The following is a 57,671-nucleotide window of genomic DNA, read 5'->3' as shown; positions in this document are numbered from 1 at the left end:
CTGTATTGCATGTTTCCTGCGTGATACCACAGGTGCCCTGGGATTTCATTCCGCAGCGGCAGTGCAGTACATACGTCCGGAGATTGTGGGACTGGTTCTTGGTTCCTGCATCCTGGCCCTTGCAACCAAAGAATTCAAGCCAAGAGGCGGCTCTGCACCTGTCACCCGTTTTGTCATTGGAATGTTCGTTATGATCGGATGCCTGATGTTCCTTGGTTGTCCGTTCCGTATGATCCTTCGTCTTGCAGGCGGTGACTGGAACGCCATTTTTGGGCTGATTGGATTTATTGTTGGAATTCTGGCTGGCGTATTTTTCCTGAAAAAAGGATACACTCTGAAACGTTCCTATAAGATGCAGCCGGTTGAGGGTGTCATTTTCCCGGTCGTGGAAATTGGAATTCTGGTACTTCTGATCGCGGCACCTGCATTTATTCATTTCACAGAAGCAGACGGCGGCCCTGGCGCAAAGCATGCGGCAATTGCCATTTCCCTGATTGCAGGACTTGTAGTTGGTGCCCTGGCACAGAGAACCCGTCTTTGCATGGTTGGCGGTATCCGTGATGTAGTTCTGTTTGGAGAATGGAAGCTGCTTCTTGGATTTGTTGCAATTCTGGTAAGTGCCCTGATCGGAAATATGATTCTTGGATATTTCCATCCTGGATTTGCAGGACAGGCAATCGCGCACACAGATGGTCTGTGGAATGCACTTGGAATGGCACTGGCTGGATTTGGCTGCGTGCTTCTTGGCGGCTGCCCACTTCGTCAGCTGGTACTGGCAGGAGAAGGAAATACAGATTCCGCAATTACTGTATTTGGACTGATGGCTGGCGCAGCTGTGGCTCATAACTTTGGGCTTGCTTCTTCTGGCGAAGGCCCTACAGCAAATGGAAAGGCAGCAGTTATAATTGGATTTGTTGTGCTGTTTGTGATCGCGGCAGTTAACTCTGCACGTAAGGCAGAGAGTTAAAAGGCAATAAAGTCCAATATGACCTTGGATCAAAATCCTGTCAACCAATACAGATAAGAGATTATTCAGTTGAAACGCAGCAGAAATTTCATCTTCAAAGAAAGGGGATTTCATTTATGAAAACAGTAGACGCAAGAGGCCTTTCCTGTCCGGAGCCTGTGATCCGCACCAAGAATGCTCTGGCATCCGGGGAAAAGGCATACACCGTAATGGTAGATAACGTAACCGCAAGAGAGAACGTATCCCGTTTTGCCATGCATCAGGGATATCAGGTTTCCTGGAAAGAGGACGGGGAAGATTTCATTCTGACCCTGGAAAAATAATGGAAGACTATATTGCCACATTTTTTTCCCATTTCGGAGCGATGGCATTTAAGAAAAAATGTGACAAAGAAGGCTACCCGGCTGTGATCATGCCGGTGCCGAGAAATTTAAGCTCCTCCTGCGGAACCTGCGTGAAATTCACCGGAACCGCAGAGAAAGCCCGGAACTGGAACTCAGATGAATTAGAACAGCTGGCCCAGGTTCTGGAAAACGGAACCTTTCAGGTAATCTGGCATAGCTAAAAAAAAGAGAAGCAGCGCGCCCTCTATCATCTTTTACAAAGTGATAGAAAGGCAGCGCTGCTTTGTGGTTTATGGGTATATTTGCATATCCATATAAAGTTTGCTAGAATGGAAACCAATGAAACGAAATCAGAAAGAAGGTGTATCTTTGAAAGAAACAGAGAAATCCAACTATGACCAGGTAATCGAGAACTGGCGTCTGAAATTCCTGGAAATGGATCAGGAGAAACTGACCCGGAAGTTTCATCTGGAGGCGGACGAAGAGGCGCTGTATATCGTATATTTTTCCAGGAAGCTTCGGATCGACCGGAAGAGCGGAGTGATTACGGATCAGGGGGTGCATCCGGGCTTTGACACCGTGATGAATATTTACAACACCTTTTATTATGCATCCGAACATCCCGTTGCATCTGGAAATCTGGTGGCCTTCCGCCAGGTAAAAAGAGTGTATCCTTTCGAGGCTGCCTACCGAAGAACTATCATTTCCAAACTGCAGACCATCTTTTCCGGGAAAACACAGGAACTGAAAATGGCATGTGAAGCCCTTGGCGGCACGCCGCTTCCACAGGGAGATGTAGGTTATATGCTGCCTGTTTTCCCGTTTTTAAACATAGCCGTTCTTTTCTGGGATGGGGATGAGGAGTTCGATGCCCAGGCAAACATGCTGTTTGATTCGGAAATCACAGAGTTTATGCATGAAGAAAATGTAGTCTGTGTGGCAGCTGATGCAGTCTATTATCTGACCCTGGCAGCAGGCCTTCCCGGGGAAAAAATTTACGCAGAGTAATAAAATCCATCCAACCTTACAAAATCGTAAGTTTCCCACCGCATTTTGTAACCTGATTCGATGGCAGTGACCTGATTTTTTCACTATACTGTCAGACATAGTAAAGAAAGAGAGGACATAAAACATGCCATTGCTTGAAGTTACAAACCTGAAGAAAATATATACCACCCGCTTCGGCGGCAATAAAGTACAGGCCTTATCCAACGTAAATTTCTCCGTGGAAAAAGGAGAATTCGTTGCCATCATGGGAGAGAGCGGTTCCGGAAAAACCACCCTTCTGAATATTCTTGCGACTCTGGATAAGCCAACCTCCGGAGAGATTCTTCTGGACGGAAAAAGCCTGGTGCACATTTCCGACAAGGAGGTTTCCGCATTCCGAAGAAAAAATCTGGGATTTGTATTCCAGGATTTTAATCTTCTGGATACCTTTAGTTTAAGAGACAACATTTACCTTCCGCTGGTGCTTGCCGGGGAAGATTACCGGGAAATGGCACAGAAAATCCGCCCCATTGCCCAGGCCCTTCACATTACCGAGCTTCTGGAAAAATATCCCTATGAGGTATCTGGCGGTCAGAAGCAGCGCTGCGCAGTGGCAAGAGCACTGATCACAAACCCACGGCTGGTGCTGGCAGATGAGCCGACAGGCGCCCTGGATTCCAAGGCAGCCAATGCTCTTCTGAATGTATTCGGAGAAGTAAATAGGCAGGGACAGACTATTCTTATGGTTACGCACAGCGCACAGGCAGCAAGCCGGGCTTCCAGAGTCCTTTTCATCAAGGACGGTGAGGTATTCCATCAGATTTACCGAGGGGAAAAAACAAAAGAAGAAATGTACCAGATGATTTCCGATACTCTTACCATATTGATGACAGGCGGTGAATATCATGCGTAACGGACTTTTTGCAAAGCTGGCACTGGTAAACATAAAGAAAAACCACCAGACCTATGTGCCTTACATTCTGGCGAGCCTGTTCGATGTGGCAATGCTGTATATGATGCTGTTTATCAACAATAATGCAGGAATGAAAAGGATCCGCCATAGTGGGGATGTGCTGATGATCACCAGCATGGGTGTGGGAATTATCATTATTTTTTCCTTTATTTTTCTTCTGTACAGCAACAGCTTTTTAATGAAGCGAAGACAGAAGGAACTGGGACTTTACAATATTCTGGGTCTGGAAAAAAGGCACATCAGTATTGTGATGAGTATGGAAACCGTGATTACTTCTTTGATCAGTTTAGCAGGAGGAATTCTTGTAGGAATTCTGGGAAGCAAGCTTGTCCTTTTGCTGCTTCTGAAGCTGATTCGGCTGCCGGCTGCGTTTGGATTTGAAATAGGCATTCAGGCAATCATCACTTGTCTGGAAGTGTATGGCGTTATATTTGCAGTGATTCTTTTGGTAAACATACGGAAAGTATATAAGGCAAAGCCAATTGAACTTCTTAAGGCAGAAAATGCAGGAGAGCGGGAACCAAAAGCAAAGTGGCTGATGGCCCTGATTGGATTTATCTGTCTGTTTGCAGGATATTATATTGCAGTTACCACGGAATCCCCTTTGTCTGCCCTGGCACTGTTTTTTGTTGCCGTCTTGCTGGTTATGGCAGGAACCTATCTGCTTTTTACAACAGGAAGCATTGTAATCCTGAAAATCATGCGCTGGAACAAGAAATTTTACTATAAGGCAAAGAATTTTACTGCCATTTCCGGTATGCTTTACCGAATGAAGCAAAATGCGGTGGGACTTGCAAGTATCTGTATTTTAAGTACCGGCGTGCTTTTGATGGTATCCACTACGGTATGCCTGAATTCCGGAATTGATGACATTATTAATCTGCGCTGTCCATCAGATGTGAGCGTGATGTACAAAGCGGATTCAAAGGAACAGCTGGAAAATATCAGAGCGAAGCTTTTGCAGGAAATTGAGGATCAGGCTTCTTACGAAAAATTAAATACGGAAATTAATTTTTCCAGCACTCTGGTTAAAGATGGGAGCGGCAACTGGAGATTTGAAAAATCAGATGGGAGTACCTTTTCCGAACTTCAAAACCAGCTGGAGACCCTTACCGTTGTTCCCCAGGAGGAATATTCCAGAATTACCGGTGAAGAAATTTCTCTTGAACCCGGTGAAGTCCTTGCTTACAGGGATGGAAAAGCAGGTGAAGATGCTCTGGAAATTCATGACAGCGTTTACCAGGTAAAAGAATGGCTGAAGGATTATGAATATGTGGGAGATAATTTTTCTTCCATGGATTCCATTAAGCTGATTGTAAATGATGAAGATTTCCAGAAGCTATATGAGGAACAGGCCGAGGCTTATGGAGGCGTTTCTTCTATGGCATCCATGGAGATGGATGTTTATCTTAATGGAACAGAAGAGGAAAAAGAGGCTGATGCGTCGAAAATTCGTGACCTTGCCATGGAATTTTTTGATGGACAGAAGGAAGCGGGAAATCTCCCGGCAGAAAGCTATTGTATGACCTCTGTGCGGTACGAACTGTATGAAAGCTTCTACAGCTTGTTTGGCGGAATTTTGTTTCTTGGAATTTTCCTTGGCCTTTTGTTCTTAATGGGTGCAGCCATGATCATTTACTACAAGCAGGTTTCCGAGGGCTATGAGGATAAAGACCGTTTTGAAATCATGCAGAAGGTGGGTATGACCCACAAAGAGGTGAAATCCTCCATTCACAGACAGATCCTTATGGTATTTTTCCTTCCGCTTGGAATGGCGGCTCTTCATATTGCTATGGCATTTCCTATGGTAAAAAGACTGTTGGCGCTGTTCAGCATGACCAATATTGGTCTGTTTGCAGGATGTACGGTGATTACCATTCTGGTATTTGCTGTGATCTATGGAATTATTTACGGGCTTACAGCCAGAACCTATTATAAAATCGTAGAAAGAAGATAAGGGCAGGGTTGTATTTACCAGTGTAAAGTGTTACAATGAGATAGCCTGGGAGGCAAAAGAATGCTTCCCAGGCTATTTATGCGAAAAAAGCCTGACTGGTATTTCTAAAAAAGCAGACAGGCAGAAGAAACCGGAGGAAATCTCTCATGAAAAAAGAGAGCTTTAAGCAGGGAATTACAGATGGAATCCCCATTGCCCTGGGGTATCTGGCAGTTTCCTTTACGTTTGGCATGATGGCGGTGCAGGGCGGACTTACCATCTGGCAGGCAGTTCTGATTTCCCTGACCAATCTTACGTCAGCGGGACAGTTTGCGGGACTGGACATTATTATAGCAGGAGGCTCTCTGTGGGAGATGGCACTGACTCAGCTGATCATCAATTTGAGATACTGCTTGATGTCCTTCTCTCTTTCCCAGAAGCTGCGCAGGGATGAGCCCTGGGGACACCGCTATGGAGTGGCTTTTGGCGTGACAGACGAAATTTTTGGTGTCAGTGCCAGCAAGCCTGGCAAGGTCAGTGCTTTTTACAATTATGGCGTGATGAGCGTGGCTATTCCAGGCTGGACATTTGGCACCCTGCTTGGAGCGGTTTCCGGCAGTCTTCTGCCTGATTTTATTATGAGCGCACTTAGCGTGGCAATTTACGGAATGTTCCTGGCTGTGATCATTCCTCCTTCCAAGAAAAACAAAGCGGTGTTTCTGGTAGTGCTTGGAGCCATGGCAGTGAGTGCACTGTTCGCCTGGGTTCCGGTTTTATCAAAGGTATCATCCGGATTTGTGATCATTATCACTACCATTCTGGTTGCCGGAATTGCGGCTGTGCTTTGCCCGGTTGCAGAAGAAAACGAGAAGGAGGAAGCTCATGAAGCCTAATGTTTATATTTATATACTGGTTATGGCGGGAGTGACATACCTGATCCGTATGCTTCCCCTGGCATTGGCGAAGAAGGAGATTACCAATCCTTTTGTAAAATCTTTTCTGTTTTATGTGCCTTATGCCTGCCTTGCAGCGATGACCTTCCCGGCCATTTTGTCAGCAACGGCAAGTGTGGTCTCTGCTGTAGCCGGATTTATCGTAGCGCTGATCGCAGCCTACAGAGAAAAAAGCCTGCTGACCGTAGCCCTTTGGGCTTGCGCTGCAGTATTTATTGTAGAAAGAATAATGGCCTTTGCGGCGTAAGCATTTTGCAGTGCTTACGGTTCGCAAGGGCCATTTCTTTTCCGTATTTATTCTCCAAGAAATCCTAAATCAATTTCTCCGTCAAATACAGTAGTTGCCGGACCGGTCATGTAAACCTGATCGTCGCTTTCATCCCAGAAAATATTCAGGTCGCCTCCAAGAAGCTTCACAGTAACCGGCTGATTCCTGTCAACCAGTCCGTTTAAAATAGAAGAAACCGCAACTGCACAGGCTCCGGTACCGCAGGCAAGTGTTTCGCCAGAACCGCGCTCCCACACCCTCATCTGGACAGTGTGACGGTCGATTACCCTGACAAACTCTGTATTCACACGGTCCGGGAAGTTCACATGAGATTCAAAAGACGGTCCGATTTTCTCAATATCCAGTCCGTCTACATCATCCATGTAGACAATGGCATGAGGATTTCCCATGGAAACAGCTGTGAAACGGTAGGTCTGTCCGTTCACTTCGATCGGTGCATCGATCACCTGCTCATCCTCTGAAACAACAGGAATGAGAGATGCCTGAAGAATTGGTGCCCCCATATTTACCTTTACCATGCTGACCTTGCCGTCGCGGATGGAAAGATCCAGATATTTCACGCCGCTTTTGGTGGCAACGCTGATGCTGGTCTTGTTTACAATGCCGTAATCGTAGGCATATTTGGCAACGCAGCGGATTCCGTTTCCGCACATGGCGCCCTGGGAACCATCCAGGTTATACATATCCATCTCACAGTCTGCAATGTCAGAGGGCTTGATCAGGATCAGCCCGTCAGAGCCAATGCCGAAATGGCGGTCACTTACAAACTTCGCCACCGCTGACGGGTCTTTCACAGTTTCTTTGAAGCAGTTCACATATACATAATCGTTTCCGATACCATGCATTTTTGTAAATTTCATAATAATTACCTCCTTGTATCCGGCGGGTAAACGCCTTGTTTTTATACTCCTCATCACGTGTCTCTATCTTATCATACCACAAGTCTGTTATGAAAAAGTGAATTTTTCCAAATTTTCTCAGAAAACAGGAAGCAAAAAAATAAGGAATCTTATGGAAAGTCTTGCATTTTTCACAAAAGCTGATAAAATGGGGGAAAGATAGATGAATGAATATGCGGGAACTATGCATAATTATTCCTGCATACAATTAAGAGGAGGAAAAAATATGAAAAAATTAACAGCTTTAGCACTTGGCACTGTAATGGCAGTTTCCATGACAGCTGGCGTATCCGCTGCAACTGTCGAGTCCAAGGATGACCTTAAGAACGCTACCATCGGCGTACAGCTTGGAACCACCGGTGATATTGAAGCAAGTGAATATGAGAAAGACGGCGCAACTGTTAAGCGTTACAGCAAAGGAAGCGAAGCAATCCAGGCACTTCTGGCAGGACAGATCGACTGTGTGATCATCGATTCCCAGCCAGCTCAGAAATTCGTTGAGAACGCAGACGGACTGAAAATCTTAGACGAGCCATTCGTAGAAGAAGAGTATGCAATCTGCCTGAAGAAAGGCAATGACGAGCTTCTTGACAAGATCAACGGAGCTTTAGAGGAACTCAAAGAAGACGGAACCGTTGATGATATCATGAATAACTACATCGGTGACAACATTGGTGAGACACCATATGAGTCCCCGGAAGATGTTGACCGTTCCAATGGAACACTGATAATGGCTACAAACGCTGAGTTCGAGCCATATGAATACCGTGAGGGTGACACCATTGTAGGTATTGATGCGGATATCGCACAGGCAATCTGCGACAAGCTTGGATATGAGCTTGAGATCGACGACATGGAATTCGATGCAATCCTTGCAGCTGTACAGTCCGGAAAAGCTGACTTCGGTGCTGCCGGAATGACTGTTACAGAGGACCGTCTGGAGAGCGTTGATTTCACAGACACCTATGCAAACGCAAGCCAGGTTATCATTGTAAAAGCTGACTGATAGAAGAAATACAGTATAAGCTGCCCTGATCATGAGTCACCCTGAACGGCAATCCGCGAAGAACTGCCCCGGGGTGGCTCATCTGGTGTTATTGAATGCTGTGAATTCTGTTAAAGTAAAAAGGAAAAAAATATGTTTGAAAAATTTGGACACGATTTTTATATCAATTTTATAAAAGATGACAGATATACTTGGCTTCTGGATGGTCTGAAAAACACCATGATCATCACTGTATTTGCCCTTCTCATTGGTATCTGCATCGGTTTTCTTGTTGCGATCATCCGTTCCTCCCATGACAAATCCGGGAACTTCAAGATTGCAAATGCGATCTGCAAGGTTTATCTGACTGTCATCCGCGGTACCCCGACCGTCATCCAGCTGCTGATCATGAACTTCGTTGTGTTCGGATCTGTCAGCGTCAATGAAATCCTGGTAGGAAGCCTGGCGTTTGGTATCAACTCCGGTGCATACGTTGCGGAAATCGTCCGTTCCGGAATCATGTCCATTGACCAGGGACAGACAGAGGCAGGACGAAGCCTTGGACTTAATTTTACCCAGACTATGCGTCTGATCATTATTCCGCAGGCGTTCAAGAACGTGCTTCCTGCACTGGTAAATGAGTTTATCGTGTTGATCAAGGAGACATCCATCATCGGCTACATCGGAATGATGGACCTGACCAAGGGTGCTATGCTGATCCAGAGCCGTACCTACAATGCATTTATGCCTCTTCTGGCAGCGGCTGCAATCTACCTGATCGTGGTCATGGTACTGACCTTCTTTATGAATAAACTGGAGAGGAGACTGAGAACCAGTGAGCGTTGATAAGAGCAAAGTTTTGATCCAGGTACAGGATCTGAAGAAAGCATTTGGAGCAAACCAGGTACTGGATGGAATTTCCACAGATATCTGTCAGGGCGAGGTTGTTGCCATTATCGGACCTTCCGGTTCCGGAAAATCCACCTTCCTTCGTTCCCTGAATCTTCTGGAAGTGCCCACAGGCGGCAAAATCCTGTTTGAGGGAACGGACATTACTGATCCCAAGGTTGACATTAACCGTCACCGCCAGAAAATCGGAATGGTTTTCCAGCAGTTTAACCTGTTTCCACACAAAACTGTAAAGCAGAACATTATGATGGCACCGGTTGCCCTGAAGCTGATGACCAAAGAAGAGGCATCTAAGCGTGCTGATGAACTTCTTGCCCGCGTAGGACTTCCGGACAAGGCAAATGCTTACCCGGATATGCTTTCCGGCGGACAGAAACAGCGTATTGCCATTGCAAGATCCCTTGCCATGAATCCGGATGTGATGTTGTTTGATGAGCCAACTTCTGCGCTGGACCCGGAGATGGTAGGCGAGGTTCTGGAGCTGATGAAAGAGCTTGCCAAAAGCGGCATGACCATGGTGGTGGTTACTCACGAGATGGGATTTGCCCGTGAGGTAGCAACAAGGGTTCTGTTCATTGACGATGGAAAAATTCAGGAGCAGAATTCCCCTAAGGAATTTTTCGAAAATCCAAAGAACCCGCGTCTGAAGGAATTTTTATCCAAGGTTCTTTAAATAAACAATAAAAAACGGCAGCCATGCATTCCCTTATGAAATGGGAAGATGTGTGACTGCCGTAATTTTATTCAGGCATTTTTCTTCATTTCTTTGTAACAGTATTTGATGATCTCTTTACGTGTTACGATTCCGATAAAATGATCCTGGTCATCGATAACCGGAACAAAGTTCTGGTTGATGGCCCGGTCCAGAAGATCCTCCATATCACAGTCAACATGAACCGGCTTGTAGGTGGCTCTTCGCTGGATCGCCATAACCGGGATGTCCTCAGCACTCTTCATATCTGTAATGTTCAGATTCTTCATGCCCCAGAGAAGGTCTCCCTCGGAAATGGTTCCTACATATTTGCCCTCTGGATTCAGAATAGGAATACAGGAGAACTTGCGGTGCTCCATTTTCTCAATGGTCTGACGCAGGGTTTCATTCTCGAAAATGTAGGCAACATCATTTTTCGGTGTTAGGAAAAAAAGTATATTCAATTTTAATCCCTCGTTTCGTTGATGGATTTACAGAAGCGGAATTCCGTTCTTTGCAGCTTCCTCCTGTATTTCCTTAGGCCACAGGGAAACATGTACCTCACCGATGTGAGCCTTGCGCAGGAAGAACATACAGATACGGGACTGTCCGATACCGCCGCCGATGGTGTATGGAAGCTCCTTGTTCAGGATGGCTTTCTGGAATGGAAGCTCTCTTCTGTCATCGCATCCGGCTTCTGTAAGCTGTTTGTCAAGTGCTGTTTCGTCTACACGGATACCCATGGAGGAAAGCTCAAGGGCAATGTCCAGTACCGGATAGTATACCAGAATATCACCGTTTAATTCCCAGTCATCGTAGTCCGGGGCACGTCCGTCGTGGCGCTCCCCATTGGACAGCATCTTGCCGACCTGCATAAGGAAAACGGCACCTTTTTCTTTGACGATCTTGTATTCTCTTTCCTTAGGAGTAAGGTCCGGATACATGTCTACAAGCTCTTCTGTGGAAACGAATGCAATCTCTCTTGGAAGGATCTCTTCTATGTAATCATACTGTACAGCCATGTATTTCTCGGTCTTTCTAAGAACGCTGTAGATGGAGCGGACAGTATTGATCAGTGTTTCCACGTTTCTTTCTTCCTTGGAGATGATCTTCTCCCAGTCCCACTGGTCCACATAGATGGAGTGGATGTTGTCTACGTCCTCGTCGCGGCGGATGGCAACCATATCGGTATATAAGCCCTCGCCCTGGGCGAAGCCGTATTTCTTCAGTGCGTATCTTTTCCATTTCGCAAGGGAGTGGACGATCTCGGCATTGCCTTCCATATTCTTGATATCGAAGCTTACCGGGCGTTCCACGCCATTTAAGTTGTCATTGAGGCCGGAGCTTGGGTCTACAAATATAGGTGCGGAGACACGCAGAAGGTTCAGCTTCTGGGCAAGTGTCTGCTGGAAAAAGTCTTTGACAGTTTTAATTGCTACCTGAGTATCATGGAGATTAAGGTCTGCATGATAGCCCATAGGAATTTTCAATTGTTCCATGGGAATCCTCCTTGTTGATGTTGGTGGAGCATGTCTGAGTTGCAGACAGGCTCTAGAGCCTGCCCCCAAAATCATTCCTGCAATCTGCACCCCCCACTTTGCGGGAGATTTTGCCCGAATTCAGTTGCCGTAGCCCGCTACGGCGCCCTCATCCGGACAAAATCTCCCACAAATTGTGACACACATCTTGCAGAAAGCCTTTTTCAAACATGCTCTAATCTTGGTTTATTATAACAGGTATTTTCCCAGTTGGCAATTTACACCTTGCAAGAAATATATAAAAAAGATACAATAAAGAAAAGTTGTCCGGGGAATTTGCAGGATACGGGAGGTTTTTTATGGAGAGAAAACGGTGTCAGGTCTGTGACGGACCTGTTGTAAACGGCAGATGCAAGCTGTGCGGAATGCCTTATCGAAATGATGAGACGCTGTATCATCTGAATGAGAACAGAAGCGATCATTACCGCCATGCCACCAGCAGGGCGCGTGCTATGATGCGCCAGGAGGAAATCCCGCTGGGGGATAAGATGCCGGGAAGCGCAGGAACCTATAAGGCATGTGCACAGACGGCGGCAGCAAAAAAGAATGCCAGTGGAAATAAAGCGGCGGGGAACGGCTATAAGCAAACTGCGGCGAATAAGCCTGGCGGATATTCTGCGAATGCCAGCAGACCGAATATGGGAAATTCCTATGGACAGAAACAGACCGCAAACAGTACATATGCCAAGAACTATAGCGCAGGAGGCAAAAGCGGTACTCATACAAAAGCATCTGCTAAGAAGAAAAACAGCTGGCTTGGCTGGCTGATCATGATCATTGTGATCTGTTCTGTGGTGCCTGGGCTGAGAGATGGGATCCAGGAAGGTTTTATGCAGGAGTTCGGGGATTCTTTCAGTGAGATGTTCGGAGAAGCCTATGAAATGCACGCAGGAGATACTCTGGTAGTCGGCGGAGGAATTGAGGCTGGTTATTATACAGCATCCTGTGATAAAGGTGTTCTATATTTTACCATCCAGGGAAAAGATGGCGAAAACGGAAGAATGTCTGTGGCAGAAGATGAAGAGTGTAAGATTACCTTAAATGAGGGTGACATGATACATGTGGTCAGTGCAGATCCCCAGGATGCTGCCCTGCGGCTGACCTTGCATGAAAATTAACAGGATGGATGCAGGTATTGATTGTGAAGCAGGATAGGCAGCATATTGGCAGGAGGTTTTTGCCGTAAGAGACTCACCAGAAGAAAGGATACAACCAGGAAATGACAGAAGAAAAAGAAACAAAATCAGGACGCAGGAAAAAATGGATGCTGGTGGCAGGTACGATCCTTGTGATCGCGGCTGTGTTCACCTGTATTTCCTGGAATTCCATGCATCCGTCCAAGACCGTGACCATGAAGGAACTGGAAGATTATGCCAGCCAGGAACTGATCAATCAAATCGAATGCATCAACGGCTCTTACGTGGTGATGATCTGCGACGAACAGGAGCAGGCAAGCGACTGGTATGCCCTTGCAGATGAAACCGACCAGGCAGAAATGGAGGCGCTGGCGGAAAAAGCGGATGTACAGATCAGAAGCCAGAAGATTTCTCCGCCTGTGATTTTCATTATGTATGCTATACAGTTTGCAATCTGTTATGGGATTGTGTGGGGAATCTGGAGACTCTACGGGAAATTCCGGATTGGAAAGAGAAAACAGCATTACCGGGTGTAAGGAAAAACCTTGTGTTCATAGTCATGAAAAATAGAAAATGACGATGAACGCAAGGTTTTATTTTGTTTCTACGAAATAGAAAGCCCTTTGGGACACGCTTTAGTGGCTTATCGAATGATAGTTCCAGCTTTCTCTTCATATCCTTCCTTGGCATGAGCCATATCTGTGATAACAGCGGCACGTCCTTCGCCTTTTTCGATGAAGGAGATACCTGCTTCAATCTTCGGAAGCATGGAGCCGGAAGCAAACTGATCTTCCTCTATGTATTTCTTAGCATCTGCTGCAGAAATGGAACCAAGCTTCTGCTCATCTGCCTTGCCAAGATTCAGGCTTACATTCTCTACGCTGGTAAGGATGAGAAGTGTGTCTGCATTCAGTTCTTCTGCAAGAAGTCCAGCAGCAAGATCCTTCTCAATAATAGCGCTGGCACCGTGAAGGTTGATGCCCTGCTCAAGAACCGGGATTCCGCCGCCGCCTGCTGCGATGACTACCTGGTCTGCATTGAGAAGTGCGCGGACAGTCTCAATCTCAACGATCTTCTGAGGCTTGGGAGCTGCTACAATACGTCTGTAGCCGCCATCTGGAAGCTTGGTAACGAAATTGCCCTTCTCTTCCTCTGCTTCTGCCTCTTCCTCTGTAAGCACACGTCCGATAATCTTCTCCGGATCTGCGAATGCATCGTCATAAGGATCGATGACAGTCTGGGTAAGGACGGTGGCAACAGGTTTATAAATACCGCGTTTGATAAACTCTGTACGGATTGCATTCTGAAGGTCGTATCCAATGTAGCCCTGGCTCATTGCGGAGCATACGGACATAGGAGCGAATGTGTAATCCGGATGGGCTTTTCCAAATTCATTCATTGCAGTGTGAATCATACCGATCTGCGGACCGTTGCTGTGGGAGATCACTACCTTCGCTCCGTCTTCAACAAGATCTGCGACTGCCTTTGCTGCAGCCTGTGTAGCAATTTTCTGCTCAGGAAGTGTTGTGCCCAGAGCTCTGTGGCCTAATGCAACTACTACGATTTTTTCACTCATAGGAGATACCTCGTTTCTGTCAAGAATATAATAGAATGTAATATAATTCATTATAAAAGGTAAAGGCGGGAATTGCAATAGATTCTTTGGGTTATTGTTCACGGAGTGAACAGTAACTTCTTTGGAATTGGAAAAGGATTAGAAACAGGAAAAGCCATCCGCGCGGTGCGGATGGCTTATTTCCTATATTTTTTGAGGGGGGAGATAGAGAGTGGTTTTTCATCTATCCGAGAGCTATTATATCTGTAATTTGTGAGGAAAGTGTGTCGCAAATCTAAAAGAAATCGAAAAAATATGAAATGAAAATAAAGTTTGAAATTGGAAAATATTTGTGTTAAAGTGGACATATCACAAATCCGCGTTCTGCGGAGAAGAAGTTCTATCGCGCCTGTTCGGCGCAGGATACCCTGTTTATTTTATTTTTTTAGTTTAAGAAAGGGAGAAGTGTATGATCAAAAACAGAATATGGAAAAGAATTGCTGCATTGGGATGCTGCCTGCTGACCGGAGCAGGTCTTTTCTCCGGCTGTATGGCACAGCCTGTGGGAGCAGCGGCTGCAGATGGCGGAATTGTAACGGTTTCGCAAAGCGCAAGGTGGACGGATCTGGAAAATTTCCAGGCGGTAATTTCGGTCAGGGCAGACGGACTTGGTAATTTGTCATGGACCGGGAACGAAGGGAATGAGGACAATGAAAGCCCGGAAGGCAAAGCTGCTGGTTTTCAATCTGATGGCGGAAAGGATACAACAGAAATCGAACCAGACATCATCTCAGAAATCCAGTCAGAACCTGCTTCGAATCTGGAGGACACCTCAGAAGTTCTATCAGAATTGCCTTCAGAATCCACACCCGAAACAGTCTCAGGCATACAATCCCGCCATCTGGTTGTCTGGCTGTCTGAATATTTTCAGCCAGACCTGCCTGTGTCTTTGCCTGAAGGCTGTCTGATGGAAGAAATGCCCATACAGACTGCGGACGGACGAAGCGCTTCCATCTACGGCTTCCGATACAAAATAAATCCCGGGGAAACCGAAAAAATCCTGGAAATTCCAGTCAGCTTGCGCAGGGAATACCGTTATCCACTGGAAAAAAGGACGGTATCCACCTGCCAGGATGCTCCTCTTGAAAAAGGTGTGGAAAACCTGTGCCAGGGAGGCGTCTATATCGTGGAAAAGTCAGGTGACAGACAGCGTATCATTTGTCAGACAACCTCGGATTTTCTGGAAATTCCGGCAGGAATAGCGAATTTTTCCGTGGAGATAAGCCCACAAGAGGAAAATGCGGTGGCAGGAGAAAGACTCCTTATGAATGCCAGGCTGATAAACACCGGGCAGGTACCGCTGTATGATCTTTCTCTGGAAGCCCAGGCAGAAGAAATGGAAGTAACGCCTGTGTGGGAAAAAGAACCGGAAGTGGAAACGGATGGAGCACATGCAGTTTTGCAAAGCTTAGCGGAAGGAGAAGAGCGGACGCTTTCCTTTTATGCGGATCCCTCTTCTGCGCAAAAGGGAAATCTGCGCCTGAAGGTTCTGGCAAAGACGGAAAATCCTGTTTCGCTGGAACAGACAGGGGAAGCACTTGTATTCATACAGCCCCAAAAGGCCTCTTTTACCGTGAAAAAGACAGCAGACTGCGACACAGCCCGCCCCGGCGACACCGTTACTTATCAGATTAGCATCCACAACACCGGGCAGCAGACCCTTCATTCCGTCATTACCACAGAACGGTTCCAAATGGCAGGAGTTTCCGCCGCTTTCCTGGAGCAGGAAGGCGTGACCCTGAACAAAACGAAAACCCAGGCGAAAATTCCGGAAATCGTACCGGGAGGATGCGTAAATCTAAAAGCTAGAGTTGTGCTGCCTGACCAGCTGGAAGACCAGAATCTGGTCAATCAGGTCATTGTAGTTACGGATGAAACAGGAGAAGATGAGGCAGTTCGGGATCAGACTTCCATACGGGTAGAAAATAAGAAAACCTCAGATGCTGTTTCCTCTGGGGCAAAATCCGGGAACGGCAGCTCAGGTGCGGGCAGAACTGGCAAAGGCCAGGCTCCAAAGACCGGGGATAATTCTCACAGAGAACTGTTCCAGGCATTGATTTTAGTGTCTTTTCTGATTTCAGCCCTGGCTGCCAGACGGATGTTTTTTCGCAGGAAAGATTGAAAACAATTACGGTGTGTGCTATTCTATAAAAGAGTACGTTCAAATATAGGGAGGCATGTATAATGAAATTATCATCCTTATTAGAGAAGTTAGAATACACCTGCGTACAGGGAAATCCCCAGCAGGAAGTTACCGGTGTTGTTTATGACTCCAGAAAAGTGACAGAAGGTTCTCTGTTTATCTGTATCAGAGGCGCTGTTGTGGATGGACATAAATTTGTACCGGATGTAGTAGCCAAGGGAGCGAAGGTTCTGGTTGTGGAAGAGCCTGTCACTGCACCATCTGATGTTACCGTCATTCAGGTAGCAGATACCAGATATGCCATGGCATTTATTGCTGCAGCCTGGTTCGGACATCCGGCAGAGAAGTTAAAGACAATCGGAATTACCGGAACCAAGGGAAAAACCACCACTACTTACATGGTGAAATCCATTCTGGAAAATGCAGGATACAAGGTTGGCCTGATCGGTACCATCGAGGCGATCATTGGCGATAAGGTGATCCCTGCTTCCAATACCACACCGGAATCCTATGTGGTACAGGAATATTTCCACGAAATGGTGGAAGCCGGCTGTGACTGTGTGGTAATGGAGGTTTCTTCACAGGGACTTATGCTTCACCGTACCCAGGGTTTTGTGTTTGATTTTGGTATTTTCACCAACATTGAGCCAGACCACATCGGCCCCAATGAGCATAAGGATTTTGATCACTATCTGTCCTGCAAGGCTATGCTTCTGAAGCAGTGCCGGGTAGGAATCGTAAACCGGGATGATGAGCACTTTGACCGGATCGTGGAGGGACATACCTGCACATTGGAGACATACGGATTTTCAGAGAAAGCAGACCTTCGCGCAGAGGACGCCAAGCTGGTTGGCGGCAAGGGATATCTTGGAATTTCCTACCATCTGAAGGGACTTATGGATTTCCCTGTGGAAATTGACATTCCAGGTAAATTCAGCATCTACAATTCCCTGACAGCCATTGCAATCTGCCGTCATTTCAAGGTTTCCAAAGAGAATATTCTGAAAGCCCTGAAGGTAGCCAAAGTAAAAGGCCGTATTGAGATGGTGAAGGTGTCCGATGAGTTTACCCTGATGATCGATTATGCACACAATGCAATGGCTCTAGAGAGCCTTCTTACCACCCTTCGGGAGTACCATCCCCACAGACTGGTGTGCCTGTTTGGCTGCGGCGGCAACCGTTCCAAGCTTCGCCGCTATGAGATGGGCGAGGTTTCTGGACGTCTGGCAGACCTGACCATTATCACTTCCGATAACCCAAGAGATGAGGAGCCGCAGGCGATCATTGATGATATCAAGGTAGGAATGGCCAAGACAGAGGGCAAATATGTGGAGATTCCGGACCGCAAGGAAGCAATCGCATATGCCATCCATCACGGCGAGCCAGGAGACATCGTAGTTCTTGCAGGCAAGGGCCACGAGGATTACCAGGAAATCAAAGGCAAGAAATATCCAATGGATGAGCGTGTGCTGATCGCAGATATCCTTGCCGGAAAATAAAACATGACCTATGCAGATATTATTGTAGATATTTCCCATGAAAAGCTGGACAAAAGCTTTCAGTATCTGGTTCCCCAGCAGTTGGAGGAACAGATTCAGGTGGGAATGGTGGTGCAGATTCCTTTCGGCCGGGGGAACCATGTACGAAAGGGATATGTGGTGGGGCTTTCCAGCAAGCTTAAAGTAGACGGAAGCTGTATCAAATCCATTGTAAGCATTGAGAATGACCAGGAGACCATTGAATCCCGTCTGATTGCTCTTGCGGGATGGATGAAGGAGCATTACGGTTCCACCATGATCCAGGCGCTAAAAACCGTACTTCCCATTCAGAAAAAGGTGAAAGCCCAGGAAAAACGGTGGATAACCCTTTCCATTTCCAGGGAAGAGGGGGAAAAGCTTCTGGAAGAGCTAAAGAAAACCCGGTTCAAGGCAAGGATCCGTCTCCTTGAGGCATTGCTTGGGGAAGAGGAAGGTAGAATCGAAGCATCCCTGGCACTGAAGAAACTTGGAACTACCGTTTCAGTTCTGAAGTATTTTACGGAAAACAAGGTTGTCACTGTGGAATCTGACCAGATTTACCGAAATGCGGTTTACGACGCTGAGAAGATTCCTCACCTGGCACCGGATACCTTAAGTGATCCGCAGAAAAAGGCAGTAGAACAGATTCTTGCAGAGTGGCAAAAGCCAGCACCCCGCCCGGTTCTGCTTCACGGTGTTACCGGAAGCGGCAAGACTCAGGTCTATATGGAACTGATCGACCAGGTGATCCGGCAGGGCAGACAGGCCATTGTACTGATTCCGGAGATAGCCCTTACTTATCAGACTGTGAGACGTTTTTACGGGCGATTTGGTGATAAGGTATCTGTGATCAATTCCAGGCTTTCCCAGGGGGAGCGCTACGACCAGTTCAAAAGAGCAAAGCAGGGGGAACTCCAGGTAATGGTAGGTCCCCGTTCTGCACTTTTTACCCCCTTTGGGAACTTAGGGCTGATCATTATTGACGAGGAACATGAATCCTCCTATAAAAGTGAGAACAGTCCCAGGTATCATGCACGGGAAACTGCCATATACAGGGCGAAAATGGAAGGGGCAAATGTGATACTTGGTTCTGCAACCCCATCGATGGAAGCTTATTACCGCGCCAGCAAAGGGGAATATGCCATGGTGAAGCTGGAGGCCAGATATGAAGAGCGTCCTCTTCCCCAGGTATCAATTGTGGATATGCGGGAACAATTAAAAAAAGGCAACCGCTCCGCTCTTAGCATGGAGCTGAAAGGAGCCCTTGGCCAGTGCCTTGCAAAAGGAGAACAGGCCATGCTGTTTCTCAACCGCCGGGGTTATGCAGGCTTTGTGTCCTGCCGTTCCTGCGGCCATGTGATGAAATGTCCCCACTGCGACGTGTCCTTAAGTGAGCATAATGGAAGAAAGCTGATTTGTCATTACTGCGGCTATGAGACCGCTAAGCCGGACAGATGTCCGGTCTGTTCCTCCCCTTATATAGGAGGATTCAAAGCAGGAACCCAGCAGATCCAACAGGTGGTGGAAAAAGAATTTCCAGAGGCGAGAGTCCTTCGCATGGATTATGACACCACACGGGCCAAGGGCAGTTATGAGGAAATCCTGGAAGCTTTTTCCCAGCACAGGGCAGACATCCTCATTGGAACCCAGATGATCGTCAAGGGACATGATTTTCCAGATGTGACTTTAGTCGGCGTGATCGCGGCGGATCTTTCCCTGAATGCAGACGATTACCGCAGCGGGGAGCGCACCTTCCAGCTTCTGACTCAGGCAGTAGGACGTTCCGGAAGAGGCAAAAAAGAGGGGCACGCCCTGATCCAGACTTACAGCCCGGATCATTACAGCATCCAGACAGCGTCCAGGCAGGACTACGAGGAGTTCTATGAGGAGGAGATGGGATACCGGATCCTTATGGATTATCCGCCCTCTGCCCATATGATGGCAGTGCTTGGAGCGTCGGAGGATGAGGCTGTGCTGGAGGCAGCCATGCATTATCTCAGGCTGTTTGTGGACAAGCTTCACTCTGGAAAAGCGCTGCATGTGATCGGCCCTGCCCCGGCACCTGTGGGAAAAGTAAAAGACATATACAGAAGAGTAATCTATCTGAAGCATGAGAATTATGACCTGCTTGTGCGGATCAAGGACAGGCTGGAGGAATATATTGAAATTAATTCCGGCTTCAGGAAGGTAAATATACAGTTTGATTTTTTATAGAAAAAGGAGATTAAATAAGATGGCACTTAGAACAATCAGAACAGAGGGAGATTCCGTTTTGGAGAAAGTCTGCAGACCTGTAGAGAAAATTGACAAGCGTACCAAGGATCTGGTAGGAGACATGCTGGAGACCATGTACGATGCCTGCGGTGTAGGTCTTGCAGCCCCTCAGGTAGGTGTATTAAAAAGAATCGTAGTGATCGATATCGGAGACGGCCCGCTGGTTCTTGTAAATCCGGAGATTCTTATGACTTCCGGTGAGCAGACTGGTGAGGAAGGCTGTTTAAGCGTTCCGGGAATGTCCGGCCAGGTTACCCGCCCCAACTATGTGAAGGTGAAAGCGCTTGATATGGATATGAAGGAGCAGGAATACGAAGGAGAAGGACTTCTTGCAAGAGCTTTCTGTCATGAGATCGATCATCTGGATGGAAAAATGTACACCCGTCTGGTTGAAGGCGAGCTCCATCATGTAAGCTATGATAACGAGGAGGAAGAAGATTAAATGAGAATTGTTTATATGGGAACACCGGATTTTGCGGTGAATCCTCTTCATGCCCTGGCAGAAGCCGGATATGAAGTTGTGGGCGTTGTCACACAGCCTGACAAGCCAAAGGGCAGAGGAAAGACCATGCTGCCAACACCTGTAAAGGAAGAGGCAATGAAGCATGGATTTCCTGTTTTTCAGCCGGTGAAAGTACGGGATCCGGAATTTCAGGAGGTTCTGGAGGGACTGGAGCCGGATATTATTGTGGTAGCAGCATTCGGACAGATCATTCCGAAGAGCATTCTGGAACTGCCAAAGTACGGATGCATCAACATCCATGCCTCCCTGCTTCCCAAATACCGCGGTGCAGCGCCAATCCAGCAGGCGGTGATTGACGGGGAAAAAGAATCCGGCGTAACGATCATGCAAATGGGAGCCGGTCTTGATACAGGAGATATGATTTCCAAGATCATAGTACCCCTTGCTGCAGATGAGACTGGCGGAAGCCTGTTTGACAAGCTGGCAGAAGCAGGCGCAAAGCTTCTTATTGCGACTTTGCCTCATATTTTTGACGGCACAGCCGTTTACGAGAAGCAGCCGGAAGAAAGCCCGACTCCATATGCAGGCATGATCACCAAGCAGATGGGACTGATGGATTTCTCCAAATCTGCCGCAGAACTGGAAAGACTTGTGCGAGGCCTGAATCCATGGCCAAGTGCCTTTACCTTCTATAATGGAAAAACATTAAAGGTATGGGAGAGCTTTGTGGCAGAGAGTGACGATCTTAACCAGGCAGAACCTGGAACCGTTGTAAAAGCAGACAAAAAAGGAATTTATGTGGCCTGCGGCGAGGGCGTTCTGGTGCTTTCCCAGGTTCAGTTGGAAGGAAAGAAACGAATGGACGCAGATGCATTCCTTCGCGGATGCCGCATAGAAGCCGGAAACAGATTCGCAGATAAAAAGGAGTGATCGTATGTACGGATATGGATATCCTTATGGATTTTATTTTGATCCTACCTATGTTTTGCTGATTATCGGAATGATCCTGGCGCTGGCAGCTTCCGGAAAAATGAAAAGCACGTTTGCCCGCTACCAACAGGTAAGAAGCCACAGCGGACTTACCGGAGCCCAGACGGCCCAGAGAATCCTAAATGCTGCTGGAATCTATGATGTGACAGTGGTTCCCATTGCAGGAAGCCTCACGGATCACTATGATCCAAGAACAAAGAAGCTGGCACTTTCCCAAGATGTATACGGAAGAACTTCTGTGGCTGCTGTGTGTGTGGCCGCCCATGAGTGCGGACACGCCATCCAGCACAATGTGAATTATGCACCGCTGAACATCCGCTCTGCCATTGTACCAGTGGCAAATATCGGATCTTCCCTTTCCTGGCCGATCTTTCTTCTGGGACTGATCCTTTCCATTCCGGCTCTTACCACAGCAGGAATTGTGCTGTTTTCACTGGCCGTGCTGTTCCAGCTTGTGACCCTTCCGGTGGAGTTTAATGCTTCCTCGAGAGCCTTAAAAATGCTGGAAAGTACCGGAATTCTAAGTCACGAGGAAAATGCAGGTGCAAAAAAGGTGCTTACCGCAGCAGCCCTGACTTATGTAGCAGCGCTGGCTTCCTCCATTTTGCAGCTTTTGAGACTGATCATACTTTCCGGAGGTAGAAGACGGGATGATTAACGGAATCAATTCCAGGGAAATGATCCTGGAAATATTACTTGAAATTGAAGAGGGCGAGCACAGCCATGTGGCGATCCGAAATGCCCTTTCTAAATACCAGTTTCTTCCCAAGCAGGACCGGGCATTTATTACCCGGGTCTGCGAGGGAACCTTAGAATATCGGATCCAGATCGACTATATTATCAATTCTTTTTCCAAGGTGACTGTGGATAAGATGAAGCCTGCCATTCGGGAAATCTTAAGAAGTGCGGTATACCAGCTGAAATATATGGACAGCGTGCCGGACAGCGCAGTGTGCAATGAAGCTGTGAAGCTGGCACAGCGCAAGGGCTTTTATAACCTGAAGCCTTTTGTAAACGGTGTGCTTCGCACCATTGCAAGGGAAATGGACAAGGTCAGCTTCCCGAAGAAGGAAGAAGATCTTCTGAAATATCTTTCCGTGAAGTATTCCATGCCGGAGAATCTGGTAACAAGATGGCTGGATGCATATGGAGAGGAAATTACAGAAAAGATCCTGGCTGATTTTCTTACCGAGCGGCCTCTTACCATCCGCTGCCGCACCTATCTGAATTCCAAAGAAGAAATTGTGAAGAGCCTGGAAAATCAGGGCGTAGAGGTAACGCCTGCCCCTTATCTTCCTTATGCATATGGAATCTCCGGTTTCAACCATATTCTTGCATTGGATGCCTTCATTAAAGGACAGATTGTAGTGCAGGACGTAAGCTCCATGCTGGTTGCAGAGGTGGCAAACCCTAAGAAGGGGGATTATGTGATTGATGTGTGCGCGGCACCGGGAGGCAAAAGCCTTCACATGGGTGACAAAATGGAAGGCTACGGAACTGTGGATGCCAGGGATGTGAGCCAGTACAAGGTGAACCTGATCGAGGAGAATATTCAGAGAACCAACTCCATCAATGTGCAGGCAAAGGTACAGGATGCCACCGTGTTTGATCAGGAGTCAGAGCTGCTGGCAGACATTGTGATCGCAGATGTTCCCTGCTCCGGCTATGGCGTCATCGGCAAGAAACCGGAGATCAAATACCGGGTAACTCCTCAGAAACAGGAGGAAATCGTAATCCTGCAGAGAACCATTCTGGACCGTGCAGCCAACTATGTGAAGCCAAGAGGAGAACTGATCTTCAGTACCTGCACCATTGCAAAAGAAGAAAACGAAGAGAATATGATGTGGTTTTTGCAGAATTATCCGTTTAAGCTGGAAAGCCTGGATCCTTATCTTCCAGAGGAACTGCATTCTGAGACAACGGCTCTTGGATATCTGCAGCTGCTTCCAGGCGTACATAAGACAGATGGATTTTTTATTGCAAAATTCAGAAGAAAATAGGAAACGAAATTATGACAGACATTAAGTCCATGAATAAAGAAGAACTGAAGGATCTGATGGTACAGGTTGGAGAAAAGCCTTTTCGTGCCAAACAGATCTACAGCTGGCTTCATGAACACCTGGTAACTTCCTATGAAGAAATGGGAAATATCCCGGGAAAATTAAAAGAAAAACTGAAGGAATATCCCATCACGGCCCTGGAAATGGTGGACGAGCAGATTTCCGCCATTGACGGCACAAGGAAATATCTGTTTCGTCTTTCTGATGGAAATGTGATCGAGAGCGTTCTCATGCGTTATAAACATGGGAACTCTGTGTGCATTTCCTCCCAGGTGGGCTGCAAAATGGGATGCCGTTTCTGCGCCTCTACCATTGGAGGCTGGACCAGAAACCTGCTTCCTTCCGAGATGCTGGACCAGATCTACCGGATCCAGAGCATTACCGGCGAGCGTGTATCCAATGTAGTGGTGATGGGAACCGGCGAACCGATGGATAACTATGATAACATTGTACGTTTTGTACATCTGCTTTCCGAGGAAGGCGGTCTTAATATCAGCCAGAGGAATATAACCGTATCGACCTGCGGGATTGTTCCGAAAATCTATGAGCTTGCAAAGGAAAAGCTGCAGATTACCCTTGCGTTATCCCTGCATGCTCCGAATGATGAGAAAAGGCGTGAGCTGATGCCCATTGCCAACCGCTACAGTATGGATGAGGTCCTGGATGCATGCCGGAATTATTTCCAGGAAACAGGCAGGAGAATCACCTTTGAATACAGTCTTGTGGCTGGTGTTAATGACAGTGATGAGGACGCAAAAGAGCTAAGCAGCCGGATCCATGACATTAACTGTCATGTAAATCTGATTCCTGTGAACCCGATCAAAGAGCGTTCTTACAGGCGTTCCACCCATCAGGCTGTGGAGAATTTTAAAATAAAACTTGAAAAATGCGGAATTAATGTTACTATTAGAAGGGAAATGGGCAGTGATATAGACGGTGCCTGTGGACAATTGAGAAAGAGTTATATGGAAAAAGGTTACGATCAGCAGTAACCAAGAAGCAGAAAGCGAGAAGTGACATGAGGGTATATTCAGCTACGAATATCGGAATGAAGCGGAAGATGAACCAGGATTATGTGTTCGCTTCCCAGACCCCGGTTGGAAATCTCCCGAACCTCTTTGCTGTTGCTGATGGAATGGGAGGGCACAACGCAGGTGATTACGCTTCCTCTCACGCTGTCAGGATACTGGTAGATGAAATCAGGGAAGATACGGATTACAATCCAGTAAAGGTGATCCGCCATGCCATCGAGACTGCTAACACAGAAATTATAGAACAGGCACAAAAAGACGAGAAACTTCGTGGAATGGGCACCACCATGGTGGTAGCCACCATTGTTGGCCAGTATGCCTATGTGGCCAATGTGGGAGACAGCAGACTGTATGTGGCAGACAAACAACTGAGACAGGTTACCAGAGATCATTCGCTGGTACAGGAAATGGTAAGAATGGGTGAAATTACAGCCGAGGAGGCACGGAATCATCCGGATAAGAATATTATCACCAGAGCGCTTGGTGCAGAGAAAACCGTAGATGTAGATTTCTTTGACATGCGTCTGGAGCCGGGAAGTACGATTCTGATGTGCTCGGACGGTCTTTCCAATATGGTTGAGGATTCCAAGATGGAAGAGATCATATTGAATTCCGATGAAGACATTAACTGGAAAGGGGAGACCCTGATCCGGGAGGCCAACAACAACGGCGGCAAAGACAACATTGCAATAGTATTGGTAGAACCATTCACGAATGAGGTGGAAACATGTTAAAGACAGGTATGATCATAGCTGAGCGCTATGAAATTGTAAGCAAAATCGGTACCGGCGGAATGGCGGACGTATATAAGGCAATGGACCATAAACTGAACCGCTTTGTGGCAGTTAAGGTTCTGAAGCCGGAATTCCGGGAAGATGCAACTTTTGTAAAGAAATTCAGAAGTGAGGCGCAGGCAGCAGCAGGACTGACGCATCCCAATATCGTCAATGTATTTGACGTAGGAGATGATGAGGGCGTTTATTACATTGTAATGGAACTGATCGAGGGAATTACCCTGAAGGAGTATATTTCCAAGAAAGGCAAGCTTTCCGTAAAGGAAGCAACCAGTATTGCCATTCAGGTATCCATGGGACTGGAGGCTGCACACAGCCACGGAATTGTACACCGTGATGTGAAGCCGCAGAACATTATTATTTCTACAGACGGTAAAGTAAAGGTAACAGACTTTGGTATTGCCAGAGCCGCATCCTCCAATACCATCAGCTCCAATGTGATGGGATCTGTACATTACAGTTCACCGGAGCAGGTACGAGGCGGTTACAGCGATGAGAAGAGTGATATCTATTCATTGGGTATTACCTTATATGAGATGGTAACAGGCAGGGTTCCCTTTGACGGGGATACCACAGTTGCCATTGCCATCAAGCATCTTCAGGAGGAAATGGTTCCGCCCAGCCTCTATGCGCCGGATCTTCCGTACAGCTTGGAGCAGATCATTTTGAAATGTACCCAGAAGAGTGTGGACCGCAGATACAACAAGATGGAGGATGTGATCGCAGACCTGAAGCATTCCCTGATCGACCCGCAGGGGGATTTTGTGAAGCTGACTTCTGTAGATACAGATGCCAAGACGGTGGTAATCTCTGACGAGGAGCTTGGGGAGATCAAGCATACCCCGAAGCAGTCCATAAAGGCTGACATTGAGGCTCTTGAGAAGGAACTTAATGAGACCAACTATGATGATTACGATCCGGATGAGGACGAAGACAGAACCAGCCGTTCCCGCAGCAGAAGCAGCAGGGACCGTGACAGAGAAAGGGACAGAGAAAGGGACAGAGATGACAGAGATGACAGAGAGCGCCGCCTTAAGAAAAAGAAAAGAGGCGTCAGCGTAGCAGGAAGTATTGTGGCACTGATCGCAGGCGCAGCTGTTCTCATTGCTGTGATCGTTGTAGCAGGAAAGGCCACCGGCCTGATCGGAGGCGGCAAGGCAAATACTGAAGCAGACCAGCAGGAGCAGACCACACAGCAGGATAACACAGATGACGGACTGGTACCAGTACCGGATCTGGTTGGCAAGACAGAGGCTGAGGCTCAGGAACTCCTTGCATCCCTGAATATCGGAATGAGCTACAAGGGTGAGGAAGCTTCCACTCAGGCCAAAGGCAATATTTCTTCCCAGGATCCTGTAGAGGGTACCAGAGTAGAGAAGAATTCAACAGTCAATTATTATGTAAGTAAAGGTTCAGAAGAAATTACAGTACCGGATCTGTTTGGCCAGAATGCTGCTGCCGCACAGGAAACTCTGGAGAGCCAGGGCGTGAATGTTCAGATCAATAAGATCTACCCGGATGATACCTCTTCTGTGGATATCGGATGCGTACTGGATACAGAGCCGACAGCCGGCACGACTGTGAAGGCCGGGGATACGGTTACCCTTACCATCAGCCGCGGTATTGACTATGGCGACAGCGTACAGGTACCGGATGTAACCGGACTTGAGAAAAATGAAGCAATTGCCAAGCTTGGCAAATTCCTTAATATCAATGTGGAGACACAGGTAAGCACAGATGTTGCAGAAGGAACCGTTATTTCCCAGGATCCGATCGGATTCACAGATGATGATCCGGTTTACGGAAATCCTGACACAGATACCATTACCATTACCGTAAGCAGTGGTACACAGGATACTTCTGCCGCAGAGAGCACAGAAGATACAACTCAGACACAGAGCTCTTCCGACGCTGCTGCAGCCGCTGTTGCAAACGGTGAAATCTGGAAATGCACTCAGAGACTGAACACACCTACCGGATACACAGGCGGTCTTGTCAGACTGGAACTGGTTCAGGAAGTGAGCGGAGTTCCCACTGCAAGCACTGTAGTAGACGGACAGCAGCTGACTTTCCCGTATCAGCTGGACATCATTGGAGCACCTGGTGTGGCTGAGGGTACCTTATATCTGTCTGAACAGCAGTCAGACGGAAGCTACCAGGAACTTGGACATTATCCGCTTACTTTTGAGAAAGCAGAGTAATCCATGCAGGGAAAGATCATTAAAGGAATCGCAGGTTTTTATTACATTTATGCCCAGGACGGCAATGTGTATGAATGCAAGGCAAAGGGGATTTTCCGAAAGGATAATTTCAAGCCCCTTGTAGGGGATAATGCGGAAATTTCCGTTCTGGACCAGGAGGCGAAGGAAGGCAGCGTAACTGCCATTCTTCCCCGCCGCAATTCCCTGATCCGTCCGGCAGTTGCCAATGTGGATCAGGCATTTGTTATCTTTGCAATGGAGGATCCAAAGCCGAATTTTCTTCTTCTGGACAGATTTCTGATCATGATGGAGCAGCAGGGGATTCCTGCTGTTATCTGTTTTAACAAGAAGGATTTAGGAGAGAAGGAAGAACTGGAACGGCTGTATCTGACCTATACCGGATGCGGATACCAGGTGGTTCTGTCCAGTACCTTAGAAGGAGAGGGCATCGACGAGATCCGTCAGATCCTGAGAGGAAAGACAACCGTGGTAGCAGGTCCTTCCGGAGTTGGCAAATCTTCCATCACCAACTGCATGCAGGGTGAGATTCAGATGGAGACCGGGGAAATCAGCCGGAAGCTGAAAAGAGGAAAGCACACTACCAGACATTCCCAGGTAATTCCTGTGGAGAAGGATACCTTCCTTGTGGATACTCCGGGATTTTCTTCTTTGTATCTTACGGATATGGAAGAAGATGAACTGAGAAATTATTTTCCGGAATTTCTGAAATATGAACCGCAGTGCCGTTTCCAGGGATGCAGACACATCCACGAACCGGACTGCGGCGTTAAGGAAGCACTGGCAGAGGGAAAGATCAGCCAGCTGCGTTATGATGATTATCTGGCATTATATGAGGAATTAAAAGAGAAAAGGAGATACTAAAACTATGTATCAGCTATGCCCTTCCATTTTATCAGCGGATTTTAACCGCCTGGGCGAACAGATTAAAATTCTTGAAAACGAAGGAGTACAGTGGCTCCACATTGACGTTATGGATGGGGATTTCGTTCCAAGCATTTCTTTCGGAATGCCTGTGATCAAATCCATTCGTAAGGAATCCAAGATGTTTTTTGATGTTCATCTTATGGTGACAGAGCCAGAGAGATACATTCAGGATTTTGTAAACTGCGGTGCAGATTCCATTACCGTACATGCAGAAGCCTGTGAGGATCTGGAAAGGACAATTGAGCGCATCAAGGACGCTGGCGTGAAGGTGGGAGTCTCCATCAAGCCTGCGACTCCGGTGAATGACATCAGCCATATGCTGGGGGATGTGGATATGGTCCTTGTGATGACGGTTCAGCCAGGATTTGGCGGACAGAAATATATGGATGAGTGTACAGAGAAGATTCAGGAACTGAGAGAACTGATCGACAAAGAGAATCTGGATGTGAATATTGAGGTGGACGGCGGAATCAATGAGGGTACTCTTGAGACTGTTATGAAGGCCGGGGCAAATATTTTTGTTGCCGGATCCTGGGTATTTGGCGGTGACATCGCAGAAAATGTCCGTCACATTCAGAAAGAAATTGAAGAAATCAGCGACCGAATCGAGTGAGATACAGTATGACAGACACAGTAATCGTAAGCGGGGGCATGATCCAGAAAGATTTTGCCCTCGATTTTTTAAAAAAACTGCAAAAAGAGAATAAAGACCAAAAGCTGCAGCTTGTGGCAGCTGACCGGGGACTGGATTTTTTCAGGGAGACCGGGCTGGTGCCAGATCTTGCAGACGGGGATTTTGACAGCGTATCTGCAGATGGAAAGGCATACCTTGACAGCCTGACCAAAACCAGTATCGTCCAGCTTCAGCCGGAGAAGGATGATACGGACACACAGTCTGCATTAAACCTGGCAATCAAACAGGGTGCCAGAAGCATTTTGATCCTGGGAGCGACAGGAGGCAGGCTGGACCACTTCCTTGGCAATCTGGGACTTCTTACCCTGGGAAAACAAAAAGGCGTGAAGGTTGCCCTGGCAGACGAGCAGAATTATATCTGTCTTGTGGAGAGTGGAACCAGGCTTTATAAGGACAGGCAGTTTGGAAAATATGTTTCTTTTTTTCCAGCAGGAGGAGCGGTTGAGGGACTTACCCTTGAGGGCTTTAAGTATACGCTGGCCGGATATAATCTGACAGTAGCGGACAGCGGACTTACCGTAAGTAATGAGATCCAGGAAGAAGAGGCAGTGATCCGCTACCAGAGCGGCAGCCTTCTGATGATCATGTCCCGGGACCGCAGATAAAGATCTTGCTGTGTTACTGGGCACGGAGCGAATAGTAACCTTGCTGTAACTGCGCAGACCATATACAGTTACAATTTACTTTTGAAACGCGGTGTGGTATGATTTAACAGGATTGGGCTGCCTTGCAGCCCTGCTACATTAAGAATTGGTATTTCGGAAGAAATACAAGGAGGAATATACAGAAATGAAATTAGGTATCGTTGGTTTACCAAACGTAGGAAAAAGTACACTTTTTAACTCTTTAACCAAGGCAGGAGCAGAATCCGCCAACTATCCATTCTGTACCATTGACCCTAACGTGGGCGTTGTTACTGTACCGGATGAGAGACTGGCTCTGCTTGGAGATTTCTATCATTCCAAGAAGGTAACACCTGCAGTCATCGAGTTTGTTGATATTGCCGGACTTGTAAAGGGCGCCTCCAAGGGCGAAGGTCTTGGAAACCAGTTCCTTGCAAATATCCGTGAAGTAGACGCAATCGTACATGTAGTACGCTGCTTTGAGGATACCAATGTAATCCACGTAGACGGAAGCATTGATCCAATCCGTGACATTGAGACCATTAATCTGGAGCTGATCTTTTCTGACCTTGAGATCCTGGAGAGAAGAATTGCCAAGGTTACCAAGACCGCACGTATGGATAAGGAAGCGGCCAAGGAGCTTGACTTCCTTCAGAAGATTAAGAAATGGCTGGAAGACGGCAAGATGGCAATTACCATGGAGCTTGAGAATGAGGATGAGGAAGCATGGATGGGAACCTATAACCTGCTCACCCAGAAGCCAGTGATTTATGCAGCCAATGTTGCAGAGGATGACCTTGCAAACGACGGAGCTGACAATGCTCATGTTCAGGCTGTAAGAAAGTATGCAGCAGAGCAGAACAGCGAGATTTTCGTGATCTGTGCCCAGATCGAGGAAGAGATTTCCGAGCTGGATGAGGATGAGAGAAAAATGTTCTTAGAGGATCTTGGTCTTAAGGAGTCCGGCCTTGAGAAGCTGGTAAAAGCAAGCTACCATCTTCTTGGCCTGATGAGCTTCCTTACTTCCGGTGAAGATGAGACAAGAGCATGGACCATCAAGATTGGAACCAAGGCACCTCAGGCAGCTGGTAAGATCCACTCTGATTTCGAGAGAGGATTCATTAAGGCTGAGGTAGTGAATTATCAGGATCTTCTGGATTGCGGCTCCTATGCAGGTGCAAGAGAGAAAGGCCTTGTGAGAATGGAAGGTAAGGATTACGTGGTACAGGACGGCGATGTAATCTTATTCCGCTTTAACGTATAATGATCAATGCGATCCAACCGAAAGAGACAGAGGGATAATAAATGTCAATTCAGTTTCCAAATCTGGGGATCAACCTGGATTATGTGGGAAAATCCATTCGCATATTTGGATTTGAAATTACCTTCTTCGGTCTTCTGATTGCAGCCGGAATGCTTCTGGGACTGGGATTTATAGTCCTTGAGGCAAGAAGATGCGGAGAAAAAGAAGATGATTACCTGGAAATGATGATCCTCTCACTGGTGACGGGAGTGATCGGTGCAAGAGCACTTTATGTATGTTTTTCCTGGAATCTTTATAAAGGAAATGTGAATCAGATCTTTAATTTAAGAGGCGGCGGCCTTGCTTTTTACGGCGGGCTGTTCGGCGGCATGCTGGGCGCAGCCATCTACTGTGCCATCCGCAAAAAGGCCTTCATGCAGATGGCAGATACTGCCTGTATGGGACTGGTGATCGCGCAGATAATAGGAAGGTGGGGGGATTTCTTTAACCGGGAATCCTTCGGTGAATATACCAACAGCATATTTGCAATGCAGCTTCCTTTATCCGCTGTGCGTTCCAGTGAAGTCACATCCGTTATGAGGGAGAATCTTGAGACCATAGGAGGCGTTTCCTATATTCAGGTTCATCCGGTCTTTCTTTACGAAAGTCTGTGGTGCCTGCTTTTGTTTCTGCTCATGCTTGTGTGGAAAAGAAAGAAACGTTTTCATGGAGAGGTATTCTTAAGATATCTGGCTGGATACGGACTTGGCAGATTCATTCTGGAATATCTGAGAACAGACAAGCTGACGATTCCCGGAACTTCCATCGGAATTTGCCAGGTGATCTCAGCGGCACTGTTTCTCATATGTGCGGTAGTGGTAACTGTGGAGAGCTCTATGGCGAAGAAGAGAGCTGCAAGGCGCAGACGCAGGAGAGAACAGGATTATGAAGCACAGGAGATGGCGGCCAGACAGGCTGAAGCGGAAGAATACAGAGACAGGCTTAAGCTTGAGCGGGCTTTTGCAGATGAAAAGAAAGGCAGTGTCCCGGAAGCATATTCCGGCAGTGTTCCGGTCTATGAAAGCCAGGAAGAAGAAAGCACTCAGGATGATCCAAAGGAAGAAGAGACTGCCGGATCAGCTTCTGACCAGATGGAAGAAGCTGCAAAGGATGGTTATGAAGAAGTCTCTGAAAATCAGGAAGCAGTTGCTGGCGAAGACGCTGAGACTGAAGAAACAGCTTCGGAAGAATACGAAGAAAATGAAGGCGATGAAGCCGTATCTGAGGAAGCACTTCAGGAAGACGGCAGCTTACAAAAAGACGATTCCGCCTATGAAGAGGTGGAAGAGACTGCTGCACCTTATGGAACAGAAGCTGCTTCTGCAGCGGATCCATCACTTTCAGAAGATGATGAGTGGCTGTATAGCAAGCCGCGCAGATTTGCGAAAAAACCTGCCAATGAGCAGAAAAATTGACGGTATGATCGCCAGATATCACGATCTTGCCGGGCTGAATGAAATATTTTGACCATTCCAAAAAGGGATGGAAGGCGAAGCGCCGCTTTGGTGAATGACTCATCAAAGCGGCGCTTTTTCTGTGTTTGTAAGGACTTTGTAACACAATTATGTAATAGATTTCATAATTTGCCACTTGTAATTTAGAAGCAAATGGGTTAGAATAAACGCATAAGTGGTAGGAAGTGGAGAAAAGTGGTGACAAATGGGGACGAAGTGGCAGAACTTCCATTTGTTTCCCATCATGAAATACGAAGGGGAGAATCGTATTTCACGAGAGTAGGTGAGTTTCTATGTTCATGGGAGAATACAATCATATAATCGACGCGAAGGGGCGTTTGATTATCCCGGCTAAGTTCAGGGAACTCTTAGGAGAAGAATTTGTACTGACCAAGGGACTTGATGGTTGCCTTTTTATTTATCCTATGGATGAATGGGAGGCCTTTGAAGAGAAGCTCAGAGCATTACCACTTACAAACAAAAACGCTAGAGCCTTTTCGCGATTCTTTGTAGCTGGAGCTACCATGTGTGAACTGGACAAGCAGGGGAGAATTCTCGTACCTCAGACGTTACGTGAGTTCGCTGGTCTGGAGAAGGACGTGGTCCTGACAGGCAACTTGAACAGAGTTGAGGTCTGGAGCAAGGAGAAATGGAGCGAGAATTGCAATTTTGACGATATGGACAGCATTGCAGAGAGCATGGAAAGCATCGGTATCGTTATCTGAGCATAAAACAAGCAGAAATCCAACAGGAGACGGAAATGGAATTTAAACACAAATCTGTATTACTGGACGAGACCGTTGGCGGGCTTAACATCAAGCCGGATGGAATCTATGTGGATGGCACTTTGGGCGGCGCTGGACATGCCATAGAGGTATGCAGGAAACTTTCTGCCAAGGGGAGATTTATTGGTATAGATCAAGACCAGGATGCGATAATTGCTGCGAGTGAACGACTTGCCGCCTTTGATCAGGTGACAATCATTCGCAGCAATTATTGTTACATGGTACCGGAGCTCGCCGCAAGGGGAGTTCACAAGGTAGATGGTATTGTGCTGGATCTGGGAGTATCCTCATATCAGCTGGACAATGAAGAACGTGGATTTACCTACCGGGTAGATGCACCTCTTGACATGCGTATGGACCAGAGACAGACTCAGACCGCCAGTGACATTGTAAACGGTTACGAAGAAAGAGAACTATATCGCATTATACGCGATTACGGTGAAGATAAATTTGCTAAGAATATAGCGAAACATATTGTTGCCGCAAGGCAGCAGGCCCCGATCACCACCACAGGGCAGCTTACACAGATCATACGGGAATCTATCCCTATGAAGATACAGGCAGCAGGCGGACATCCTGCCAAGCGTACCTTCCAGGCAATCCGTATTGAGCTGAACAAGGAGCTGGATGTACTTCGGGATTCCCTTGACGGGATGATCGATCTTCTGGATGATGGGGGAAGGCTTTGTATTATTACGTTCCATTCCCTGGAAGACAGAATCGTCAAGACCATCTTCCGCAAGAATGAGAATCCCTGTACTTGTCCGCCGGATTTTCCGGTTTGCGTGTGCGGGAAGAAGTCCAAAGGAAAAGTGATCACCAGGAAGCCGATTCTTCCCAGTGATGAGGAAATGGAAACAAATCCGCGTTCTAAGAGCGCAAAACTAAGAATTTTTGAGCGAAGGATTTAAAGAAGGGTAAAAAATGGCGAAGACAGGCAGACATACTACTTCCAGAAGAAGTTCACAGAGCATGTATGTTGATGGCAACACTGTGCGTAAAGTACAGGAAGTTCCTGTAAAAAGGGAATACCGTCAGCCAGAGCATTCAGTTAGAAAGAAACAGGCAAGACCTGCACTTGGCCCAGGTCAGGAACTGACCCGCCAGGGCAAGTCCCTTTCCAGGGAAGCGCGTCGAAACCGTGCCAAGGCCAACAGCATGAACCGGAATTTTGCCATATTTCTGGGCGTGCTTGGCGTTATAGTTGTATTTTGCAGCATCAATTATCTGCGTCTGAAAACAGAATGCACAAGCAAAAGAAGCCAGGTGGCTTCCTTAGAATCCCAGTTAGCAGAGCTGAAGGAAGATAATGATGCATATGAAAGCCAGGTAACATCCAGCGAGGATCTTGAAAGAATACGAAAGATCGCGATTGGACGACTGGGAATGAAATATCCAAGCAACCAGCAGACAGAGACCTATACAACTGAGGGCGGCAGCTTTGTCCGGCAGTATCAGGAAGTAACCGGGAAGTAAGGGAATGAAGGCAGGTGTTTGATTGAGTACTTCAGGAAGAAAAGCAAAGAAAAAACCAATTAAAAAAATAAATCACACTATGAAAAATAAGCTGTCAATACTGTTCTTATGCGTATTGGGAGCTTTAGTCGTTTTATTGGGAGTTATTACCTATATCAATTTTCATAGCGGTGAAAAATACAAGAAACAGGTATTAAGCCAGGCCCAGCAGAAATACCAGAATCGTACCATACCATCCAAGCGAGGCAGTATCTACGACCGGAATGGAAACCTTCTGGCAACCAGCAACAAGGTATACAATGTAATTCTGGACTGCAGGACCATAAACTCAGAGACCGATTATATAGAGCCCACGATCCGGGCACTGGAAAATATTTTTGGAGTGGAAGAGACCGCTGTCCGAAAGGCGCTGACAGATGATGAAACAAAGGACAGCCAGTACTGGGTGATCAAAAGGGCGGCCAGTATGGATGACCAGAAAGCCTTTGAGGATTACTGTGACCTTTCCGATACTACAGGCCTTACAGCAGCAGAAATTAAGGAACGGCAGAATGTGAAGGGCGTCTGGTTTGAGGAGGATTACCAGAGAGTTTATCCTTATAATGAGCTTGCCTGCGATACACTTGGCTTCACCTATTCCAGGGACTCGGCAGATTATGGCCTGGAAGGCTATTACAACAGCAGCCTTGTGGGAATCGATGGCCGCCAGTACGGCTACCTCAACGATGATTCCAATGTGGAGCAGACTATTATTGAGGCAAAGGATGGAAACAACCTGGAAACCAGCCTGGATCTTGGCATTCAGCAAATTGTGGAAAAATGGGTGAATGCTTTTATGGAATCCACAGGAGCCAAGAACATCGGCGTGATTGTGGAGAACCCTAATAACGGTGAAATCCTTGCAATGGATGGCGGAGACCGTTATGACCTGAACGATCCCCGTGATCTTTCTGATCAGTATACAAAGGAAGAACAGGCTGCCATGAGTGATTCGGAGACCATGACGATCTTAAGCGACAGATGGAACAACTTCTGCGTTACAGATATTTATGAACCGGGTTCTGTTGTGAAGCCCATTGTTATGGCAGCAGCTCTGGAGCAGGGCAAAATTTCCACAAGCGACACATTCTACTGCGATGGATTCCAGAACTTTGGTGTGGAAGGAAATATGACTACCATCAAGTGTGCGAATATCTACGGTCATGGCATGGAGACCCTTGCAGAGGTAATTGCCAATTCCTGCAATGATGCCATGATGCAGATTGGTGCAGCCATGGGCGCAGAGAATTTCTTGAAGGCCCAGAGCACCTTCAACTTCGGAAGCAGAACCGGAATCGATCTTCCAAATGAAGGCTACGGCATTATGCATACCATTGAGACCATGAAGGAGACGGAGCTTGCATGTTCTGCCTTTGGTCAGGGATTCAGCTGCACCATGATCCAGGAGATCAATGCCATGTGCTCTGTGATCAATGGCGGCTACTACTATCAGCCCCATCTTGTTACCAAGATTAAGGATGCCAGCGGTGCTACAGTGAAAAACATCAGCCCGATCCTTCAGAAGCAGACCATTTCCGAGAGTATTTCTGCAGATATCCGCAGCTACATGCAGGCCAGTGTGGAACAGGGTACCAGTATGACCTCCAAGGTGCAGGGCTACAGCTCAGGCGGTAAGACCGGAACTGCGGAGAAATTCCCGCGAGGAAACGGCAAATATGTAGTTTCCTTCATTGGTTTTGCCCCGGTAGAGGAGCCCCAGGTGGTAATCTATGTAGTCATTGATGAGCCAAACGTGGAAGATCAGGCAAGCAGTGTTTATGCCCAGTACGTGGCACAGGCCATTCTTTCTGAGATGCTGCCTTATATGAACATTCAGCCGGATGAATCCACAGACGGAACCATTCCGGAGACAGAGCTGTGGGAGAATTTCAGCGGTTATGCGAACAATGTGTCTAATAGCCAGATCGATGAAAACGGCAATCTTGTAGACGGAAATGGAAACCTGATCGACTGGGACGGCAACCGCATTGACGAGAACGGCTATCTTCTCAACATCGATGGAAGCTACAAGATGGATGAAAACGGAGAGTATATCAAATCCGACAATCTTGAGGGAACCAGCAATACCTATACAGGCTCTGCAGGTGAGACACTGCCAGAGGCTGTTTCCGATACCAACGTCCCCGGTCCGCCGGAAGATACCACAGATCCCATCCAGGATAACAACATGGAAAGCGAAGGCATTACAAACGAAGAAGCTGGTCTTGATTGAGCAGAGATGAAACATACCCCCGCGGGGAACTGTCATATATTAATTGTGACAGTTTCCGTCGGGGGATTTTTTTATGAAAAAAGCCATGACCTTTCACAGGAAAAAAATCTGGCTGGTCTTTCTCATATGTGCAGTCATGATGCTGGGAATGATCGGCCGGCTGGTCTATCTGATGGGGTTCCGGTCAGATTACTATTACCAGAAAGCACAGGACCTTCATGAAAGAGAGAGGGACATCAAAGCCGCAAGAGGCCAGATCCTGGATGCCCAGGGGCGGGTGCTGGCAGATAATAAGACAGTCTGCACCATTTCTGTCATACACAGCCAGATCAAGGAGCCGGAAAAGGTGATCCAGATTCTGTCAAAAGAACTGGATATGGACACAGAAACCGTGCGAAAAAGAGTGGAAAAGGTATCTTCTATTGAAAGGATCAAAACCAATGTTGAGAAATCTGTGGGAGATACCATCCGGGATTACGGTCTTGAGGGCGTGAAGGTAGACGAAGACTACAAAAGATACTATCCCTACGGCTCTCTGGCCTCCAAGGTTCTGGGTTTTACAGGAGGGGATAACCAGGGAATCATCGGGCTTGAGGTAAAGTATGAAGAGGTTCTGAAAGGGGAAAATGGCAAAATTTTGACCACCACAGATGCCCGTGGCGTGGAAATAGACCAGATTGGAGAAAGCAGAAAGGATCCGGTCCCCGGTGAAAACCTGAAGATCAGTCTGGATATTGATATCCAGCAGTACGCCCAGCAGGCTGCCCTTAAGGTGATGGAAGAAAAGCAGGCCACTCGTGTGTCCATCCTGCTTATGAATCCTCAGAACGGGGAAATCTATGCCTGCGTCAATGTGCCGGAATTTGACCTGAACGATCCCTTTACTTTAAATACAGATGTGGATACTACAGGAATGACCCAGCAGGAAAAACAGGACCTTCTGAACCAGATGTGGCGAAATCCCTGTCTGAATGATACCTATGAGCCGGGTTCTACCTTTAAAATCATCACCATGTCAGCAGGACTGGAGGCTGGCGTGGTTTCTGTAAATGACCGCTTTTACTGTCCTGGCTACAAGGTAGTAGATGACCGCCGGATCCACTGTGCCAGAAGGACGGGGCACGGCTCCCAGAATTTTGTGGAAGGGGCACAGAACTCCTGCAACCCGGTATTTATCGAGGTAGGCCTGCGTCTTGGCGTGGAAAATTACTATCATTACTTCGAACAATTTGGACTGAAAAAGAAAACAGGCGTGGATCTTCCAGGAGAAGCAGGAACCATTATGCACAAAATGGAAAATATGGGAAATGTAGAGCTGGCCACAGTGGCATTCGGCCAGTCTTTTCAGATCACGCCTATTCAGCTTGCCACTACCGTAAGCTCCCTGATCAACGGGGGAAGGCGGATCACGCCCCATTTTGGAGTGTCAGTGCTAAGTGCTGACGGCCTCAGCGGAAGGAAGCTGGAATATCCGGTGGAAGAGGGCATCGTCTCTGAGAAAACCTCTGAAACTGTGCGGCAGATCCTGGAAAAAGTAGTGTCAGAGGGCTCCGGGCGAAATGCTCAGATCGAGGGCTATACAGTGGGCGGCAAAACCGCCACATCCCAGACGCTTCCCAGAAGTGCCAATCGGTACATTTCTTCCTTCCTTGGCTTTATGCCTGCAGAAAATCCACAGATTCTGGGACTTTGCATCATCCATGATCCACAGGGCGTTTACTACGGCGGAACCATTGCGGCACCTGTGATCAAAAGCATTTTTGAAGCAGTTTTATCGTCGAAAAGCAACCTATGGGTTGATTAATAAGGGGAAAAGCTTTATACTATAAGATGCTTCAAAAAACAAAAATGAAAAACGAAAGAGTTAAAGAGGTGTGAGGATGGAATTTCATATTGTGATCCCGGTGCTGATTTCTTTTGCGATCAGTGCAGTATTAGGACCTGTCATCATTCCGTTTCTTAGGAAACTGAAAATGGGACAGACAGAGCGTACAGAGGGCGTACAGTCCCATCTGAAGAAAGCCGGAACCCCGACTATGGGCGGCGTGATTTTTCTGATATCCACGATTATTACTTCATTATTCTATGTGAAAGACTACCCGAAGATCATTCCGGTGCTGTTCCTGACATTAGGCTTCGGACTGATCGGATTTCTGGATGACTACCTGAAGGTAGTGCTTCGCAGATCAGATGGACTTCTTCCCTGGCAGAAGTTCCTGCTTCAGGTGGTTGTAACCGGTATTTTCACCTTCTATCTGCTGAAATATACCGATGTATCCCTGACTATGCGCATTCCGTTCTGGGGCGGACATTATCTGAACCTTGGATGGCTTGCGGTTCCGGTTCTGTTTTTTGCCGTGATCGGAACTGTCAATGGCGTGAACTTCACAGACGGTGTTGATGGCCTTGCCACAAGCGTTACCCTGATCGTGGCAGTGTTCTTTACCGTGGTATCCATTGGAACACAGTCCGGAATTGAGCCGGTTACCTGTGCGGTTATCGGCGGACTGATGGGATTTTTGCTTTACAACGTATATCCGGCAAGCGTATTTATGGGAGATACTGGTTCCCTGGCACTTGGCGGCTTTGTGGCTGGCGTGGCCTATATGCTGCAGATGCCCCTGTTTATCCTGATCGTAGGACTGATCTACCTGGTTGAGGTACTGTCCGTTATGATCCAGGTAACATACTTCAAGGCTACACATGGCAAGCGTATTTTCAAAATGGCTCCCATCCATCACCATTTCGAGCTTTGCGGATGGTCTGAAGCCCGCGTAGTTGCAGTGTTTACCATTGTGACTGCCATCATGTGCCTGATCGGTCTTTTGGCTTTGTAAGGCATTAAGGAGGAATTTTATTATGGAATTAAAAGGAAAAAAGGTTCTGGTTTTCGGAGCCGGCAAAAGCGGCATCGGTGCAGCAGACCTTCTGGGTGCTGTAGGTGCCTGCCCAATTCTCTATGACGGAAAAGCAGACTTGGATAAAGAAAGCGTATTACATAAAACAAGCGGCAATTATGAACTTCAGATCTATGCAGGAGAGCTTCCAAAGGAGGTTCAGGACAGCCTTGACCTGGTTGTGTTAAGCCCTGGCGTTCCTACGGACCTTCCGATCGTGAAGGGCTTTTATGAGCAGGGACTTCCTGTATGGGGAGAGGTTGAGCTCGCCTATGAGACCGGAAAGGGAGAGGTTCTTGCCATTACTGGAACCAACGGCAAAACAACCACAACCGCTCTTCTTGGCAAGATCATGAAGGATGCAAGAGAGTCTGTTTTTGTAGTAGGAAATATCGGTACCCCATACACCTCCAAGGCATTGGAGATGAAAGACAACACCATTACAGTTGCAGAGATCAGCAGCTTCCAGCTTGAGACCATTTCCAAATTTGCTCCCAAGGTAAGCGCCATTCTGAACATTACAGAGGATCATCTGAACCGCCATCATACCATGGCAGAGTACATCCGTGTGAAAGAGCTGATCACCAGCAACCAGGGCCCGGAGGATGTGTGCGTACTGAATTATGAGGATGAGGTTCTCTGCGAGTTTGGTAAGCATATCGTACCGAAGACCGTATATTTCTCCAGCGCAAGAAGACTGGAACAGGGTATTTTCCTTGAGGGAGACCAGATCATTCTTCGCACCAAGACAGAAGAGATTCCGGTAGTGAAGACAGGAGACCTGAAGCTTCTTGGACTTCATAACTTTGAGAATGTAATGGCAGCAGTTGCCATGGCTTATTGCGCTGGCGTTGATATGGACAGCATCCGTAAGAGCGTCTGCGAATTTACAGCTGTTGAGCACAGAATCGAGTATGTGACAGAGAAGAATGGTGTCGCTTACTACAACGATTCCAAGGGAACTAACCCGGACGCAGCCATCAAGGGAATCCAGGCTATGAACCGTCCTACACTTCTGATCGGCGGCGGCTATGATAAGGAATCCAGCTATGACGAGTGGATTCAGGCCTTTGACGGTAAGGTAAGATACCTGGTTCTCATCGGTCAGACCAAGGAGAAAATCAAGGCAGCAGCCGAGAAGAACGGCTTCCATGATATTATCCTCTGTGAGGACTTAAAGGAAGCGGTTCAGGTGTGTGCAGACAAGGCAAATGCCGGAGACGCAGTTCTGTTATCTCCTGCCTGCGCAAGCTGGGGACAGTTTGACAACTATGAGCAGAGAGGCGAGATGTTCAAGGAGTTCGTAAGAGCTCTGTAAGAATGCATATTGACCCAGGGAGCTATTTCCCTGGGTTATTTTTACATAGGGGAAAAATCCCCAGACATAGGTGTTCATCCTCTGGCATATGCTTAAATAAGGCAGCCAGCAGGAGCAAGCTATGATCCGGGAGAAAAATCCAAAAATGAAAACAGATATGGTCCTTCTGATCCTGGTGCTGCTTCTGGCAGTATTCGGGCTGATCATGCTGTTTTCCATCAGTGAATACAATGGCAGAGTGCGTTTCGGCGACTCTGCCTATTATTTTAAAAAGCAGCTTTTTGCCACTGCCCTTGGACTTATGGCAATGTACATAGTAGCGGAAATGGATTACCGCTTTTTCGTGGGGCTGGCACCGGCTGCCTATCTTTTGTCCATGGCACTTTCCACTGCGGTTCTGCTGGTGGGACAGGAGATTAACGGTTCCAAGAGGTGGCTGAATTTTGGGCCTCTTTCCTTTCAGCCCTCAGAGTTTGCCAAGGTCGCCGTGATTCTGTTCCTTACTTGGCAGATCGAAAAGAGCAGAAAAAAGACAGCTGGCTTCTGGTTTATGTGCAGGACTATGATGACCCTGCTTCCAATCGTGGGACTGGTCGGCACCAATAACCTGAGTACTGCTATTATCATACTTGGAATCGGCGTGGTGCTGATCTTTGTATCAGACCCTGGATATGCCAGGTTTATTGGAATGGGAGCCGCCGGGGTGGCGGTGATCGCGGTGTTTCTGGCAGCGGAAAGCTACCGGCTGGAACGGCTGGCAATCTGGCGGAATCCTGAGAAATACGAAAAAGGCTTCCAGACCATACAGGGGCTTTATGCCATTGGAAGCGGCGGAATCTTCGGCAGGGGATTTGGCAGCAGCCTTCAGAAGCTGGGGTTCGTGCCGGAGGCGCAGAATGATATGATTTTTTCCATTATCTGTGAGGAACAGGGGCTTGCAGGGGCTTCTTTTCTGATCCTGATCTTCGGACTGCTTTTGTGGAGGCTGTGCGTAATTGCCCTGCACTGCCGGGATCTGGAAGGCACTTTGATCTGCAGCGGCATTATGAGTCACATGGCGATCCAGGTGATCCTGAACATTGCGGTTGTGACCAACACCATCCCCAATACAGGAATTACACTTCCTTTTGTAAGCTACGGAGGAACGTCTGTGGTGTTTCTTCTGGGGGAAATGGGGCTGGCCTTAAGCGTAAGCCGCGGCGGAATGAAATAGCTGTCTGATTGTTACTGTTCACTGGCAATGTTCCGCGAGGTGTTTTTTGTGAACAAAGTTCACAGAAAACCTGAGAATTGCGGCGCGAAATCATGCGAATGCATGATTTCTGTGCATCGCGAAGCGCGTTGCTGTGAACGGAGTGAACAGTAACGTCTGATTTTATCACCAGATTAAGAAAACTGCATACAATAAAAGGTAAGAGGCCCTTTAGGAGTGAATGGCTTGAATGACCGGATTTTCATTGAAGGGGGACACAAGCTGAAGGGAAATGTTCAGATACAGGGCTCCAAAAATGCAGCGCTGCCTATGATGGCGGCTTCTCTTTTACACCGGGGAGTGAGCGTACTGAAAGGCTGTCCGAGAATTGCGGATGTATTTTGCATGGAAGAAATCCTGCAGAATCTGGGGGCTGTAACCTGGTGGGAGGACCACGATCTGTATCTGGACTGCACCAAAGCGGACAAAACAGAGGTCCCATTTTCCTTCACAGGGAGAATGCGGTCTTCTGTGATCCTTCTGGGGGCACTTCTTGGAAGAAATAAAAAAGGCAGTCTTGGCTATCCGGGGGGATGCGTGATCGGAAAACGCCCCATTGACATGCATCTTCTGGTTCTGGAAAGTCTTGGGGCCAGGATACAGGAAGTGGCAGGGCAGTTAAGCGCAGAGTGTGAAAGAATGAAGGGAACAGAGTTCTCTTTTCCAAAAAGAAGTGTGGGAGCCACCCAGCAGGGAATTCTGGGGGCAGTGCTGGCAAAGGGAGAAACGGTTCTGGAAAACTGTGCCTGCGAGCCGGAAATCAGCTGGCTTTGTCATTATCTTCGTACCATGGGCGCGCAGATTACAGGGGACGGTACCGGGCGAATCTGTGTCAGTGGAGTGGAAGGCCTGAGGGGAGGCAGCAGTTGGGTGCCGCCGGACCGGATTGTGGCAGGAACCTATATCTGTGCGGCTGCCATTACAAGAAGTGAGATCACCCTGACCGGTCCGCCGGAGGGGGAACTTGATTCCTTTCTGGAAGTATATCGGAAAATAGGTGGACAATATAGCGGCATCGGTGGTAAACTGTTAGTCAATGGAAAAAATGTTCACAGCCCCGTAGCATTTCTGGAAACAGGCGTATATCCGGGCTTTCCCACAGACCTGCAGTCTCCTCTGATGGCGGTTCTGGCCACTGTGGAAGGCACAAGCCTTATTCGGGAAGCTATTTTTGAGGACCGCTACAAGGCAGCGCCGGAACTGGTGCGTATGGGAGCAGACATCCGGATTCTGGGAAGAGACGCTCTGATCCAGGGCGGGAAGCCCCTTACCGGCACCTTTGTAAGAGCACAGGAATTAAGAGGCGGTGCAGCGCTGATACTGGCAGCACTGGTGGCGGCCGGAACCACGGTTCTGGAAGGCTATTCTTTTGTGCGAAGGGGATATGAGCATATTTGCCAGGATCTTGAGCAGTTAGGTGCGGCAGTAAAAAGGATACAGGAATAACAGGATTATGAAATTATTCAAAAAGAATCTGATTGACAAAAAACATAAGAAAATGATTTTTTGTACCCTGGGAGCAGTTTTGCTGGCAGGCCTTGTTTTTTTCTTTTCTTATTTTCATGTAAGCAAAGTGGAAGTAATGGGAACTGCCCGTTATTCCGATGAGGAAGTAAAAAGCATGGCTCTGCAGGGTGCATTTACAGATAACTCTGTTCTTGCTGTGCTTCTTCATTCCAGGGTGGATGTGGAGGATGTGCCGTTTGTAGAGGGCTTTAACATTACCCGCCTTTCCCATAACAGCATCTGCATCAGTGTCCGGGAGAAGAAGGCAGTGGGATGCATTCCCTATCTGGACAGCTACGTGTATTTTGACCGCAATGGTATTTTTATTGAGAGTTCCCACACACGGGACGAGCTGGTTCCTTTTTTTGACGGGATCCAGGTAAGCCATGTGATCCAGGGGGAGAAGCTTCCAATCAAGGGAAGTTCGGTTCTGACTACTGCAGTGGCGCTTTCCACCATTTTCCAGAAAAATGACGTAATCCCAGATCACATAGAGTTTGACAGCAGCTATCAGATCACCCTGACCTACGGCGATGTGCAGGTTATGTTGGGAAAGGACGAGTACCTGGAGGACAAGATGATCCGGGTAAGCGCGATCCTGCCAAAGCTTTCCGGGGAAAAAGGAATCCTTCACATGGAGAATGTAACGGATTCTTCCAAGCTCATCACCTTTGAGCGAGAAATGGACGAGGAAGATACCACGACGAGTATTGACACCACTAGTGCCTATGAGAATGCGATCGCGAACTGGCACGGCGGCTATGACGAAGAGGGGGACTATACCGGCGAGGGCGAGTATGATGCCAATATGAATTACGTAGGTCCAAAGCCTACCGAGGAAAGCATTGCGGCAAACGGTGACTGGCTGGGCGGCTATATGGAGGACGGCAGCTACACCGGATACGGACAGCTTGACAAGGATGGAAATTACGTAGGTCCTAATCCAAATGACACCAGCGACGAGGAAGATTATACGGAAGAATCCAACTGGGATGACCAGGAAGAGGACGATTATGAAGAGTAATCTTTCAATTTTCGAGAAAAAAGTGTAAAAAAACAAAATTAGTGGTTGATAAATTCCTAAAAAAAATATATGATATAGCTATATGCAGCTTGGTATGTATATGAGATGAGTGTCAAAATGAATTTTGCCACTCATTTGATACCCGGATTGTTCCGCAGCTATGCTGCTCCCACAATTCTTCAAATATTCGAAATCCGCTGATTTACTATGTAAATCGCTGCTTTCTCATATTTGGCGTGTCCCAAGCTCAAAAGCCTTATCGTGCAAGCATGAACAGCTTTTTGATCTTTTGACACTGGTATCATGTATATTGACTAAGATTAGAGATAAAGGATATAAGGTAGAAATAAAGGAGGAAGTACATTGTTAGAGATAATGTCAAATGAGGCGGAATCCTCTGCAAAGATTATTGTAATCGGAGTAGGCGGCGCCGGAAATAACGCAGTCAACAGAATGGTTGAGGAAGCCATCGGCGGGGTAGAGTTTGTAGGAGTTAATACAGATAAGCAGGCTCTGACTCTGTGTAAAGCTCCAACTGTACTTCAGATCGGTGAGAAGATTACCAAAGGTCTTGGTGCAGGAGCACAGCCTGAGGTTGGACAGAAAGCAGCAGAAGAAAGCATTGAGGAAGTAAAGCAGATCATCGAAGGTGCTGACATGGTATTCGTTACCTGCGGTATGGGCGGTGGAACCGGTACAGGTGCTGCACCGGTTATCGCAGCAGCAGCGAAGGAAATGGGTATCCTCACTGTAGGTGTTGTGACCAAGCCTTTCCGTTTTGAAGCGAAGACACGTATGAACAATGCCCTTGCAGGTATCGAGAACCTGAAGAAAGCAGTTGATACACTGATCGTGATCCCGAATGATAAATTACTGGAGATCGTGGACCGCCGTACTACTATGCCGGAAGCACTGAGAAAGGCAGACGAGGTTCTGCAGCAGGCCGTTCAGGGCATCACAGACCTGATCAATCTGCCGGCTCTTATCAACCTCGACTTTGCTGATGTACAGACTGTTATGACAGATAAGGGAATCGCTCACATCGGTATCGGTGAGGCAAGAGGCGATGACAAGGCTATGGAGGCTGTTCAGCAGGCAGTTTCTTCTCCGCTGCTTGAGACTACCATCAAGGGTGCTACACATGTTATCATCAACATTTCCGGTGATATCTCCCTTATGGATGCAAACGATGCAGCAAGCTATGTACAGGAGCTTACTGGTGAGGATGCAAACATCATCTTCGGTGCTATGTATGATGACTCTGTTGCTGATTATGCAAGAATCACAGTTATTGCTACAGGTCTTACAGACAATGCACAGGCCAACAACCCATTTGGAAGCAAGGCAAGCAATTCCGTATTTTCCAACAAGAGACCGGCTTCCACAGCATCTGCCGGCGTGAACCTGAACATGCCTAGCTTCAGCATGCCTACTATGAATGCGACACCATTCACAGCGAAGACACCATCCAGCACTGTTCAGAAGAAAGATATCCAGATTCCGGATTTCTTAAGAAACAGATAATTTATTGCAGACAAAAGACCTCCGCATGTATATGCGGAGGCTTTTTTACCTGCAGCAGGAAATTTGAATTACTGCTTTTAGTATTCGCACTGGAAAGTGCTGCACTTTGTTTCATCACATTTTCTGGCATCATTTCCATCTACATTAATGGAAGCGGCAGTACATTTACACTTGTCATTGTAGGTGCAGCCGCAGGCTTTACAGTCAATCTGGATGGTTTCGCAGCCACAGCCATTTTTTGCACTGTTCATAGTACCCTGGCCTTTTTCCCGAAAACTGCCGCAGCAGGTTTCTTCAGCACTATGGGCACTTTCCCCCATCATATCAATTTCGCCTCTGGAACAGAGCATATCCTCGTTGTAGGCACAGGTTGTTGCGGAACATTTTAAAATAGTCATAGTTTGCCTCCTGATAGTAATGATTGTGTTATGAAACATTTTTAGTTTTTCCGGAATTATTCAAAATATACCTGTTGCTCCTTACATTATTTGGAATAAAAAATATGTGAAAAAATAAGAAAAATATCTTGACTTTCAAGAAAAGACATGGTATTATTCAACAGTACGTGATGAAAAGAAAGCAGAGTTCACTCTCACCTCAGCGCACATTTAGATGCGGCTCGGGTTCATATTGCACAGCAGCGCGTGACTTAGTTCGCGGGTGTAATAGGAGAAGTGTGGATTCTGTCCGCACTTTTTTTATGTTTGAGGAAGCATAAGAACAGGAAGTCATGTATGAGGCAGGAATTTCCTGCGAAGGGGAATGAGAGTCCAGGGGTTAGAAACTGGAACAGAACAGATCATCTATCAGGTATGGAGGTGCACAACAATTAGCAATTTAATGATCAACGAACAAATCAGAGACAAAGAGGTACGCTTAATTGGTCCGGACGGAGAACAGCTTGGAATCATGTCCGCAAGAGAAGCTATGGCCAAGGCTCAGGAGGCAGAGCTTGATTTAGTAAAGATTGCCCCACAGGCAAAGCCGCCGGTATGCAAAATCATTGACTATGGTAAATATCGCTACGAACTTGCCAGAAAAGAAAAAGAAGCCAAGAAGAAGCAGAAGACCATCGATGTCAAAGAAGTGCGTCTTTCACCAAATATTGATACCAATGACCTGAACACAAAGGCTGGGGCGGCACGCAAATTCCTTACCAAGGGCGACAGAGTTAAAGTAACACTTCGCTTCCGCGGAAGAGAGATGGCACACATGTCAAGCAGCAAGCATGTTCTGGATGATTTTGCCGAGATGCTGAAGGACGTTGCCGTAGTTGAGAAGGCAGCTAAGGTAGAAGGCAGAAGCATGACAATGTTTTTAGCACAGAAACACTAGGATGTTGCATTCATTTGGAGAGACCGGAAGGGTTCGGCCAGGCTGGATGAGGGACATTAAATAGATACGATATTAAGGAGGAAATTACAATGCCAAAAATTAAAACTTGTAGAGCAGCAGCAAAGCGCTTCAAAAAAACAGGAACAGGAAAATTAGTAAGAAATAAAGCTTACAAGAGCCATATCTTAACAAAGAAATCTCAGAAGAGAAAGAGAAATCTTAGAAAAGCTACTGTTGTTGATTCTACTAATGTTAAGAGCATGAAGAAAGCATTACCGTATTTATAAGATATAGCATAGAAGAAGACGAACAGGAGGAAAATAAGAAATGGCAAGAATTAAAGGCGGATTAAACGCAAAGAAAAAACATAATCGTGTATTAAAACTGGCAAAGGGCTACAGAGGAGCTCGTTCCAAACAGTATAGAGTAGCAAAACAGTCTGTTATGCGTGCACTTACCAGCTCTTATGCTGGAAGAAAGCAGAAGAAACGTCAGTTCAGACAGCTCTGGATCGCACGTATCAACGCTGCTGCAAGAATGAACGGATTATCCTACAGCAAAATGATGCACGGCCTTAAAGTTGCAAACATCGACATCAACAGAAAGATGCTTGCTGAGATGGCTGTAAACGATGCTCAGGGATTCGCAGCACTTGCTGAGATCGCTAAGAAAGCAATCGCTTAATTACATTAAGAAGATACTTTTACGGGAGATGGGAAACCATCTCCCTTTTTTATACAGAAATTTAGAACTGCTATTTAAAACAAAATAATACAAAAAATATTTATGTGTGCTTGACAGCGCACGTTTGTGCGCCGCAGAAATAACAAAAATGGCGTATTTTGGTTAATTTAACGGATTTTTCCTCTCTAATTCTTAAAAAATTATAAAATTTTCTCTTGCAATCAAAAAAGCAGGATGCTATAATCATAACATTAAAGTGGTAAAGAGAAGAAGTTATGGAAGCCAAAGCCGGCTGGGAAACCACCAGTGGGCTTTTCTATTATCCGTTGGTGGTAGACTTATCGGAAGGCGAGATGACAGAAACTCTTACATAAATTAAGGAGGAGATTTATTATGAGAAATCTGAAAAAAGTACTCAGCATTACTGCAGCCGCAGCAATGGCAGTATCCACTGTAACACCTGTATCCGTATTTGCAGAGAGCGAGGAAACCTTCAAGATTGGTGTCATCGGACCTATGACAGGAGACTATGCACAGTATGGTAATGGCGTATATAACGCAGCGAAGATTGCAGCAGATGAGATCAATGCAAACGGCGGATTCAACGGATATCAGGTAGAGATTCTTGATGCCGGCGATGATCAGGGAGATCCGGAGAAAGCTGTTAATGCATACAACGACCTTCTTGACAAGGGTATGCAGATGCTTTGCGGTACCGTTACTTCCGGTGCTTGTATCGCAGTAGGTGCAGAGGCAGCTGACAGCACATTCCTCTTCACACCATCTGCAACAGCAGTAGACAGCATCACAGCTGGTGACAATGAGTTCCGTATGTGCTTCACAGACCCGATGCAGGGAACCAAATCTGCTGAGTACATCTCCGAGAACGGACTTGCTACAAAGGTAGCAACTCTTTATGATTCCATGGCTGACTACAACTCCGGTGTACATGATGCATTCGTTGCAGCATGCGGTGACTACGGCCTTGAGGTTGTAGCTGATGAAGCTTACACAACAGACAACAACACAGACTTCTCCGTACAGCTTGGCAAGATCAAAGACAGCGGCGCAGAGCTTCTGTTCCTGCCGAACTACTACTCAGACAACGCACTGATCCTTCAGCAGGCTCATGACCTTGGTCTTGACATGAAGATCTTCGGTGTTGACGGTATGGACGGTATCCTGAACGTTGAGAACTTCGATACATCCCTTGCAGAAGGCGTTATGCTTCTGACACCATTCTCCGCAACAGGCGAGGATGAGGCAACTGTAAACTTCGTAAAAGCATACGGCGATGCGAACAACGGTGAGACACCAAACCAGTTCGCAGCAGATGCATATGATGTACTTTACGCTATGAAAGCAGCAGCAGATGATGCTGGTATTACACCGGATATGTCCAACGAGGACATCAGCGCAGCTCTTTCCGCTTCCATGCTGAACATCACTGTAAACGGTCTTACAGGAGAAGCTAAATGGACAGAGGACGGCGAGTGCGATAAAGCTCCTAAGGCTTATGTGATCAAAGACGGCGTTTACGCTTCTATGGAGTAATTTCATAAGAATACAGGACAATATGCCGGGCAGCCGGCAGAGTCTTAACCATTTCCCTGATTGCGCAGGGGATGGCCGTTAGCAAAGGGGAGACGGTTACCTGTGGGTCCGTCTCCTTCTTTGCACTATGAAAAATAACTTACAAAATAACTGGAGCGTGTCTGAAAATTTACTTCCGCTTTTTCAAATTCGAGGCAACATAAAAAGATTACAGTGGAAAAAGAACGGGAATGAATTTTCAAACACGCTCATGGAAAAAATCCAGTTAAGAGGTGCATTATGAGTTTTATATCCTATTTAAAAGATGGTATCAGCCTGGGCAGTATCTACGCCATCATCGCCCTGGGCTATACAATGGTATATGGTATTGCAAAAATGCTGAATTTCGCACATGGCGACGTTATCATGGTTGGAGCATTTGTAATCCTGACAGCAGTCACCAAAGCCAATATGTCACCAATTTTGGCAATCATCCTTTCCGTAGTGATCTGTACCGCAGCAGGTGTTGTAATTGAGGCAGTTGCCTACAGACCTCTTCGTAAAGCATCATCCAACCTGGCAGTTCTGATCACCGCCATCGGTGTCAGCTATCTGCTTCAGAACCTGGCCCTTCTGATCTTCGGCGCAGATGCCAAGAGTTTCGTTCCGGTTATCAATGTTCCGTCACTGGTACTTTTCGGCGGACAGCTTACCGTCAAAGGTGTTACCATCGTAACTATCCTTGTATGTATCGTAATTATGGTCGGCCTTCAGCTTTTCGTAAAGAAAACCAAACCAGGACGTGCCATGCAGGCTGTCTCTGAGGACCGCGACGCTGCACAGCTGATGGGTGTCAATGTAAACGCAACCATTTCCCTTACTTTCGCAATCGGTTCCGGACTTGCCGCAATCGCAGGCCTTCTGCTTTGTTCTGCATATCCGACTCTGACTCCATATACAGGAGCCATGCCTGGTATCAAGGCATTCGTAGCAGCCGTATTCGGCGGAATCGGATCTATCCCGGGAGCCATGGTAGGAGGAATCCTTCTTGGAGTTATCGAGATCTTCAGTAAGGCATATATTTCTTCTCAGGTTGCAGACGCCATCGTGTTTGCAGTTCTGATCGTCGTGCTGCTTGTAAAACCATCTGGACTGTTCGGCAAGAACATCCAGGAGAAAGTATGAGGTGGCCGATATGAAAAAGACAGTGAACAAAACAACAAAGAATAACTTTATTACATATGGCATGGTAATCGCCATTTTCGCAGTGGTACAGATCCTTTCCTCAACCGGAAACCTGTCCCGACTGCTTACCGGACTTCTGGTTCCCATCTGCGTTTACACCATCGCTTCCCTTTCCCTGAACCTGGTAGTTGGTTATTCCGGAGAGCTGAGTCTTGGACATGCTGGCTTTATGTGCGTTGGAGCTTATTCCAGTGCTGTATTTTCCCATGTTACCAGTGATCTGATCCCGTCTGTTCCAAGACTGATCCTTGCAATCCTGGTAGGTGCAGTGGTTGCTGCTGTTTTTGGAGTTCTCATCGGTATTCCGGTACTGAGACTTCGCGGTGACTATCTGGCTATCGTAACCCTGGCATTTGGTGAGATCATCAAGAACCTGATCAACATTCTCTATGTTGGCGTAGATGACAAAGGGCTTCATGTTGCAACAAGCGCAGCCAACCTGAAGCTGGATCCAGGCGGAAAGCAGATCATCAAGGGTGCCCTTGGAGTTTCCGGAACTTCCACCCTTTACAAAGACATCAAGGATTATTTCTTCCTGATCGGCGTGATCCTGATCCTGATCGTGCTTTTCGTAATCCAGAACCTGGTAAATTCCAGAAGCGGACGTGCTATCACTTCAACCCGTGACAACCGTATCGCAGCCGAGTCCATCGGTATCAACGTAACAAAGAACAAGCTGCTTGCATTTACCATTTCCGCTGCAATTGCAGGAGTGGCTGGCGTGCTTTATGCCCACAACCTTTCCATGCTGAAGGTTTCCATCTTCGATTACAATATGTCCATTACCATTCTGGTATATGTCATCCTTGGAGGAATGGGAAATCTTCGCGGAAGCATTCTCGCAACCATCGTGCTTTATGCACTTCCTGAGCTGCTTCGTGGATTCTCCACATACCGTATGCTGATCTATGCAATCGTTATGATCGCAATGATGCTGTTCAACTGGGCTCCTGCTGCAAGAGATTTCAGAAGCCGTATTGTTGAGAAGATCAAAGGTCATGGCAAAGAAAAGGAGGCGGCTTAATTATGGCAATGTTAGAGGTAAACAATCTTTCCATCCAGTTTGGCGGTCTTCACGCTGTAGATAATTTTCATATGAAAATTGAGAAAGGCGAGCTGTACGGCCTGATCGGACCAAACGGTGCCGGAAAAACAACGGTATTCAACCTTCTCACAGGTGTATACAAGCCTAATGAGGGAATCATCAAGCTGGACGGACAGGACATTACAGGAAAAAGCATTATCGACATCAACAAGGCAGGAATTGCCCGTACCTTCCAGAATATCCGTCTTTTCAAGGATATGACAGTGCTGGACAATGTTAAGGCAGGCCTGCACAACCATCATAAATATTCCACCCTTACCGGAATCTTAAGACTTCCAAAGTACTTCAAGGTGGAAAAAGAAATGAACGAGCGTGCCATGGAGATCCTGAAGGTGTTTAACCTGGATCAGGAAGCAGAGCTTCTTGCGGGAAACCTCCCTTATGGTAAACAGCGTAAGCTGGAGATCGCCAGAGCACTTGCCACAGATCCCAAGCTTCTTCTTCTGGATGAGCCTGCAGCAGGTATGAACCCCAATGAGACACAGGAGCTGATGGATACCATTCGCTTTGTAAGAGACCATTTTAACATGACGATCCTGCTGATCGAGCATGATATGAAGCTGGTTGGCGGTATCTGCGAGGAGCTGACCGTACTGAACTTCGGACAGGTTCTCTGTCAGGGCGAGACCTCTAAGGTTCTCAAAGACCCGACTGTTGTTACTGCATATCTGGGCGAATAAGGAGGAAATATAGAAATGGCAATGTTGGAAGTAAAAGATTTACACGTATATTATGGTGTAATTCAGGCTCTGAAAGGAATTTCCTTTGAGGTAAATCAGGGAGAGGTCATCGCCCTGATCGGTGCCAACGGTGCAGGAAAAACCACTACACTGCAGACTCTTACCGGACTTCTTTCCGCAAAAGAAGGTTCCGTTGTTTTTGAAGGAAAAGATATTACCAAAGTTCCGGCACATAAGATCGTTGAGATGGGAATCGCACATGTTCCGGAAGGACGCCGCGTATTCGCAGACTTAAGTGTTTATGAGAACCTGATCATGGGTGCTTATACACGTAAGGACAAGGCAGAGATCCAGGAGAGCCTTGTCGGCGTATACAAGCGTTTTCCAAGACTGGAAGAGCGTAAAGGACAGCGCGCCGGTACTCTTTCCGGCGGTGAGCAGCAGATGCTTGCCATGGGACGTGCCCTTATGAGCAAGCCAAGACTGATCGTAATGGACGAGCCTTCCATGGGGCTTTCTCCGATTTTTGTAAATGAAATTTTCGATATTATCCGTGTGGTAAGCGAAGGCGGCACCACTGTACTTCTGGTAGAGCAGAATGCCAAGAAGGCACTTTCCATCGCAGACCGTGCTTATGTCCTTGAGACCGGCAAGATCACCATGAGTGGAAAAGCAAGCGACCTGCTCAATGATGAGGCTGTACAGAAGGCTTATCTTGGAGAATAAATCCATTTGAAAATTAATCCGGCAAGGCAGCAAAAAGGAGCTTTGCCGGGATAATAAGGAGGAGAAATATGGACAATTTCGTAATTACCATTGCAAGACAGTACGGAAGCGGCGGACGTACCGTAGGTGAAATGCTTGCGAAGAAATTAGGAATTGGATATTACGACAAGGACATCATCCGCATAGCATCCGAGGACAGCGGTATTCACGAGACTCTTTTCGGAAGAGTGGACGAGTACACAAGTGCCAGACGCCCGCTGTTTGGCAAAAAAGGAATTTACAGCGGAGAGCTGATTCCGCCTCAGAGCAAGGATTTTACCTCTGATGAAAACCTGTTTAATTATCAGGCAAAAGTGATCCGCGAGCTGGCGGAGAAGGAATCCTGCGTGATCATCGGAAGATGTGCTAATTTTGTGCTGAAGGATTATCCAAATGTACTTCGCGTATTTGTTCATGCAAACTGGGATTTCCGTATGGAAAAAGCTGCTGAGAAGCTGAGCATGAGTACCAGGGAGATTGAGAAATTCCTTCAGAAGGATGACAGGCGCAAGGACGAGTACTACCGCAGATTTACAGGCCAGGAGTGGAAGGATGCCACCCAGTATGACCTGTGCCTGGACAGCAGCAAGCTTGGCTATGACAAGTGCATCGAGGAAATCGAGAACCAGCTGAACATGTTGAAGAACAAATAAGTTCTTCCTTTGGGCAAACTGAAATAAGAAGAATCACAGAGCATCGGCTTTTTCAAAAAAGAAATTGTCGGTGCTCTTTTCATAGTCTGAAGAAAATCCACATATATTATCAGGAAAGACAGATGTCAGGCGGCGAAGAGATGAAAGAGAAAACAGGGCATCTGGTGATGTGGGTGCAGGGGCTGGTTCTGGTTCTTTTGTGCGCAAGGCTGGGGGCTGGAGCTATTCTGGAAAAGGAAGGGGAGACGGGAACGGCGGGAGAGGAAGCCGTACAGCTGACAAATGCAGCAAAAAACGGAGACGCGAAGGCAGATTTTGATCAGAACCGGGGATTGGTTCAGGAAAAGAAAAGGGTAGCTCTGACCTTCGATGATGGTCCAAGCAGCAAGTATACGCCCCTGCTTCTGGAGGGACTGAAAGAAAGAGGCGTCCATGCCACCTTTTTTCTTATGGGGAAAAATATAGAGGGAAAAGAAGAACTGGTGAAGCGGATGCAGGCAGAAGGACATCTGATCGGGAACCATACCTACAACCACGTGGAGCTGTGCAAAATCTCCAAGGAGGCAGCCCGAACAGAAATCGAAGCCACCAATCAGGAAATTTACGATATCACAGGAGAATATCCCATGTGGCTTCGTCCGCCTTACGGGGAGTGGCAGAAGAATCTGGACTTTTATGTGAACATGTTTCCGGTTCTTTGGGACATTGACACATTGGACTGGAAAAGCCAGAATGTGAATGCGGTGATGCAGATCGTGGAATCAGAGATTGAGGACGGGGCGGTGATTCTGATGCACGACGCATATCAGAGCTCTGTGGATGCAGCCCTTCAGATCGTGGATCTGCTGACGGCACAGGGGTATGAGTTTGTGACTGTGGATGAACTGGTGCTGCCGTGAGAAAATGCAAAGAAAAAGGTTTGCCTAAATTGGGAAGATGGATTATAATTAGAACAAATGTGCGGTATAATACATCTGAGTAAGAAACAAAAAATGGAGAAAATACATGGATTTATTTGAATATGCAAAAGCAAAGACAATGGAGAATGAGTCGCCGCTGGCTTCCAGGCTTCGTCCTACCCGTCTGGAGGAAGTTGTAGGGCAGCAGCACATTGTAGGAAAGGATAAGCTGCTTTACCGGGCAATTAAGGCAGATAAGCTGACTTCTGTTATTTTTTACGGACCTCCGGGAACCGGCAAGACCACCCTTGCCAAGGTCATCGCCAATACCACCAGCGCAGATTTTACCCAGATCAATGCCACTGTAGCCGGCAAGAAGGACATGGAAGAGGTGGTGAAGCAGGCTCAGAATGCCCTTGGCATGTACGGAAGGAAGACCATCCTTTTTATCGATGAGATCCACCGCTTCAATAAGGGACAGCAGGATTATCTTCTGCCATTTGTGGAGGATGGCACCATTATCCTGATCGGTGCGACTACAGAGAATCCTTATTTCGAGGTAAACGGGGCTCTTTTGTCCCGGTCTATTGTGTTCGAACTGAAGGCGCTGGAAATTCCGGAGATTAAGGAACTGATTCTTCGGGCTGTCAATGACAAAGAGAAAGGCATGGGAAGCTATGGAGCAGTTCTGGACGAGGATGCCCTGGAGTTTCTTGCAGATATGGCAGGAGGAGATGCCAGAAGCGCTTTAAATGCCATAGAGCTGGGGATTCTGACGACTCCCAGGTCTGATGACGGCAAGATCCATATTACACTGGATGTGGCTTCTGAGTGTATCCAGAAGCGTGTGGTACGCTATGATAAGAACGGAGATAACCATTACGACATTATTTCCGCATTTATCAAAAGCATGCGCGGCTCAGACCCGGATGCTGCAGTGTATTATCTTGCGAAGATGCTGTATGCAGGGGAAGATGTGAAGTTTATTGCAAGACGTATTATGATCCTTGCTTCCGAAGATATTGGAAATGCAGATCCCCAGGCCCTTGTGGTGGCAACTGCTGCGGCGCAGGCAGTAGAGCGGGTAGGCATGCCGGAATCCCAGATCATCCTTTCCCAGGCTGCTGCTTATATGGCATGCGCGCCGAAGAGCAACGCCGCTGTGAACGCGATCTTTGCAGCGATGAACAGCGTGAAGCGCACCAAGACCACAGTGCCTGTACATCTCCAGGATGCACACTATGGCGGGCATGAGAAGCTGGGTCATGGAATCGGCTATAAGTATGCCCACGATTATCCGAATCACTATGTACAGCAGCAGTATCTTCCAGATGAAATTAAGGATGAGAAATTCTATGAGTTGTCCGATATGGGATATGAGAAGAAATTGAAAGAGCATATGGAATTTATACGAAGAAATAAACAGTAGAAGTGGTGATAAAATGGAGGAGCTTTACAGAAGCCCCTCCATTATTTTTGCATATATTTCTTCGTATTTCTTCGGCCATTGCTTACACATTGCCTTGGCTGCCGTAAGGGATGGTGCCGCAAGAGAAAGATCAATCACGGAAGCTCCCTTCTGCAAAAGCTGCAGGTGCACCACATATTCCCCCTGGTTATTGATGTAGTAGTCCGCAGGAGCCTTAACCTGGTTCTTGGCGGAAGCACCTCTGGCAGCTAAATACTGCAGCACCTCGGTGCGGATGTCCTGGGAAATATCATTCTCAAAATAGGTAAGCGTGTTTTTGCCATCTTCAGTGAGATAATAATAGGAAGTATTGGAAATGGTACGCTTCTCGATCAGCTCCGTCTCCTCAAGCTCGGAAAGAGCCTGCTGCAAATGGAAATAATTGGTGTATTCCCGGTCCAGAATAAATTCAGAAATCTCGGAATTGGTAATGGGAGAGGATGAATTTCGAAGCATATATAAAATGATCAGCTTGTAAACAGTAAATGGTGTTGCCATTTTCAAGCCTCCTTTCTGGCTTTTCCCTGAAAACTCTG

The 57,671-nt window shown here is 47.1% G+C and carries 57 protein-coding genes and 2 pseudogenes (2 of these 59 only partly in view); 51 read left to right on the top strand and 8 right to left on the bottom strand.

Features of this window, described 5'->3' with window-relative positions; all coding sequences use genetic code 11:
• The 8 genes from yedE to DWZ38_RS05890 all read left to right on the top strand — a co-directional run.
• Window positions 1–967: the 3' portion of a YedE family putative selenium transporter gene (gene yedE, locus DWZ38_RS05925; RefSeq protein WP_021925327.1), read on the top strand. 113 nt of this gene lie to the left of the window's left edge; the window shows 967 of its 1,080 coding nt (coding positions 114–1,080); the start codon falls outside the window, past its left edge; the stop codon is at window positions 965–967.
• Between the two features lie 116 nt (window positions 968–1,083).
• A complete protein-coding gene (locus DWZ38_RS05920; RefSeq protein WP_021925328.1) occupies window positions 1,084–1,290 on the top strand; it encodes a sulfurtransferase TusA family protein in 207 nt (68 codons plus the stop codon).
• Entirely contained in the window at window positions 1,290–1,532 is a 243-nt protein-coding gene (locus DWZ38_RS05915) for a DUF3343 domain-containing protein (protein WP_021925329.1), read from the top strand. Before DWZ38_RS05920 ends, DWZ38_RS05915 begins: the two co-directional genes overlap by 1 nt.
• Before the next feature lie 118 nt (window positions 1,533–1,650).
• On the top strand, window positions 1,651–2,319 hold the full coding sequence (locus tag DWZ38_RS05910; protein WP_117850871.1) for a DUF3786 domain-containing protein: 669 nt from the start codon (window positions 1,651–1,653) through the stop codon (window positions 2,317–2,319).
• A 124-nt stretch (window positions 2,320–2,443) separates the two neighbouring features.
• A complete protein-coding gene (locus DWZ38_RS05905) occupies window positions 2,444–3,211 on the top strand; it encodes an ABC transporter ATP-binding protein (RefSeq protein WP_117850869.1) in 768 nt (255 codons plus the stop codon).
• Complete coding sequence (locus DWZ38_RS05900) at window positions 3,204–5,228, top strand: FtsX-like permease family protein (RefSeq protein ID WP_117850867.1); 2,025 nt, start codon at window positions 3,204–3,206, stop codon at window positions 5,226–5,228. The genes DWZ38_RS05905 and DWZ38_RS05900 overlap by 8 nt, the downstream gene beginning before the upstream one ends.
• Before the next feature lie 146 nt (window positions 5,229–5,374).
• The gene (locus DWZ38_RS05895) at window positions 5,375–6,100 is read left to right on the top strand and encodes an AzlC family ABC transporter permease (RefSeq protein WP_117850864.1); all 726 of its coding nucleotides are present in this window, start codon (window positions 5,375–5,377) and stop codon (window positions 6,098–6,100) included.
• Window positions 6,090–6,407 carry an AzlD domain-containing protein gene (locus tag DWZ38_RS05890; RefSeq protein WP_021925334.1) on the top strand — a complete coding sequence of 106 codons (318 nt, stop codon included), beginning with the start codon at window positions 6,090–6,092 and terminating at the stop codon, window positions 6,405–6,407. Before DWZ38_RS05895 ends, DWZ38_RS05890 begins: the two co-directional genes overlap by 11 nt.
• Window positions 6,408–6,454: 47 nt before the next feature.
• On the opposite strand, the gene dapF is transcribed toward DWZ38_RS05890, so the two are convergent.
• Window positions 6,455–7,309 carry a diaminopimelate epimerase gene (gene dapF / locus DWZ38_RS05885; RefSeq protein WP_021925335.1) on the bottom strand — a complete coding sequence of 285 codons (855 nt, stop codon included), beginning with the start codon at window positions 7,307–7,309 and terminating at the stop codon, window positions 6,455–6,457.
• 265 nt (window positions 7,310–7,574) lie between these two features.
• Between dapF and DWZ38_RS05880 the strand changes: the two genes are divergently transcribed.
• From DWZ38_RS05880 to DWZ38_RS05870, 3 genes are all read left to right on the top strand, one after another.
• Window positions 7,575–8,354 carry a transporter substrate-binding domain-containing protein gene (locus DWZ38_RS05880; RefSeq protein ID WP_021925336.1) on the top strand — a complete coding sequence of 260 codons (780 nt, stop codon included), beginning with the start codon at window positions 7,575–7,577 and terminating at the stop codon, window positions 8,352–8,354.
• Window positions 8,355–8,486: 132 nt separating this feature from the next.
• Window positions 8,487–9,179: an amino acid ABC transporter permease gene (locus DWZ38_RS05875; RefSeq protein ID WP_021925337.1), complete on the top strand. Its 693-nt coding sequence runs from the start codon at window positions 8,487–8,489 to the stop codon at window positions 9,177–9,179.
• A 13-nt stretch (window positions 9,180–9,192) separates the two neighbouring features.
• Window positions 9,193–9,915 (top strand): amino acid ABC transporter ATP-binding protein, encoded by a 723-nt coding sequence (locus tag DWZ38_RS05870; RefSeq protein WP_117850928.1) that lies wholly within the window; start codon window positions 9,193–9,195, stop codon window positions 9,913–9,915.
• A gap of 71 nt (window positions 9,916–9,986) precedes the next feature.
• Here the strand turns inward: DWZ38_RS05870 and DWZ38_RS05865 are convergent, their stop codons facing one another.
• From DWZ38_RS05865 to DWZ38_RS23330, 3 genes and pseudogenes are all read right to left on the bottom strand, one after another.
• On the bottom strand, window positions 9,987–10,397 hold the full coding sequence (locus tag DWZ38_RS05865) for a CBS domain-containing protein (RefSeq protein ID WP_021925339.1): 411 nt from the start codon (window positions 10,395–10,397) through the stop codon (window positions 9,987–9,989).
• Between the two features lie 27 nt (window positions 10,398–10,424).
• The gene (gene asnA / locus DWZ38_RS05860; RefSeq protein ID WP_117850862.1) at window positions 10,425–11,432 is read right to left on the bottom strand and encodes an aspartate--ammonia ligase; all 1,008 of its coding nucleotides are present in this window, start codon (window positions 11,430–11,432) and stop codon (window positions 10,425–10,427) included.
• A gap of 96 nt (window positions 11,433–11,528) precedes the next feature.
• A pseudogene (locus tag DWZ38_RS23330) lies at window positions 11,529–11,579 on the bottom strand (DUF6783 domain-containing protein); the annotation flags it as partial.
• On the opposite strand from DWZ38_RS23330, the pseudogene DWZ38_RS23325 reads away from it, so the two are divergent.
• The 3 genes and pseudogenes from DWZ38_RS23325 to DWZ38_RS05850 all read left to right on the top strand — a co-directional run.
• Window positions 11,562–11,666: pseudogene (locus DWZ38_RS23325) on the top strand (DUF6783 domain-containing protein); the annotation flags it as partial. The pseudogenes DWZ38_RS23330 and DWZ38_RS23325 overlap by 18 nt on opposite strands.
• 104 nt (window positions 11,667–11,770) lie before the next feature.
• A complete protein-coding gene (locus tag DWZ38_RS05855) occupies window positions 11,771–12,589 on the top strand; it encodes a hypothetical protein (RefSeq protein ID WP_117850860.1) in 819 nt (272 codons plus the stop codon).
• Window positions 12,590–12,690: 101 nt separating this feature from the next.
• The gene (locus DWZ38_RS05850; protein ID WP_117850858.1) at window positions 12,691–13,143 is read left to right on the top strand and encodes a hypothetical protein; all 453 of its coding nucleotides are present in this window, start codon (window positions 12,691–12,693) and stop codon (window positions 13,141–13,143) included.
• 107 nt (window positions 13,144–13,250) lie between these two features.
• On the opposite strand, the gene arcC is transcribed toward DWZ38_RS05850, so the two are convergent.
• The gene (arcC, locus tag DWZ38_RS05845; RefSeq protein ID WP_021926896.1) at window positions 13,251–14,183 is read right to left on the bottom strand and encodes a carbamate kinase; all 933 of its coding nucleotides are present in this window, start codon (window positions 14,181–14,183) and stop codon (window positions 13,251–13,253) included.
• 448 nt (window positions 14,184–14,631) lie between these two features.
• Here arcC and DWZ38_RS05840 point away from each other — a divergent pair, with 448 nt between their 5' ends.
• The 26 genes from DWZ38_RS05840 (at window position 14,632) to ftsZ (ending at window position 46,768) form a co-directional block, all read left to right on the top strand.
• Window positions 14,632–16,344 (top strand): DUF11 domain-containing protein, encoded by a 1,713-nt coding sequence (locus DWZ38_RS05840; RefSeq protein ID WP_117850855.1) that lies wholly within the window; start codon window positions 14,632–14,634, stop codon window positions 16,342–16,344.
• A gap of 62 nt (window positions 16,345–16,406) precedes the next feature.
• Complete coding sequence (locus DWZ38_RS05835) at window positions 16,407–17,864, top strand: UDP-N-acetylmuramoyl-L-alanyl-D-glutamate--2,6-diaminopimelate ligase (RefSeq protein WP_117850852.1); 1,458 nt, start codon at window positions 16,407–16,409, stop codon at window positions 17,862–17,864.
• 3 nt (window positions 17,865–17,867) lie between these two features.
• On the top strand, window positions 17,868–20,096 hold the full coding sequence (gene priA / locus DWZ38_RS05830; protein WP_117850850.1) for a primosomal protein N': 2,229 nt from the start codon (window positions 17,868–17,870) through the stop codon (window positions 20,094–20,096).
• A gap of 19 nt (window positions 20,097–20,115) precedes the next feature.
• Window positions 20,116–20,598, top strand: a complete 483-nt coding sequence (gene def / locus DWZ38_RS05825; RefSeq protein ID WP_021926892.1) for a peptide deformylase — start codon at window positions 20,116–20,118, stop codon at window positions 20,596–20,598.
• A complete protein-coding gene (gene fmt / locus DWZ38_RS05820; protein ID WP_117850848.1) occupies window positions 20,599–21,549 on the top strand; it encodes a methionyl-tRNA formyltransferase in 951 nt (316 codons plus the stop codon).
• A 4-nt stretch (window positions 21,550–21,553) separates the two neighbouring features.
• On the top strand, window positions 21,554–22,267 hold the full coding sequence (locus tag DWZ38_RS05815) for a zinc metallopeptidase (protein WP_117850846.1): 714 nt from the start codon (window positions 21,554–21,556) through the stop codon (window positions 22,265–22,267).
• A complete protein-coding gene (gene rsmB / locus DWZ38_RS05810; protein WP_117850843.1) occupies window positions 22,260–23,609 on the top strand; it encodes a 16S rRNA (cytosine(967)-C(5))-methyltransferase RsmB in 1,350 nt (449 codons plus the stop codon). The genes DWZ38_RS05815 and rsmB overlap by 8 nt, the downstream gene beginning before the upstream one ends.
• Window positions 23,610–23,620: 11 nt before the next feature.
• Window positions 23,621–24,661 carry a 23S rRNA (adenine(2503)-C(2))-methyltransferase RlmN gene (gene rlmN, locus DWZ38_RS05805; RefSeq protein ID WP_021926888.1) on the top strand — a complete coding sequence of 347 codons (1,041 nt, stop codon included), beginning with the start codon at window positions 23,621–23,623 and terminating at the stop codon, window positions 24,659–24,661.
• Between the two features lie 26 nt (window positions 24,662–24,687).
• Complete coding sequence (locus DWZ38_RS05800) at window positions 24,688–25,434, top strand: Stp1/IreP family PP2C-type Ser/Thr phosphatase (protein ID WP_021926887.1); 747 nt, start codon at window positions 24,688–24,690, stop codon at window positions 25,432–25,434.
• Window positions 25,428–27,695 (top strand): Stk1 family PASTA domain-containing Ser/Thr kinase, encoded by a 2,268-nt coding sequence (pknB, locus tag DWZ38_RS05795; protein WP_117850840.1) that lies wholly within the window; start codon window positions 25,428–25,430, stop codon window positions 27,693–27,695. Before DWZ38_RS05800 ends, pknB begins: the two co-directional genes overlap by 7 nt.
• A gap of 3 nt (window positions 27,696–27,698) precedes the next feature.
• Window positions 27,699–28,577: a ribosome small subunit-dependent GTPase A gene (rsgA, locus tag DWZ38_RS05790; protein ID WP_117850837.1), complete on the top strand. Its 879-nt coding sequence runs from the start codon at window positions 27,699–27,701 to the stop codon at window positions 28,575–28,577.
• 4 nt (window positions 28,578–28,581) lie between these two features.
• On the top strand, window positions 28,582–29,253 hold the full coding sequence (gene rpe, locus DWZ38_RS05785; protein ID WP_117850834.1) for a ribulose-phosphate 3-epimerase: 672 nt from the start codon (window positions 28,582–28,584) through the stop codon (window positions 29,251–29,253).
• An 8-nt stretch (window positions 29,254–29,261) separates the two neighbouring features.
• Window positions 29,262–29,939: a thiamine diphosphokinase gene (locus DWZ38_RS05780; protein ID WP_021926884.1), complete on the top strand. Its 678-nt coding sequence runs from the start codon at window positions 29,262–29,264 to the stop codon at window positions 29,937–29,939.
• A gap of 184 nt (window positions 29,940–30,123) precedes the next feature.
• On the top strand, window positions 30,124–31,221 hold the full coding sequence (gene ychF, locus DWZ38_RS05775; protein WP_021926448.1) for a redox-regulated ATPase YchF: 1,098 nt from the start codon (window positions 30,124–30,126) through the stop codon (window positions 31,219–31,221).
• Between the two features lie 41 nt (window positions 31,222–31,262).
• Window positions 31,263–32,675, top strand: a complete 1,413-nt coding sequence (gene lgt / locus DWZ38_RS05770) for a prolipoprotein diacylglyceryl transferase (protein WP_021926447.1) — start codon at window positions 31,263–31,265, stop codon at window positions 32,673–32,675.
• 332 nt (window positions 32,676–33,007) lie between these two features.
• Window positions 33,008–33,439 (top strand): division/cell wall cluster transcriptional repressor MraZ, encoded by a 432-nt coding sequence (mraZ, locus tag DWZ38_RS05765; RefSeq protein ID WP_021926446.1) that lies wholly within the window; start codon window positions 33,008–33,010, stop codon window positions 33,437–33,439.
• Window positions 33,440–33,474: 35 nt separating this feature from the next.
• Window positions 33,475–34,410 carry a 16S rRNA (cytosine(1402)-N(4))-methyltransferase RsmH gene (gene rsmH / locus DWZ38_RS05760; RefSeq protein ID WP_117850832.1) on the top strand — a complete coding sequence of 312 codons (936 nt, stop codon included), beginning with the start codon at window positions 33,475–33,477 and terminating at the stop codon, window positions 34,408–34,410.
• 13 nt (window positions 34,411–34,423) lie between these two features.
• A complete protein-coding gene (locus tag DWZ38_RS05755; protein WP_021926444.1) occupies window positions 34,424–34,975 on the top strand; it encodes a septum formation initiator family protein in 552 nt (183 codons plus the stop codon).
• A gap of 79 nt (window positions 34,976–35,054) precedes the next feature.
• Window positions 35,055–37,247 (top strand): penicillin-binding transpeptidase domain-containing protein, encoded by a 2,193-nt coding sequence (locus DWZ38_RS05750; RefSeq protein WP_117850926.1) that lies wholly within the window; start codon window positions 35,055–35,057, stop codon window positions 37,245–37,247.
• A 73-nt stretch (window positions 37,248–37,320) separates the two neighbouring features.
• Entirely contained in the window at window positions 37,321–39,051 is a 1,731-nt protein-coding gene (locus DWZ38_RS05745) for a penicillin-binding transpeptidase domain-containing protein (protein ID WP_021926442.1), read from the top strand.
• A gap of 76 nt (window positions 39,052–39,127) precedes the next feature.
• Window positions 39,128–40,084 carry a phospho-N-acetylmuramoyl-pentapeptide-transferase gene (gene mraY, locus DWZ38_RS05740; RefSeq protein WP_021926441.1) on the top strand — a complete coding sequence of 319 codons (957 nt, stop codon included), beginning with the start codon at window positions 39,128–39,130 and terminating at the stop codon, window positions 40,082–40,084.
• A 22-nt stretch (window positions 40,085–40,106) separates the two neighbouring features.
• Window positions 40,107–41,462 carry a UDP-N-acetylmuramoyl-L-alanine--D-glutamate ligase gene (gene murD / locus DWZ38_RS05735; RefSeq protein WP_021926440.1) on the top strand — a complete coding sequence of 452 codons (1,356 nt, stop codon included), beginning with the start codon at window positions 40,107–40,109 and terminating at the stop codon, window positions 41,460–41,462.
• 145 nt (window positions 41,463–41,607) lie between these two features.
• Window positions 41,608–42,675, top strand: coding sequence for a putative peptidoglycan glycosyltransferase FtsW (locus DWZ38_RS05730; protein WP_330385649.1), 1,068 nt, complete (start codon window positions 41,608–41,610; stop codon window positions 42,673–42,675).
• 225 nt (window positions 42,676–42,900) lie between these two features.
• On the top strand, window positions 42,901–44,160 hold the full coding sequence (gene murA, locus DWZ38_RS05725; RefSeq protein ID WP_117850828.1) for a UDP-N-acetylglucosamine 1-carboxyvinyltransferase: 1,260 nt from the start codon (window positions 42,901–42,903) through the stop codon (window positions 44,158–44,160).
• A 7-nt stretch (window positions 44,161–44,167) separates the two neighbouring features.
• Window positions 44,168–45,244, top strand: a complete 1,077-nt coding sequence (locus DWZ38_RS05720) for a cell division protein FtsQ/DivIB (RefSeq protein ID WP_117850825.1) — start codon at window positions 44,168–44,170, stop codon at window positions 45,242–45,244.
• Window positions 45,245–45,607: 363 nt separating this feature from the next.
• A complete protein-coding gene (ftsZ, locus tag DWZ38_RS05715) occupies window positions 45,608–46,768 on the top strand; it encodes a cell division protein FtsZ (RefSeq protein WP_330385648.1) in 1,161 nt (386 codons plus the stop codon).
• A gap of 77 nt (window positions 46,769–46,845) precedes the next feature.
• Here ftsZ and DWZ38_RS05710 read toward each other — a convergent pair whose 3' ends face one another.
• Window positions 46,846–47,166, bottom strand: a complete 321-nt coding sequence (locus DWZ38_RS05710; RefSeq protein WP_021925349.1) for a DUF1540 domain-containing protein — start codon at window positions 47,164–47,166, stop codon at window positions 46,846–46,848.
• 442 nt (window positions 47,167–47,608) lie between these two features.
• On the opposite strand from DWZ38_RS05710, the gene infC reads away from it, so the two are divergent.
• The 11 genes from infC (at window position 47,609) to DWZ38_RS05655 (ending at window position 57,096) form a co-directional block, all read left to right on the top strand.
• Window positions 47,609–48,103 (top strand): translation initiation factor IF-3, encoded by a 495-nt coding sequence (infC, locus tag DWZ38_RS05705; protein WP_117850820.1) that lies wholly within the window; start codon window positions 47,609–47,611, stop codon window positions 48,101–48,103.
• 89 nt (window positions 48,104–48,192) lie between these two features.
• The gene (gene rpmI, locus DWZ38_RS05700) at window positions 48,193–48,390 is read left to right on the top strand and encodes a 50S ribosomal protein L35 (RefSeq protein ID WP_117850817.1); all 198 of its coding nucleotides are present in this window, start codon (window positions 48,193–48,195) and stop codon (window positions 48,388–48,390) included.
• A gap of 40 nt (window positions 48,391–48,430) precedes the next feature.
• The gene (rplT, locus tag DWZ38_RS05695) at window positions 48,431–48,787 is read left to right on the top strand and encodes a 50S ribosomal protein L20 (protein ID WP_117850812.1); all 357 of its coding nucleotides are present in this window, start codon (window positions 48,431–48,433) and stop codon (window positions 48,785–48,787) included.
• 393 nt (window positions 48,788–49,180) lie between these two features.
• A complete protein-coding gene (locus DWZ38_RS05690) occupies window positions 49,181–50,341 on the top strand; it encodes an ABC transporter substrate-binding protein (protein WP_117850808.1) in 1,161 nt (386 codons plus the stop codon).
• A gap of 279 nt (window positions 50,342–50,620) precedes the next feature.
• A complete protein-coding gene (locus DWZ38_RS05685; RefSeq protein ID WP_117850805.1) occupies window positions 50,621–51,505 on the top strand; it encodes a branched-chain amino acid ABC transporter permease in 885 nt (294 codons plus the stop codon).
• Between the two features lie 10 nt (window positions 51,506–51,515).
• The gene (locus DWZ38_RS05680; RefSeq protein WP_117850924.1) at window positions 51,516–52,589 is read left to right on the top strand and encodes a branched-chain amino acid ABC transporter permease; all 1,074 of its coding nucleotides are present in this window, start codon (window positions 51,516–51,518) and stop codon (window positions 52,587–52,589) included.
• 2 nt (window positions 52,590–52,591) lie between these two features.
• Entirely contained in the window at window positions 52,592–53,350 is a 759-nt protein-coding gene (locus DWZ38_RS05675) for an ABC transporter ATP-binding protein (protein ID WP_021926164.1), read from the top strand.
• Between the two features lie 15 nt (window positions 53,351–53,365).
• The gene (locus tag DWZ38_RS05670; RefSeq protein WP_117850803.1) at window positions 53,366–54,076 is read left to right on the top strand and encodes an ABC transporter ATP-binding protein; all 711 of its coding nucleotides are present in this window, start codon (window positions 53,366–53,368) and stop codon (window positions 54,074–54,076) included.
• Between the two features lie 68 nt (window positions 54,077–54,144).
• A complete protein-coding gene (locus tag DWZ38_RS05665) occupies window positions 54,145–54,768 on the top strand; it encodes a cytidylate kinase-like family protein (RefSeq protein WP_021926162.1) in 624 nt (207 codons plus the stop codon).
• Between the two features lie 140 nt (window positions 54,769–54,908).
• Entirely contained in the window at window positions 54,909–55,667 is a 759-nt protein-coding gene (locus DWZ38_RS05660) for a polysaccharide deacetylase family protein (protein ID WP_243000166.1), read from the top strand.
• Window positions 55,668–55,773: 106 nt separating this feature from the next.
• Window positions 55,774–57,096, top strand: coding sequence for a replication-associated recombination protein A (locus tag DWZ38_RS05655; protein WP_117850800.1), 1,323 nt, complete (start codon window positions 55,774–55,776; stop codon window positions 57,094–57,096).
• Window positions 57,097–57,120: 24 nt separating this feature from the next.
• Here DWZ38_RS05655 and DWZ38_RS05650 read toward each other — a convergent pair whose 3' ends face one another.
• On the bottom strand, window positions 57,121–57,633 hold the full coding sequence (locus DWZ38_RS05650; RefSeq protein WP_021926159.1) for a DUF4364 family protein: 513 nt from the start codon (window positions 57,631–57,633) through the stop codon (window positions 57,121–57,123).
• Window positions 57,634–57,635: 2 nt separating this feature from the next.
• On the bottom strand, window positions 57,636–57,671 hold the 3' portion of the coding sequence (locus tag DWZ38_RS05645) for a TIGR01212 family radical SAM protein (RefSeq protein ID WP_117850798.1). Its footprint extends 894 nt past the window's final position; only the last 36 of its 930 coding nucleotides appear in the window; its start codon lies off the right edge, out of view — the gene reads right to left on this strand; it ends in the stop codon at window positions 57,636–57,638.

This window comes from Ruminococcus sp. AF31-8BH (genome assembly GCF_003460605.1).
Taxonomy (GTDB): Bacteria; Bacillota; Clostridia; order Lachnospirales; family Lachnospiraceae; genus Blautia_A; species Blautia_A acetigignens.
Note: the sequence above shows the minus strand (reverse complement) of the source record. Positions and strands in the feature narration are given on the sequence as shown.

Coding starts and splice junctions, on each gene's coding strand:
- DWZ38_RS05920 (WP_021925328.1), top strand. CDS start 1,084: ATGAAAACAGTAGACGCAAGAGGCCTTTCCTGTCCGGAGCCTGTGATC.
- DWZ38_RS05915 (WP_021925329.1), top strand. CDS start 1,290: ATGGAAGACTATATTGCCACATTTTTTTCCCATTTCGGAGCGATGGCA.
- DWZ38_RS05910 (WP_117850871.1), top strand. CDS start 1,651: ATGAAACGAAATCAGAAAGAAGGTGTATCTTTGAAAGAAACAGAGAAA.
- DWZ38_RS05905 (WP_117850869.1), top strand. CDS start 2,444: ATGCCATTGCTTGAAGTTACAAACCTGAAGAAAATATATACCACCCGC.
- DWZ38_RS05900 (WP_117850867.1), top strand. CDS start 3,204: ATGCGTAACGGACTTTTTGCAAAGCTGGCACTGGTAAACATAAAGAAA.
- DWZ38_RS05895 (WP_117850864.1), top strand. CDS start 5,375: ATGAAAAAAGAGAGCTTTAAGCAGGGAATTACAGATGGAATCCCCATT.
- DWZ38_RS05890 (WP_021925334.1), top strand. CDS start 6,090: ATGAAGCCTAATGTTTATATTTATATACTGGTTATGGCGGGAGTGACA.
- dapF (WP_021925335.1), bottom strand. CDS start 7,309: ATGAAATTTACAAAAATGCATGGTATCGGAAACGATTATGTATATGTG.
- DWZ38_RS05880 (WP_021925336.1), top strand. CDS start 7,575: ATGAAAAAATTAACAGCTTTAGCACTTGGCACTGTAATGGCAGTTTCC.
- DWZ38_RS05875 (WP_021925337.1), top strand. CDS start 8,487: ATGTTTGAAAAATTTGGACACGATTTTTATATCAATTTTATAAAAGAT.
- asnA (WP_117850862.1), bottom strand. CDS start 11,432: ATGGAACAATTGAAAATTCCTATGGGCTATCATGCAGACCTTAATCTC.
- DWZ38_RS05855 (WP_117850860.1), top strand. CDS start 11,771: ATGGAGAGAAAACGGTGTCAGGTCTGTGACGGACCTGTTGTAAACGGC.
- DWZ38_RS05850 (WP_117850858.1), top strand. CDS start 12,691: ATGACAGAAGAAAAAGAAACAAAATCAGGACGCAGGAAAAAATGGATG.
- arcC (WP_021926896.1), bottom strand. CDS start 14,183: ATGAGTGAAAAAATCGTAGTAGTTGCATTAGGCCACAGAGCTCTGGGC.
- DWZ38_RS05840 (WP_117850855.1), top strand. CDS start 14,632: ATGATCAAAAACAGAATATGGAAAAGAATTGCTGCATTGGGATGCTGC.
- DWZ38_RS05835 (WP_117850852.1), top strand. CDS start 16,407: ATGAAATTATCATCCTTATTAGAGAAGTTAGAATACACCTGCGTACAG.
- priA (WP_117850850.1), top strand. CDS start 17,868: ATGACCTATGCAGATATTATTGTAGATATTTCCCATGAAAAGCTGGAC.
- def (WP_021926892.1), top strand. CDS start 20,116: ATGGCACTTAGAACAATCAGAACAGAGGGAGATTCCGTTTTGGAGAAA.
- fmt (WP_117850848.1), top strand. CDS start 20,599: ATGAGAATTGTTTATATGGGAACACCGGATTTTGCGGTGAATCCTCTT.
- DWZ38_RS05815 (WP_117850846.1), top strand. CDS start 21,554: ATGTACGGATATGGATATCCTTATGGATTTTATTTTGATCCTACCTAT.
- rsmB (WP_117850843.1), top strand. CDS start 22,260: ATGATTAACGGAATCAATTCCAGGGAAATGATCCTGGAAATATTACTT.
- rlmN (WP_021926888.1), top strand. CDS start 23,621: ATGACAGACATTAAGTCCATGAATAAAGAAGAACTGAAGGATCTGATG.
- DWZ38_RS05800 (WP_021926887.1), top strand. CDS start 24,688: ATGAGGGTATATTCAGCTACGAATATCGGAATGAAGCGGAAGATGAAC.
- pknB (WP_117850840.1), top strand. CDS start 25,428: ATGTTAAAGACAGGTATGATCATAGCTGAGCGCTATGAAATTGTAAGC.
- rsgA (WP_117850837.1), top strand. CDS start 27,699: ATGCAGGGAAAGATCATTAAAGGAATCGCAGGTTTTTATTACATTTAT.
- rpe (WP_117850834.1), top strand. CDS start 28,582: ATGTATCAGCTATGCCCTTCCATTTTATCAGCGGATTTTAACCGCCTG.
- DWZ38_RS05780 (WP_021926884.1), top strand. CDS start 29,262: ATGACAGACACAGTAATCGTAAGCGGGGGCATGATCCAGAAAGATTTT.
- ychF (WP_021926448.1), top strand. CDS start 30,124: ATGAAATTAGGTATCGTTGGTTTACCAAACGTAGGAAAAAGTACACTT.
- lgt (WP_021926447.1), top strand. CDS start 31,263: ATGTCAATTCAGTTTCCAAATCTGGGGATCAACCTGGATTATGTGGGA.
- mraZ (WP_021926446.1), top strand. CDS start 33,008: ATGTTCATGGGAGAATACAATCATATAATCGACGCGAAGGGGCGTTTG.
- rsmH (WP_117850832.1), top strand. CDS start 33,475: ATGGAATTTAAACACAAATCTGTATTACTGGACGAGACCGTTGGCGGG.
- DWZ38_RS05755 (WP_021926444.1), top strand. CDS start 34,424: ATGGCGAAGACAGGCAGACATACTACTTCCAGAAGAAGTTCACAGAGC.
- DWZ38_RS05750 (WP_117850926.1), top strand. CDS start 35,055: ATGAAAAATAAGCTGTCAATACTGTTCTTATGCGTATTGGGAGCTTTA.
- DWZ38_RS05745 (WP_021926442.1), top strand. CDS start 37,321: ATGAAAAAAGCCATGACCTTTCACAGGAAAAAAATCTGGCTGGTCTTT.
- mraY (WP_021926441.1), top strand. CDS start 39,128: ATGGAATTTCATATTGTGATCCCGGTGCTGATTTCTTTTGCGATCAGT.
- murD (WP_021926440.1), top strand. CDS start 40,107: ATGGAATTAAAAGGAAAAAAGGTTCTGGTTTTCGGAGCCGGCAAAAGC.
- DWZ38_RS05730 (WP_330385649.1), top strand. CDS start 41,608: ATGAAAACAGATATGGTCCTTCTGATCCTGGTGCTGCTTCTGGCAGTA.
- DWZ38_RS05720 (WP_117850825.1), top strand. CDS start 44,168: ATGAAATTATTCAAAAAGAATCTGATTGACAAAAAACATAAGAAAATG.
- DWZ38_RS05710 (WP_021925349.1), bottom strand. CDS start 47,166: ATGACTATTTTAAAATGTTCCGCAACAACCTGTGCCTACAACGAGGAT.
- infC (WP_117850820.1), top strand. CDS start 47,609: ATGATCAACGAACAAATCAGAGACAAAGAGGTACGCTTAATTGGTCCG.
- rpmI (WP_117850817.1), top strand. CDS start 48,193: ATGCCAAAAATTAAAACTTGTAGAGCAGCAGCAAAGCGCTTCAAAAAA.
- rplT (WP_117850812.1), top strand. CDS start 48,431: ATGGCAAGAATTAAAGGCGGATTAAACGCAAAGAAAAAACATAATCGT.
- DWZ38_RS05690 (WP_117850808.1), top strand. CDS start 49,181: ATGAGAAATCTGAAAAAAGTACTCAGCATTACTGCAGCCGCAGCAATG.
- DWZ38_RS05685 (WP_117850805.1), top strand. CDS start 50,621: ATGAGTTTTATATCCTATTTAAAAGATGGTATCAGCCTGGGCAGTATC.
- DWZ38_RS05680 (WP_117850924.1), top strand. CDS start 51,516: ATGAAAAAGACAGTGAACAAAACAACAAAGAATAACTTTATTACATAT.
- DWZ38_RS05675 (WP_021926164.1), top strand. CDS start 52,592: ATGGCAATGTTAGAGGTAAACAATCTTTCCATCCAGTTTGGCGGTCTT.
- DWZ38_RS05670 (WP_117850803.1), top strand. CDS start 53,366: ATGGCAATGTTGGAAGTAAAAGATTTACACGTATATTATGGTGTAATT.
- DWZ38_RS05665 (WP_021926162.1), top strand. CDS start 54,145: ATGGACAATTTCGTAATTACCATTGCAAGACAGTACGGAAGCGGCGGA.
- DWZ38_RS05660 (WP_243000166.1), top strand. CDS start 54,909: ATGAAAGAGAAAACAGGGCATCTGGTGATGTGGGTGCAGGGGCTGGTT.
- DWZ38_RS05655 (WP_117850800.1), top strand. CDS start 55,774: ATGGATTTATTTGAATATGCAAAAGCAAAGACAATGGAGAATGAGTCG.
- DWZ38_RS05650 (WP_021926159.1), bottom strand. CDS start 57,633: ATGGCAACACCATTTACTGTTTACAAGCTGATCATTTTATATATGCTT.